This window comes from Stenotrophomonas sp. (genome assembly GCF_035634915.1).
Classification (GTDB): Bacteria; Pseudomonadota; Gammaproteobacteria; order Xanthomonadales; family Xanthomonadaceae; genus Stenotrophomonas.
In genome coordinates, this window is the sequence record NZ_DASQCB010000005.1 from 55,918 (window position 1) to 111,087 (window position 55,170).

The window sequence follows — 55,170 nt, forward strand, 5'->3', positions numbered from 1 at the left end:
TCAAGGATTCGAAGGAAATTCAGGTCGACAATGACTACACACCACAAGTCATCATGCTTCACGCCCCCCAGGATTCAGGTCAGAGCTACTTCATTCGCGCATGCTTCTGGCCCGGAAAGAATGACGAGATTCTTGGCGCAAGTGGCCCCGGAGCATTCTTCTACGGTGTTCCGCATGACCACAATTTCAACTTTCTGACGATTGGCTACCAGGGACCTGGATACGAAAGCGACTACTTTGAGTACGACTACGCCTCCGTAGCCGGAGTCCCTGGCGAGAAAGTGGATCTTCGCTTCACCGAGCGCTCCCAGTTGAAGAAGGGAAACATCCTTCTATACAGGGCGTTCAGGGACGTACACCAGCAAATGGCACCCGATGAGTTCTCCGTGAGCATCAACATCATGGAGCACTCCCTGAGAAGCGTAACCATGGATCAGTATGAGTTTGAACCTGGTACAGGGACGATCTCACAGATCATCAATCGGTCCAGTGCATCCGCCCTGTTCCTGATTGCCGGCGGAGATACGGATGGAGAGGCGCAGCAGCTGCTGAGAGACATTTTCCGATGCCATCCAATGGAGCGTGTACGGATGGCTGCATTGGAGGCGCTGGTCGCAAATTCTCGCAGCCGTGAGGCGTCGCTGCAGTTGATCGCAATGGTTGAGAGCCGGCACAGCCGTTTCATGCAATCCAGAGCTCGACAGATTGCCGAAAGGATTGAGAAGGGAGCCTCAGATGCTGCACGCTGAACGCCTTTGCAAAACTTACGGATCACGCGTAATCCTGCATGACCTGGAAGTGCAGGTCGATGCTGGAGAGATTGTCGGAATCATAGGGGCCAATGGTGCCGGCAAAACGACGCTGTTCCGTATCCTCTGCAACCTCATCGCGGTCGATTCCGGCGTCGTCTCCGTTGCCGGGAGTGAGAGCGGAGCGCGGGCTCCATGGTCTGACATCGGCTATCTGCCGGAAGCCCGGAGCCTGTTCCCCGAAGTTACCGTAGGCCGGTCACTGGAGTTCTGGTCTGCCATGAGAGGCATGACGAGATCGGATGCGGTCCGCGCACGTGACCTTTGGCTGGGCAAGATCGGGCTTCTTGATCGCGCGTCACACCGGGTTTCCAGCCTGTCAAAGGGCAACCTGCAGAAGCTCCAGATTGCAGCGTGCATGCTTCATTCACCGAAGGTGCTTGTACTGGACGAGCCCTTTTCAGGACTGGATCCGGTCAATCAGGTTGCGGTCGTCGAGCTGATCTCGGCCGCAGCGCGTCAAGGTACAGCGGTGCTCCTGTCGGCGCATCACATTGAACTTCTGCAGCGATTCTGCGGAAGGATCCTGGTGCTCAAGAACGCGCAACTCCAGCCTGCCAAGGCTGAGGACCTTCATCTGCCCGCGGGCGCTCATGACCAGGATGACTTGGGCGATTCCCCATCGCAGGCATCAACGTCACGGGAGGAGAGAGCATGCGCATGAGCCACTATGTCAGGGTCAGCGGCTTTGAGTTCAGGCGGCACCTGGATATTCGCGGCGAGCTGGTGGGTCTTCTCCTTCTGGCAGTGATTGCTTTGGTGAAACTGGGAGGCGATGCCATTCTGGCGAGGGAAGCCGCGACCACGATCCAGATTCCAGCCGGAGGAACTCCCGTGGCCGGAATGAGTGAGGGACGCTTCCATTTCACCAATACCCAGGGCGGCGTTGCCGCTGACGGACAGCCAACGCTATCGATGGACTCAGGTGACTATGTACTCCGCGTCACACAGTCACCCGGCTGGATCGCCGAGTTGCAACGCACGCTCGATTCGCTTCAGCGTCAACGCTTGCTTGAGACGCTCGGAGTGTCCGCCGACCAGCAGCAGCATGCTGATTCACCGGCGTCACTGAAGGTAATGGATCTCTCCGGGGTACCGGTTCTCCCGAACTCATCACTCACCGCTCTTTCGATCAGCATGGTCGTACTGACCACACTTGCCATTCTCGGCTGCCTGGGCATGTTGTTTCAGGGCTTGCTCGGCGAGCGCTTTGCTCATGTGACAGAGATGATCCTCAGTGCCTCTGCGCCGGGCTTCTGGCTCGACTGCAAAGTTGCAGCATCCATCTGTCATGGAATGAAGACGATCACGATCTATGGCGTTTACGCGGCTTTCGCTTGGATGCTCATGTCGGGATCGACCAGCGTGTTCACAGACTTTTCTGGCCGGAGCTTGGGCCTCGTAGTTGGCCTGTTTGCATTCTGTTTCCTGGGTCTCATGCTGTGGAACTGGTTCTTTGCCGCGTGCGCTACCGCAATCCGGTCCCCCCATTCAGCATTCCGCAACACCCTCGCGGCCTTTCCTTTGACCATGATCATGATCGGTTTTGGGGGTCTCCGGGCACCGGAGGGACTGTTCATGCAGGCCATGTCGCTCTTTCCGTTCACTTCAATGGCGGCAATGCCGATCCGCCTGCTCTACGTGGAAGTGCCGATGTGGCAGCTTCTGGTGTCAGTAGCGCTTCTGGCAGCCAGCGCAGCCATTCTGAGGAGGTGGGCCAGGAGAAACTTCAGGGATGCCATCGTTTCCCCGGTCGATGGGTCGGCTTCAGCGCTTCGTTGAGTCGATCATGTGACAAATGGGGACCATCGCGTACGACGATCTAGCTATGGTCCCTTCCTCCACCGGCTGTCACCCTGTGCGGTCCCCATGCCCTGCCCGCCCCTCCGGCACCCGGCGTTGACGTGGGATGCAGTACCTAGGAGGCTGGCTGGCAGCGCCCCACGCGCGCCCCTGGCACCGATCTTTCCCGCATGGAAGCACCGCATCGAGGATCCTCACCCAGATGAGCACCACGTCCCAACCTGCTGTCCCCAGCACCGACGGCGCCGCGCTGCGCCGCTCCATCTCCAATACCCTCAAAGGCTCCGCCGGCAACCTGGTGGAGTGGTATGACGTCTACGTGTACTCGGTGTTCGCCGTGTACTTCGAATCGCAGTTCTTCTCGCCCGAAGACAAGAACTCCACCATGTACGTCTGGGCGATCTTCGCCGCCACGTTCCTGATGCGCCCGATCGGTGCCTGGTTCTTCGGCCGCTTCGCCGACCGCCACGGCCGTCGCCTGGCGCTCACCGTGTCGGTCACCCTGATGGCCGTCTGCTCCTTCCTCATCGCCATCACCCCCACCGCGGCCAGCATCGGCATCTGGGCGGCCATCATCCTGCTGTTCGCACGCCTGCTGCAGGGCTTCGCCACCGGCGGTGAGTACGGCGCCAGCGCCACCTACATGTCCGAGGCCGCCATTCCCGGCCGCCGCGGCTTCCTGTCCTCGTTCCACTACGTCACCCTGGTGGGTGGCCATGTGCTGGCGCAGCTGACCCTGTTCCTGATGCTGAATGTCTGGGGCAAGCCGGAAATTTCCGAATTCGGCTGGCGCATCGCCTTCGGCATCGGTGGCATTGCTGCCGTGGTGGTGTTCTGGCTGCGCCGCGGCATGGACGAGACGATGGAAGAATCGTCCATCGAAGCCGTACGCGAGGGCAAGGCGAAGAAGTCCGGTTCGATGTACGAGCTGTTCGTGCACCAGTGGCGCCCGCTGCTGCTGTGCTTCCTGATCACCGCCGGCGGCACGATTGCCTTCTACACCTACTCGGTGAACGGCCCGAAGATGATCCAGAGCGCCTTCGCGGGCAACGACCCGATGACCGGCACCGTGATCAACCTGGCCGTGCTCACCGTCCTGATGGTGCTGCAGCCGGTCGGCGGCTGGCTGTCTGACATCATCGGCCGCAAGAGCCTGCTGGTGTTCTTCGGCGTGGGCGGCGTGCTGTACAGCTGGTACCTGATTACCCAGCTGCCGCACCAGCACGATGCCACCCTCGCCTTCCTGACCCTGGCGCTGGGCTTTGTCATCCTCACCGGCTACACGTCCATCAATGCCGTGGTGAAGGCCGAACTGTTCCCCACGCACATTCGTGCACTGGGCGTGGGCCTGGGCTATGCGCTGGCCAACTCGCTGTTCGGGGGTACCGCCCCGCTGCTGTACCAGGGCGCGCTGAAGACCGGCCACGTCGACTGGTTCGCCATCTATGTCACCGCCACCATCGCGGTATCGCTGGTGGTGTACGTGTTCTTCCTGACCAACAAGGGCCCGAACTGGCTCGACGGCACCCGCAGGTAGGGCGTCGTACTGATCGCAGCCACCGGTGCAATGCCGGTGGCTGCTGCGTCGCCCCAGCGCGCAGGCCTCATGGCCGCGCATCGGCTTCGGGGTGGCGCTGCTGGTGTTCTGTGCCGCACGGGTGCTGCAGCTGGCAGTCGACCTGGGCAATGGCTGTTGCGCCAACGCCGATGATGGCGGCCGGGTAGAGTCGATCGTTGGTCGACTGCTCTTCCTCACCACGCATTGAACCCGCGCTCCGCGCGAAGTCGACCAACGGTCGACTCTACCCCCGTCGTCATACCGCGACGTCATCCGCGCGTCGTCATGCCGCATTGCCGGCCAGCGGCCGGCACTCCCTCAACGGCGGGCGGCGTCGCTCTTCTCGCGGGCGCCGTGGAATTCCGACTCCTTTTCCCACTGCGGCCAGCGGCGGCTGTTGGCCAGCTCGGCGCCCAGGTCGTAGACCAGCAGGGTGTCGGCGGCGTGGCCGGCCGGGTCCCAGCTCGGGGTCCAGGCGTCGCAGGCCTGGTGGTAGCAGTCGGCGAAGTACTTCTCGCGCAGCGCGCGGCCAGCCTCGACGCCGCCGTCCAGCTTGTCCAGGCCCGGGCCGATGGTGATGGCCGGCACGCCCAGACGGGCGAAGGCGAAGTGATCAGCGCGGTAGAAGAAGCCCGCTTCCAGGTTCGGATCGGGGCTGTAGCTGCGGCCACGGGCCTTGGCCACGCGTTCCAGGTCGCCTTCCAGCGACACCCGGCCCTTGCCCCACGAGGCGATGTCTCGGGTCGCGCCGTCCGGGCTGAACATTTCGATGTTCAGCACGGCGGCGGTCTTTTCCAGCGGTGCAAGCGGGTGTGCGGCGTAGTAGCTGGCACCCAGCAGGCCCTTCTCTTCGGCCGTCAGGGCGACGAAGTACAGGCTGCGCTGCGGCTGCGGGCCGGCAGCGAACACGCGGCCCAGTTCCAGCACGGTGGCCACGCCGGTGGCGTTGTCGATGGCGCCGTGGCGGATGCGGTCACCCTTGGCATCGGGCTGGCCGATACCGAACGCATCCCAGTGCGCGGAGAAGATCACGGCCTCATCGCCATGCTCGCCACCGGGCAGCTTGGCCACCACGTTGCGGGTCACCACCGGCTCGCGCTTGATCGCGAAATCCACGCTCAGCTTCGCGTTGTCCAGCACCACCGGACGGAAGTCGGCCTGCATGGCCTTGCGCTTCTCGGCGTCGAAATCCAGGCCGGCGTCAGCGAAGATCGCCTCGGCCAGCTCGCGCTGCATCCAGCCACGCAGCGGCGTGTGCTGGGCCATCGCTTCGGCCTGGCTGCGCTCGATGTCGAACAGTGGCGAGGTGCCCGAGCTCTTTACCGTGGCCCAGCCGTAAGCGGCCGGCGCGGTCTCGTGCACGATCAGCACGCCCTCGGCACCGCGGCGCGCGGCTTCCTCGAACTTGTAGGTCCAGCGGCCGTAGTAGGTCACCGCCTTGCCATCGAACGCACCCGGCGCATCGGCTTCGAAGTCGGCGTCGTTGATCAGCACCACGGCGATCTTGCCGTGCAGGTCCACGTCCTTGTAATCGTTCCAGTGGCGCTCCGGTGCGTCGATGCCGTAGCCGACGAACACCAGCGGTGCGTTGTTGATCTGCACGCGCTTGCGCGGCTGCAGGCTCTGCAGGGTCACGTCCACGCCATTGGCCAGCGTGCGCTTGCCCTTTTTCAGCTGCAGGCTGGCCTTGGCCGGGCCGTCCAGCTGCGCGCGCACCAGCGGCACCTGCTGCACCCAGCTGCCATCGGGGCCGCCGGGCTGCAGGCCGTAGCTGCGGAACTGCTCGATCAGGTACTGCACGGTGCGCTCTTCGCCTTCGCTGGCCGGTGCGCGGCCTTCGAATTCATCGGAAGCGAGCACCTGCACGTGGCGCGACAGTGCCTGCGGATCGATGCCGCCACCGGGCAGGTCGTTGGCCGCATGGGCCAGGCCACCGACGAAGAGGCAGGACGACAGCAGCAACACGCGCATCGGATTCACGGCAATACCACGGCAGGAAGGGGAGTCACCAGAGTGTAACGTGGTCGTGACACCGCCGCGCAGGCGTCCCGGTCAGCGGGATGCGCGGTCCAGCCAACAGGCCAGGCCCTGTGCGTTCAGCTCGATGTCCATCGCCAGCACCTCGGCCACCGCGGCCTGGTCCAGCGCGCAGCCATGCTGCTGTGCACGTTCCAGATACAGCGCCTGCAGCGCCGCCAGCAGGCAACGGTGGCGGTCCGGGCGCCCATCGCACTGGCGGCCGATCGTCGCCATCGCATCGATCTGCTCGAACAGGTCGTCGGCCAGCTTCTGCACCTGCTGCACGCGGCCATAGTGGGTCAGGTACATCGCCTGCGGGCCGTAGCCCAGCATGCGCTGGATCGACGCCTTCATTGCCTCCGGATCGAACTGCACCGGCGAGGACGTGGGAAAGATGAAGGCACCCTGCGCACTGTCCAGCTCGCGGTAGGAGATGCCGAAGGTATCGCCGGTGAACCAGCTGCGGCTGCGCGCATCCCACACGCAGTAGTGGTGCAGCGCATGCCCCGGCGTGTGCAGCAACAGCAGTTCACGGCCGGCCAGATCGATGCGGTGGCCGTCTTCGGCCACCACCACGCGGGCCTCGGGAATCGCTTCGATGCGGCCGTAGCTGCGTGCGATTTCCTCGGCGCCGTAGACCGCCGTGGCACCGGCAATCAGCCGGGTCGGGTCGATCATGTGCGGCGCGCCGCGCGGGTGCAGTACGGCTTTCGCGTTCGGCAGCTGCTGCATCAGCAGGCCGGCGCCACCGGCGTGGTCCAGGTGCACGTGGGTCAGCAGCAGCCAGTCCACCGCCTCCACGCCCAGCCCGGCATCGGCCAGCGCCTGCAGCATGGCCGGCACGGACAGGCCGGTGCCGCAGTCGACGAAGGCCGCACGGCCTTCTTCGACTAGGAGGTAAGCCGCATCGAAATCGGGCCGCTGGAAGCCCGTATCGATGGTATGGATGCTGGGATCGGCGGTCATCGGCACGCACCTGGCAGGAACAGATCCCCATGGTAGGCGCGTGCGCCGGGCCGGTTCGATGCGGCTTTGGTCGGAGAGGGCTTCTGTAGAGTCGAGCCATGCTCGACTGGGCGGAAAAGCAGTCGAGCATGGCTCGAATCTACAAAAGCGGGGTTACCGGGCCAGGTACCGCGGCCGCAGCAGCAGGGCCAGCACCAGCACCGCCAGGAAGGCCCCATAGGCGTACAGCACGGCCAGCACCTGCGGCCAGATCGGGCCGGCGCCGGGCTGCACCCGGCCGATGTGATAGCCCCACAGCATCGAGCCGATGCTCAGGGCGAAGGCCAGCGCCAGGGTGGTGGTATCGAACAGGCGCCGCCGCGCGGTGCGCGGCTGGCGCGGGAACAGCCAGTACAGGCTGCCCAGCAGCAGGAACCAGGGCAGGAACAGCAGCAGCGACAACCAGGCCATCGCAGACTCCATGTCATCGCGCCGGGGGCGCGTGGGCATCATGCCATGGGTGCAATGCCGTGGTCGTGCCGGCCGCTGGCCGGCATGTCCCGTGCGGTTGCCGGCCAGCGGCCGGCACTACCTGTCATTCGGCGCGCAGCACCGCCAGCGCGGCCAGCACGGCATCGACCTCGGCTTCCAGCTTGAACAGCTCGCTCTGCAGCTGGTCGCCCTGCTCGGCCTGCTTGATCACCGCGATCAGCTGGCCGGCATCGCGCGGCGAATCGAAGCCTTCGCTCTGGATCAGCAGCGTGCCGTCGCCGGCGGTCAGCTTGAAGTAGAAGCGGCCATCCTTCTCGCGGTACTGCTTGAACAGCGGCGGTGCCACGCGGGCCACGCCAGCGTCTTCGCTGGCGATGTCGCCGGCCGTGGACAGGTCACGCAGGCCCACCGCATGGCGCAGCTCCTCCAGCAGCGGGGCGGCCAGCTGCTCGCGCAGCTGCTGGCCACGGCGCTTGAGCAGCGCTTCGATCTTCTCCGGCTCGGCCATCAGCGCGTTGTAGCGCTCGCGCAGCGGCGACAGCTCGCCGTCGATGCGCTCGAACAGCTGCTGCTTGGCATCGCCCCAGCTGATGCCAGCGGCGAAGGCCTTGGCGAATTCGGCGGTCTGTTCCGGGGTGGCGAACGCTTGGTACATCTGGAACAGCGCCGAGCCCTCGGTGTCCTTCGGCTCGCCCGGTGCGCGCGAATCGGTGAGGATGGAGAACACCAGCTTCTTCAGCTCCTCGCTCGGGGCGAACAGCGGAATGGTGTTGTGGTAGCTCTTGCTCATCTTGCGGCCGTCCAGGCCGGCCAGGGTGGCCACCTGTTCGTCGATCACCACGTCCGGCAGCGGGAAGTATTCCTTGCCGTACACGTGGTTGAAGCGCTGGGCGAAATCGCGCGCCATCTCGATGTGCTGGATCTGGTCACGGCCCACCGGCACCTGGTTGGCCTTGAAGATGAGGATGTCGGCAGCCATCAGCACCGGGTACATGAACAGGCCGGCGCTGACGCCTGCATCCTCGTCCACGCCCTCTTCGCGGTTCTTGTCCACCGCCGCCTTGTAGGCGTGCGCGCGGTTGAGGATGCCCTTGCTGGCGATGGCGGTGAGGAACCACATCAGTTCAGTGGTCTCGCGGATATCGCTCTGCCGGTAGAACCACACGTGCTCGGCATCCAGGCCGCAGGCCAGCCAGCTGGCGGCAATCTCCAGGGTCGCGCGCTGGGTGCGCTGCGGGTCCTGCGCCTTGATCAGGCTGTGCAGGTCGGCCAGGAAGAAGAAGCTCTCGATGCCCGGAGCGCGGCTGGCGGCAATGGCCGGACGGATGGCGCCAACGTAGTTGCCCAGGTGGGGCGTGCCGGAGGGGGTGATGCCGGTAAGGACTCGGGTGGTCATGACTGCGTAGGGGTAACCTTCGATGAACGGGGCCAGTTTACCGCGCACGTGGGCAACCCCGTCAGGGCCTGCGGTGCGTTTGTTCACCCAACCCCGCTGGAGACGCCCGATGAAACGCCTGCTGCCCCTGCTGCTGATCCTGCCCCTGGCCGGCTTCCGGCCAGCCCCGCTGCCGCCGCCGGTCGCCCAGGATGGACCGGTGCGGATGACCCTCATCGACCGCGACCGCGGCACCGAACTGCGCAGCTACCCGGCCGACGGCCAGCGCTGGGTGGCCGGCGAGCGCGGCCATCGCTATGCGGTGCGCCTGTACAACGACAGCCCACGTCGCGTGCTGGTGGTGCTGTCGGTGGACGGCATCAATGCCATTTCCGGCGAGGATGCCAACCCTGCGCAGACCGGCTACGTGCTCAACCCCGGCCAGAGCGCGGACATCACCGGCTGGCGCAAGAGCCAGGACGAGGTGGCCCAGTTCGTCTTCAGCAGCCCGGGTGGCAGCTACGCCAGCCGCACCGGGCGGCCGGACAACGTGGGCGTGATCGGCATCGCGGTGTTCAACGAGATGTACCGCTGGCGCCCGCAGCCCCGCCCGGAACCCCGCCTGCGCCAGCTGCCGCCGCCGGCCCCGGCCGCAGAGGCCGCCGCTGACAGCAGCGCCAGCCGTGCCGAGGGGTATGCCGCCAAGTCGCAGGCCCCGGCATTGGGCACCGGCCACGGCGAGCGCGAGACCTCGCAGGTGCGTAACACCGCCTTCGAGCGCGCCAGCCGCACCCCCGCCCAGGTGCAGGAGCTGCGCTACGACAGCGCCCGCAACCTGCGCGCACGCGGCATCGTGCTGGATGCACCCTCGCGCCTGCCGCGCGAACCGCAGGCCTTCCCCAACCGCTACGTGCCCGACCCGCCCTCGCGCTGAGCCAGACAGCACGACGCCCGCACCATCACGGTACGGACGTCGGGCTGTGGGGGAAGCGCAGGGGACTTACCTGTAGTCCGGGTAATCCTTGCGGACGCTGTCGGAGAACTCATGCACTTCCTTCTCCGCACGGTCCTTGGCCCAGCCATAGCGTTCCTGCAGACGGCCTGCCAAGTATTCGGCATTGCCCTCGGCCACATCGAAATCGTCGTTGGTCAGATCGCCCCACTTGGCCTGTGCCTTGCCCTTGAGCTGCGACCACTTGCCGGAAATGATGTCTTTGTTCATTGCTGGAATCCTTGGTTGCAACGGCGTTCTTACCGTGGCCCCAGCTTCGCGCAGGGGCTGTTGAACAACGGTCAACCCGCAATGAAAGGCGCACTCACCTGCTTGAATGGTTCACTACGCGGCAATGCGTGCGCGCACGAAAAAGGCCGGGCGCGATGCCCGGCCTTTCTCATTGGGTACCACCCCGGGCTCAGTTGCCCTTGGCGGCATCCTCGACCTTCTCACCAGCCTTCTGCACATCCTTGCCGGCACCGGCAACGGTATTGCAGCCAGCCAGCATGGCCACCGAGAACATCGACAACAGCATCAGGGCAACGACACGCTTCATGGTTTTCTCCTGGGGTTCGCCACTACATGGTTTTCCATCGCGCTGGGCCGACCCGCAACGGGAAGGCCTCGCGTGAAGTGCAATCTGGCGTCTGCCGCGTGCAGCGAGTGTGAACAGGGGTCGGAACCATTCAGCCCGGGGGTTCGCCGGCCTCAATCACGCATCAGCGTGGACTTGCCGAACAGGCTCTCCACCAGGTCCACGGCCAGCTCGGCGGTCGCGTTCTGCTTGTCCAGCAGCGGGTTCAGTTCAACGATGTCCAACGAGCCCATGCGGCCACTGTCGGCGATCATCTCCATCACCAGCTGCGCTTCGCGGTAGTTCACCCCGCCCGGCACCGTGGTGCCCACGCCCGGGGCGATGCTGGGGTCGAGGAAATCGACATCGAAGCTGACATGCAGGTGGGTGTTCTCATCGATGCCAGCCAGCGCCGCTTCGACGGTGCGCTTCATGCCGTTCTCGTCGATGTAGCGCATGTCGTACACATCGACCTTGTGGGTCTTGATCAAGCGCTTCTCGTCCGGGTCCACCGAGCGGATGCCGATCTGGTGCATCTGCGCCGGGGTGATGGCCGGGCTGCTGCCGCCCAGTTCGGTCAGCGCCTGCGGGCCGAGGCCACACAGGCAGGCCACCGGCATGCCGTGGATGTTGCCCGACGGGGTCACATCGCTGGTGTTGAAATCCGAATGCGCATCCAGCCACAGCACGCGCAGGGTCTTGCCCTGTTCGCGGCACCAGCGGGCCACGGCGGTGATCGAGCCGATGCCCAGGCAATGGTCGCCGCCCAGCATGATCGGCATGCGCCCGGCCTGCAATTCAGCGTAGCTGGCGTCCATCAGCGCGCGGTTCCAGGCCACCACCTCGTCCAGGTGGCGGTAACCCTGTACCGGCGCGGTCCACGGGTTGCGTGGGCCGTCCAGGTTGCCCAGGTCGCGCACGTCCACGCCGCGTGCCGCCAGCGCCTCCGGCAGGCCAGCCACGCGCAGGGCTTCCGGGCCGAGCCGCGCACCACGATGGCCCGCGCCCACATCGGTGGGCACGCCGATGAGGGTGACGGAAATGGGATGGGCCATGGGTGCCTCCTGCAGACGTAAAAGAAGCACAGTCTAGCCAGAGGGATGTGACACCACTCGCGGCGGTGCAGCAGGGATCAGCCCCCCCCTGCGTGGCCAGCACGCGCACAATTGCGCAGCACGGTGTCGATCGGCCAACGTCAGGCCGGGGCGTCACCTGCCGACGCTATTATCCTCTCTTCCCAAGGATGACCGGAACAGCGCATGGCCCCCCACCCCTTCACCGCCGCACAGCAGGCGCTGCTCGACCTGCAGCAGCGTATCCATGCCTTCAGCCTGGACGAGGCTGACGAGTACGAACTGGACATCACCGATCCGACCGGGCCGTTGTGGTCGGCACTGCAGACACGGCTGACCGTGGCACCGCTGTACGGCGGTCTGCATGTCGAGTTCTTCGGCAACCCGTGGGATGAGGCGTTTGAATGGACGCTGGCCTGCCTGTCCGATCCAGCGGTAGCGTCAAGTGTGATGTCGCTGTGCTTCAGCGGCGGCGATGAAGGGGCCAATGGCACCCGCGAGTGGCAGTTCACGCCACTGCTGGACAGCAATGTGCAGTTCCCGCGGCTGCGTTCGCTGGTGATCGCGCCCACCGCGCCGGAACACCACAACACCTCGTTGATCCAGCGTGCGGGATCGATCATGGAGGAAGGCGGCGAGATCGCCCGCTTCGCCAGCCGTGCGCCGTACCTGACCGAACTGGTGGTGCCCAACGCGCCCGACGCCCGCTTCTTCGACGTGCCGCTGCCGCACCTGAACCTGCTGCGGATTGGCGGCGGCTTTGATACCCAGCACTTCATCGAACATCTGGCCGCAGCGCGCACTCTGCCGGCGCTGGGACTGCTGGATTTCACCGAATCTACCGAACTGCAGTTCACCTGGGCCGATGCGCGCGAGGCCGATGCGGTGACGCCTTTCGCCGCGTATCAGCGCCTGTTCACCAGCGATGCCATTGCCCCGCTGCATACGTTCCGACTGCGCAACAGCGCGCTCTCGCTGGCGCAGTTGCAGACGCTTCAAGCCCTGAGGCCCGGCCTGCAGTTCATGGTCATCCAGGCCGGCATGGGCGGTTACGTCAGCCATTTCGCGCAGGATGTATTCCCGTGGCGGCACCTGGTGCCGGGCGATACCGGGCAGCGGTGAGCGATCTGCTTGGCGCTGCGTTGCGTCTGTGCAATGCCCAGCGCAGGTGTTAAGGCAGCTTTGCAATGCTTGTGTCGCGTGGCCCGCAGCAGGGCGATGGAGGCGCGTGCGTCAACGCTTCTGGCAGGGCGCTGCGCTGGGTGTCGTTTTTGCCTGCAGCACGCGAAAAACAGGCCAATTGCGATAATTCATTTTTCCTTTCGGGAACGCCGGATTCATCGGAACAATTGATTGGCACGTCACGACTTTGCGTGCCCAAGATGAATTGCTGCCTGCATCGGGTAGCCGGGACTTCCAAGCCCGAGTTGTCAATGATGTTTACGCTTGTCGGTCGGCGTCGCTCGCGTGTGGGCGACGCCGGCTGGCAATCCGTCTGCAGCTGTATGGCGGGCGGTGCGTGGGGGCCTTGTGCCCGCCGGCTCATTGACACGGTCTTGGAAGCCACGCATCGTCCGCCACCTTTGCCGGTGGCACCTCCGTTCCTGCCGAGGATGCCCGCATGTCCAAATCCCGCCACCCGTACCTGACCGCCACCCTGGGCGATGCCGCACTGCAGCTGCCGCCCGAACTGGCGCAGCCGCTGGAAGCCGCCTTCGCCGCCGCGAATGAAGCGCCCTCCCCCATCACCCTGCGCAACTGCCTGTACACCATCGCACTGGGCGATGCCGCCGACGGCCAGCCCTGGTCCGGCCCGGTCAACGCGACAGGCACCGCCACGGCGGCCGCGCGCCGCGACCGCAGCGCCGCCGGTCTGGTTGCCCTGCTGGAGCTTTACCACGCCAACGAACGCGTGCGCGTGGATGGCGAGGAGAACGAGGACATCGGCGATGGCGCGCGCGAGGGCTTGATGCTGGCCTGCCGGGGGCTGGCGGAATACGTGGCCCTGCAGGCGCGGGTGGGCAGCTGACGGAGAGCGGGGCTCGAGGGGGCTGAATCGCCCAGAGGCGGTCCCCTCGTCCAGCTTGGTTGCGTGCGAGCCAGCCGGCTATGCGAACAGTGCGTTGAGCGTGGCGTAGTCCGGCGCCGTGTCATCCGCGGCAAGCGTGCCGGCCAGCAGCGCGCGGGTGGCGGCCGCTGCGCTCGCCCACGCGTGCTGGAACAGGGCGGGCCCAGCGCTCAGGCGGCGGGCGCCTGCGGCGTGCAGCACCTTGTTCGATGGCATTCCCGGCAGCCACATTACGTTGAGTGGCAGCGGGACCTGCGCCGCCAGTGCGGCGATGTCCTCCGGCTGCTGCAGCCCGGGTACGAACGCGCCCAGCGCACCGGCCCGGGCGTAGGCCTGCAGGCGCTCCACGCTCATCCTGATGGCAGCCTCACCGTGGGCAAGGCCGCGCAGATATACATCCGTGCGCGCATTGACGAACATCGGCTGCGCGCCGAGTGTGCGCCGTACTTCGACTATCTTGGCGCTCAACAGCTCGGGATCGCCTTCGCCATCCTCGATGTTGATACCGACCACCCCCAGCGCGGCCAACTGTTGCACCAAGGCTGCGACCTCCAGCGGATCAACGCTGTAGCCGTCTTCTATATCGACGGTCACCGGCAGCGCGGTGACCTGCATGATCTCGGCAACGCGTTGCAGCAGGATCGGCACGGGCAACGCGCCGCCGTCTGCGTGGCCGCAGGACCACGCCAGTGCCGCGCTGGAGGTGCCGATGGCGCGGGCGCCACACTGCTGCGCCATACGGGCCGAGGCAGCGCCCCATGCCACCGGCAAGGCCAGCAGTTCATTCTGGCGGTGCAGATGTACGAAGTGTTCGTAGCGGTTGAGCATGGGTAGTCCAGCGATGGGGGCACTGGAGTCTGCGGGGTGGGAGCGAAGCATGCTCGCCGTTTCCGGACGGTAATGCTCCGCTGGCCGTTGGACCGCGGGCCCAGCCTCAATTGCGGGAAGGCGGAAGCTTCCGGCGGACCTTCACATCTTCGACCACACGATCAAAGTCCGAACGATATTCCTTGTCCTGGACGATGCGGAATTTTTCATACTCGGTCGCAGCCAGGCGTTCGGCCTCTTCCCGCGAGACGTGGCCGTAGCCTTCGAGCACTTCGTACGCGTTGAATTCCAGAAATCCGTCGAAGCGCGTCGCCCAATCGGCCATGGTCATGGTCTTGCGGCGGCGCGCGAAGTTGGGCGCCCAGTCCAGATACATGCTGACCAGGAATTCAAGATCATTGATCTCTTCCTGGCTCAAGTAGTTCTTGCCCACCGTTACATCAGACTTGGTGATCTTGCCGCCCCGCCCTTCGTTCTTCCAGGAGGTCAGACCCATGGCGGGCTTGTTTGCATCTGCACGTGCCGAGATCAACTCGGCTGCCGTCTTGCCATGTTTGGCGTAATGAAGCTTGTCCTGGACATGCGCGTAGAAGCGCTGAGTGATGGGGGACCGTGCGTCATAGTCGACGCTGCACTGCGCGTAGATATCGGTGATCTTCTGATAGAAGCGTGGTTCGGAGGCGCGGATCTCACGAATCTTTTCCAGCAGGTCTTCGAAGTAGTCCCTGCCGAACAGTGCTTTCCCCTGTTTCAGGCGGTCATCATCAAGGGCGAAGCCCTTGAGCATGTACTCCTTGAGAACGGAGGTGGCCCAGATCCGGAACGGGGTGGCCCGGTAAGAGCTGACGCGGTAACCCATCGCTATCACCGCATCCAGGCTGTAGAACCTGATGTTGTACACCTTCCCATCAGCAGCAGTTATTCGAAAATTTCGACTAACTGCCTCCTCCATCAATTCCTGGGTATCAAAGATGCTCTTCAGATGATGGTTGATCGTGTTCCGCTGTACATCAAAAATCTCCGCCATGCCACGCTGCGAAGCCCAGATCGTCTCGTCTTCCACACGGACCTGGACTTTGATGGCCCCATCCGATGCCTGGTAGAACAGGAAGGGCTGCTCGGCTGAGCCATCGGCCGGTTCCGTCAGCGGCGGAGGCTGCAGACTCTGCGGTTCCCCGGAGAAACCCTGAGCTGCCGGCTCATCCCAGGCAACCAGATCCGCAGCGGTGAGCGGGACCTTCCGTTCCAACGCCAGCGCGAGCAGGCGGCTGTGCCATTTGGAAGGGATCGTGCCCTTCTTCACCCAGTAGGCGATGGCGCTCTGACGTACGCCCAGCAGACCGGACAGCACGGTCTGGGCAGCGCCATTCGGCCAGACGCGCCGCTGGAGACCGAGCCTGAGTCGTCACGCCATACGGGGCAAGGCCAGATGCGACGTCAGGCCAGAAAACAGAAAGGCCAGCGCAGGGCGCTGGCCTCTTCACTGACAACCCGGTTCTTCAGGACTCCCCTGCACACGGGTGTGGTGCCGCTTATCCGAATCGAACGGATGACCTACTGTTTACAAGACAGTTGCTCTACCAACTGAGCTAAAGCGGCATGGCGCGCGCATGCAGCGGCGCGCGGTGGATTCTAGCCTAGTCGCGCCCCCGCCTGCGAATCCAGATACGACATGGGCCGCGGCATGGCCGAAGCCCAGACGCCCAGCCCGCCCGCAAATCTCAGCCCCGTCAAAGACTTGACGTTGGTAACACACGAAACCATTTAGCCAGCGTTCGGACGGATGAAATCGATTGCGTGCTAGATTTCACACTTCAGCACTAGATTGCTTGACTTCGTTGTTTCGCATGGATCGCGCAGACGGTCCGCAGGGGAGATGGCCGTGCAGCGCAGTACGATCCACCAGCTGGTTCGCCCGCAGGGCGAAGCGCCGGCTGCAAGTTCGATGTACGACGTCACCGCCATCGAGGCGGTGTTCGCACAGGCGCGTGAGCGCGAAAGCAGCCTGAGCCTGCTGATGCTGTCCACCGCCGATGGTCGTGCCATTGCCGAGGCGTCCAGCCTGGATGCTGACGGCCGCCGCATCGCGGCCATGGCCAACTCGTTCCTGACCCTGGGCGAGACCGTTTCGCGCGAGCTGAAACTGAGCGAAGCCGACTACGCCACCATCTGCACGCGCATGGGCAATGTGGTGCTGATCCGCATCGCTGCGGCACGCCCGATGACGCTGACCGCCGTGGGCCGCCCCGAATTGAACCTGGCCGTGCTGCTGTTCCACGCGCGCGAATGTGCGCAGCGGCTGATGCCGGTACTGGACGCCCGCACGCCCTGATTCCCGTTGTTCGACCTCGCCTGCGCAGGCCCGGCCTGCGCTGTTTCCGTGTGCTTTCCCTTGGAACCCAAAAGGATTTTTCGTGCCCAACTTCACCCTGGAAAAACTCAACGGCATCGCCGGTTTCGTCGGCGCTGCACTGGTCGACAGCGATAGCGGCATGGCCCTGGCCATGCTCGGCGGCGGCAACATCAACCTGGAACTGGCCGCCGCCGGCAACACCGAAGTGGTGCGTGCCAAGCGCCGCGTGGCCGAATCGCTGGGCCTGTCGGACAGCATCGAGGACGTGCTGATCACCTTGTCCAGCCAGTACCACCTGATCCGTCCGCTGGAAAGCAATCCGCTGCTGTTCCTGTACGTGGTGCTGGACCGTAGCAAGTCCAACCTGGCCATGGCCCGCCATGAACTGAAGTCGGTCGAAAAGACCCTCGATTTCAGCTGATTGCTGCCCCTCGTGGGGTGCTGCGCGGCAGTGCCCCACCCTTCGCTTCTTCGCCATGAACACTCCGATCCGCTCCTTCCAGGTGGCTGTTGCCGGCCTGGATCTGCTGCACCACACCCGCCTGAAACTGGCCTGTTCGCTGCTGCTTTCCGAGCGCATGGACGTGGCGGTGCGGGACTGGGATGGCACCCCGGCCGACCTGCTGGTGGTGCATGTAGACCACCCCGACAGCCGGGGCGTGCTGGCCGATGCGCACGCGGCGGGCATGGCCACCCTGCGCCTGTCGCGCCGCGCGACCCAGGTACTGGACGGCCTGCTGCCGCACGGCGCCACCGTGCGCGACTTCAACCAGCAGCTGCGCCTGCTGCTGGCCACGGCAGCGGCCACACCCGCACAGGAAGCCCGCACCTTGGCAGCGGCATCTGCCACGCCGCTGCTGCTGCAGCTGGCCAATGCCCCGGAGCCGGCACAGCTGCACCTGCTGCAACGCGGTGCCATGTGGCTGCTGCTGGACCGGCACACGCGCAGCATCGCGCTGCCGGCGCAGGCCACCCTGGCCGATGTCTGCGCACAGCTGGACGCCACCTCGTGGTCGGCCCAGGTGATGGACCCGGCGGATTTCCAGCACCAGTACGCCTACCGGCTGCCGCAGCGGCAATCGCTGGAAGCGCTGTACTTTGCGTTGGCCCAGCACCGCCCGGAACTGCTGCCAGCGGCGCCGGCGTCGCTGCAGCTGCGCCATTGGCCCGACCTGACCGCGGCCGAAGTGCCCAGCGCGTGGCTGCCGGCCATCGCCCGCCTGCATGCCGGTGCGTGCAATCTGGACACGCTGGCACAGCATTGTCGTCTTCCCCGTGCCACGATGGCCTCCCTTTTCTCGGCCGCGTCCGCCTGCGGGCTGGCGCTGTCCCCGGAGTCTGCCTTGCCTTCTGTCAGCCCGCGCGCCCTCGGCGCAGGCCGCGCCGCACCTGGCGATACCCCGTTCCTGCTGCGCCTGGCGCGCCGTTTCGGGCTGGGTCTGCCGCGAGGCCATGCCGCATGAACCTGCCTGCCAACAAGCTGGTGTTCGTGGGTGTGATGGGCGCAGGCAAGACCACGGCCGTGCGTGCGATTTCCGATGTGGAGCCGGTCAGCACGGAAATGCCGCTGAGCGAGCACGCCAGCGCCGACAAGACCGAAACCACCGTCGCGATGGATTACAGCTCCATCGCGCTGGACGATGGCGAGCTGCTGCATGTGTACGGCGTGCCGGGCCAGCGCTACCTGGATTTCATGTGGCCACTGGTGGCCGATGGCGCGCTGGGCGTGGTGGTGCTGGTCAGTGCTGGCACACCGGAACCGGTGCAGACCACGCTGGAACTGCTGCAGGATTTTGCCCGCATTGCGCCGCAGGCCAGCCTGGCAGTGGGCGTCACCCGCACCGACGACCATCCCGGTTTCCTGCTGCCTGAATTCCGCGATGCACTGTTCGCAGCGGGCATGCACCTGCCGGTGCTGCGCGTGGATGCGCGCTCGACCACCCAGGTGACCTTCCTGGTGAAATCGCTGCTGTCCTACCGGCTCGCCCAGGAACGCCAGGCCGGTTAACGCAGGCGCGTGCAGTCCAGTGCGCGCTGCTGCGCGGCACCACTGCGCTGCTGTGCCTGCGCCGGTTCGCTGCCGGCGGCCAGCTGCCCTTCCAGCCACCACTGCCCGGCATAGCCGCTGGCCACCAGGCGCGGCTGGAAACCGGCCGCCTGCACGGCCGCGATGCGGCGCTCGGCGCCTTCGCGGTTGCGGTACTGGCCTAGGGCGATGGCGTTGCTCTCTTCGCCCTGGCTGATGATGTAGTAATCGCTGAGGCCGGCAGCGACGATGCGCTTGACCATGGCCTGGGCGTCTTCGCGGCTGGCAGCGGCCGGCAGCAGCACGCGGTAGCGGGTGCTGCCGCTGGCGGCGGGCTGTTCGCGCAGGCGCGCGGGGGCCAGCAGCTTGCCGGCGCGGCCCTGTGCGGCGACGGCCGCGGCACGGTCGGCGAACGGCCCGAGGGCGACGCAGCGCGGCGGCGCGGCGGGCTTCTCCACGACAGGCGTTTCGACCACGGGCTTCTGCACAACGGGCTCGGCCGGCTTGGCGGCAGCGGCCACGGCAGGCGCGGCCTCCGCGGTCGGGGCGGCGGCGGCGGGCGGTGTGGTTGCCGGTGCCTCGGTAGCGGCCACGGCAGCGCTGGGCGCAGCCTCGCGCTCCTGCAGTGCCTCGGTCGGCGCGGCGGTGGCGGCGGTCTCCGCCACGGCAGCGGCATCGGTGCCGCCCGGCAGCCAGCGCAGTTCGGCCACGCCGGTGGCGGGCTGGGGCGGCGTGGCCGGCGCGGGTTCACTGCGCAGCAGCCACCAGCTGGCGACGCCTACGTTGAGGATGGCCAGCACGACGATCAGGGCACGGGTCAGCATGCTGCCGATACTAGCCTGCGGGCTGGTGCACCGCCCAGCGGGCGAGGCCGTCCAGCACCAGCGACGGGTGGTAATCGGCGCCGTCCAGCAACGGCATCAACGCCGGTGCGCCGCCGCCGTGCACCAGCAGCGCGGGTGCCACGCCCAGCAGCGCCTGCGCCTGGCGCGCACTGCGTTCCACCAGGGCCACGGCGGCGCCATCACAGCCGGAAGCCAGCGCGTCGGCGGTGTCGTTGGCGAATTCGCTGTAGTCGCCGCCACTGGCCGGCAGCTGCACCGCACGCGCGTGCAGCGCTTCGCGCATGGTGGTGGGCGAGGCAGAAATGCGGCCACCGTGATGCTGGCCGTCGGCATCGAGCAGATCGATGGTCAGCGCGGTGCCCACGCCCACCACCAGCACCGGGCGCCGCGCGGTCGCGGCGGCCAGCAGTGCGAGGAAACGATCAACGCCGAATTTTTCCGGCTTGGCATAGGCAATGCGCACGCCTGCGCATTCGGCACTGGTGCGCACCACGCGCACATCGCCGAAGCGGGCCTGCAGCTGCTGCAGCATGGCGGTGGTCAGCGACGGGGCGGCCACGCTGGCCACGAAGGCGGTGCCGCCGGTGGGCAGGCTGTGCGGCGGCTGCGCGGCCATGCCTTCGGCGCCATGCGCCCAGGCCTGTACATCACCGGCACGGTCACCCTGCAACGGCGCGAACTTGAAGCGCGAATTGCCGAGGTCGAACAACCAATCGCTCATGCCTTCCTCACGCTCACTTCGCCGGCGTGCAGCAGGCGCTCGTGGCCATCGATGCGTACGCGCAGGGCGCCGTCATCGGCCAGGCCCAGCGCGGTGCCGTGCTGCCATTGGCCTTCCAGCTCCACGCGCACCTCGCGGCCGGCCAGCATGTCGAAGGCGGCATAGCGCGGCAGGAACGGGGCCAGGCCCTCGCGGTCGAACACGTCCAGCGCCGGCAACAGGCGCGCCAGCACGGCGGCCACCACCACGTTGCGGTCCACGTGGCTGCCGGCCAGGGTGTCCAGGTCCACCCAGGGCTGGGTGATCTGCTCGGCGAAGGCCGGCGGCATGTGCACGTTGATGCCGATGCCGATGACCGCGCGCGCCGGGCCGGCATATTCGCCGCCACCCTCGGCCAGCAGGCCGACCAGCTTGCGGCCGTCCACCAGCACGTCGTTGGGCCACTTCAGCTGCGCCTGGGTGTATCCGAGGTCGTGCAGGGCCTCGGCCACGGCAACGCCGGCCACCAGGCTGAGGCCGGCCAGGCGGCCCAGGCCACCGGAGAACAGGCGCAGCACCGACAGGTAGACGTGGGCGGCCAGCGGCGAGGCCCAGCTGCGGCCACGGCGGCCACGGCCACCGGTCTGGCGCTCGGCCAGCAGGACGCAGACGCCGCGCTGCGGCGCGCTGCAGCGCAACAATTCGGCATTGGTGGAATCCATCGTCCAGGCCACCTGCAGGTCATGCAGCAGGGCCACGGCGTCTTCAGGCAGGTGCGCGCGGATGACCGCCGGGTCCAGCAGCTCCAGCGGCCGGCTCAGGCCATAGCCCTCGCCTGCACGGCCTTCGATGTCCACACCGGCAGCTCTAAGCCCTTGAATACGCTTCCAAATGGCCGCCCGGGTCTGGCCCAGCTCACGGGCCAGGGCGTCGCCGGACAGGCGACCGGCAGCGAGTTTGGCCAGCAATTGGCGATCGTCCACGGCAGCTTCCACAAGGTCAGAACGGAATTATGCGGGAAAGCCGCCAGCGACGCCTGCGCGGTGGCGGGGGCGGGGCTTCCAATCCGGGGCCGGGTTCGGGCTAGAATCGGGAACTCACCCTCCCTTAACGTGGATGTCGTCAATGCGCCGTTATGCCCATTGCCTGATCCTGCTGACGATGCCCTTTGCGGCGTCGGCAACGGCATCGCTGGACGACAGCCGCGGGGCCTGCGTGTATTCCACCCCCGATGCCGCTTCGCAGCGCGCCAGTGCCACCACCACCGCTTCGGCCAGCACGGCCAAGCCGGCGGCAGCGGTCCGCCCGGCGGCCAGCAGCGCCACCAGCAGCGGCGGCGGCGGCAGTGATGACGATGTGCTGCAGCGCATCCGTGCGCCGAAGTGGCACAGCTACCTGCCGGGTATGTTCCGCTGATCAAGTCGTTGCTGCAGTGGCTGCGGCCTGCGCCGCGGCCGATTGAAGATGCGGTGTGGAATGAAGCCTGCGGCCGCGCCGCCTGGCTGCAAGGCCTGGGCGACGAACGCCGCGCGCGTCTGCGTGTGCTGGCTACCCGCTTCCTGCATGAGAAGACCATCACCCCCGTGGGCGCGCTGCAGCTGCAGGTGGCCGACGGCGTGCTGCTGGCCGCGCTGTGCTGCCTGCCACTGCTGGAATTCGGCGAGGTCGGGCTGGAAGGCTGGTCGCAGCTGATCGTCTACCCCGATGCGTTCCGCGTGCACCGCAGCCACATGGATGCGGCCGGCGTGCTGCACGAATGGGATGATGAGCTGATTGGCGAGTCGTGGGACAGCGGACCGTTGATACTGTCCTGGGCCGATGTGCAGGCCGACCTGGCCGCACCGCACGAGGGCTACTGCGTGGCCGTGCACGAGATGGTGCACAAGCTGGACGCGCTGGATGGGGCGATGGACGGTACCCCGCCGCTGCCGCGTGCGTGGCAGCGCGAATGGGCGGCCGCCTTCCAGCAGTCCTACGATGGGTTCTGCGCGCAGGTGGATGCCGGTGTGGAAACGTTGATCGACCCGTATGCGGCCGAGGCACCGGAAGAGTTCTTCGCAGTGGCCAGCGAATACCACTTCTCCGCGCCGGATGTGCTGGCGCAGGCGCTGCCGGAGGTGGCCGCGCACCTGCGGCGGCTCTATGGTGAGCCGCCGGCAATGGTCGATTGATTCATCCGTCCGCCGGACGTGGGAGCTGCCGTGCGTAGAGTCGAGCTTGCTCGACTGCACCGGCAAACGCAGTCGAGCAAGCTCGACTCTACTAGCGCCGGGCCATGCCTGGCGTCGTGGCTTACGGTCCCGGCGGCAGGCGCACTTCGAAGCGGGCGCCGCCCAGTTCGCTGGAGCGGGCGACCAGCAGTTCGCCGCGGTAATCCTTGATGAGATCCTGCACGATCGACAGGCCGATACCGTGGCCCTGCACGCGTTCGTCGCCACGCACGCCACGCTGCAGCACCTTGCCGATGTCTTCCGGGGCGATGCCCGGGCCATCGTCGTCCACCGCCAGCAGCAGGCCGGCGCGGCGCGCGTTCGGTGCCGGCAGCGGCTGCGCGGTCAGCAGCACCCGGCGCTTGGCCCACTTGAAAGCGTTCTCCAGCAGGTTGCCCAGCAGTTCCTGCAGGTCGCCCGGTTCACCGTGGAAACGCGCGGCCGGGTCGATGTCGAATTCGCAGAGCACGCCCTTCGACGCGTAGACCTTCTCCAGGCCACGCACGATTTCCTCGGCGTTGGATTCCACCGGCAGCGGCGCGGAGAACAGCTTGTGGCCCGAGGATGCAGCACGCGCCAGCTGGTAGGACACCAGGTTGTTCATGCGCTGCAGCTGCACGTCCAGTTCCTCGCGCAGGGCGCCATCGCCGGCACCGCTGTCCATCTGCGTGCGCAGCACGGCGATGGGCGTCTTCAGGCTGTGCGCCAGATCGGCAAGGGTATTGCGCTGGCGTTCGAGATTTTCGCGCTCGCTCTCGATGAAGGCATTGATGCTGTCGGTCAGCGGCTCCAGCTCGCGCGGGTGGCGTTCGCTCATGCGCTCGGTCTCGCCGCGCTGCACCTTGGTCAGCTCGGTGATGACCCGCCGCAGCGGGCGCAGGCTCCACTGCAGGATGACCGTCTGCAGCAGCAGCAGGATCAGGCCGATGCCGCCCAGGTAGAACCAGACCCGGCTGCGGAACACGCGCAGCTGCGCGCCCAGCGCGCGCGAGTCTTCCATCACATAGATGGTGTACGGGAATTCGGTGGCGGGGTCGGCGTCGGCGTCCCACACCAGGCCCAGGCCATAGCGGTACACCGAGCCCTGGCTGCCATCGATCTGGATCATCGGCAGCGGGCCTTCGAACACTTCCTGGCGCGGGGCCAGCAGGCCGCCGCCCACGGTCGGCAGCATCGGGCCTTCGGCGGACATCGAATTGCCCTTGCCGTCCGGCATCACCACCTGCAGGTACAGCCCGCTGCCGGGCACGTCGAAACGCGGATCCGGCGGCTGCTCGCGGATGTACAGCGAGCGGTCGCGGGTGAAGTCGATGCCGGCCGCATAGGCCGTGGCGTAGTTCTTCAGGCGCTCACGCAGGTTCGCCTTCGCGGTGTCGGCGAAGGCGGCATCGAGCGCGTAACCGGCCAAGGCCAGGAACGCGACCAGGCCCACGGACGCGGCGAACAGCTGGCGCGCCTGCAGTGAGCGCGGCCGCCAGCGTCGGAAGAACCACAGACGGCCGGACATCGTTTATCGCCTTGGGAAGGCTCAGCCCTCGTTGCGCGGAATCGCGAAACGGTAGCCGCGGCCACGCACGGTCTCGATCGGCTTCAGTTCGCCGTCCGGGTCCAGCTTCTTGCGCAGGCGGCCGATGAACACTTCCAGCACGTTCGAGTCGCGGTCGAAATCCTGCTGGTAGATGTGCTCGGTGAGGTCGGCCTTGGAGACCAGTTCACCGGCATGCATCATCAGGTATTCCAGCACCTTGTACTCGTAGCTGGTCAGGTCGACATTGCTGCCGGCCACGCTGACGGTCTGCGCTGCCAGATCCAGGGCGACCGGGCCGCATTCCAGGGTCGGCTTGCTCCAGCCAGCGGCACGGCGAAGCAGCGCGTTGACGCGGGCCAGCAGCTCTTCCACATGGAACGGCTTGACCAGGTAATCGTCGGCACCCTGCTTGAGGCCCTCGACCTTGTCCTGCCAGCTCGAACGCGCGGTCAGGATCAGCACCGGGAACTTCTTGCCTTCATCGCGCAGGGCCTTGATCAGCTCCATGCCCGACATCTTGGGCAGGCCCAGGTCGATGATGCCGACGTCGAACGGTACTTCGCGGCCCATGTAGAGGCCTTCCTCGCCGTCCTGCGCAGCATCGACGGCAAAACCTTCGCGCTTGAGCCGGGCTGCCAGGGTCTCACGCAGCGGGGCTTCGTCTTCGACCAGAAGGATACGCATGAACTCTCCCTAGTGTCCTGGGTGTGGCCCGGAGGCCTGTGGGTACGGTGTATGACGGCAACTATCCCTGTTCAGGGGTTATCGCCGCGTAGTGATGACATATCCGACCGCGGCGTGCGCGGCTGTGAACGTGACGGGGCGGGGTCGTCCATGTAGCGGACCCGGCCCCGGTCGTCCATGTACTTGACCCGGTTGATGTCGCGGCCGTCGAACGGGACGCGCTCGGCGCCCAGGATGTGGCCACCGGTGGTGCGCTGCACCCGGCGGACCGCATCGGACAGCGAGCGGTCGTCGCCCCGGCCACCGCGATCCATCATCTCCGCGCGCATGTCCGCACGCGGCTCGCCGCCACCACCACCGCGCGGTGGCTGCTGCGCCATCGCTGCGGAAAGGGGGGCAGCCGCCAGGACCACGCAGGTGGCCAGGGCAATGCGGCGGTGGAAGGGAGCGGAAGACATCGATGCGATCCTAGCCGAGCACGGCGATTCGTTCAAAAGTCGTAAATCCGGGGCGCCGGGTACGGATCCCGGCCTTTACAATTTCTTTGCAAATGATTGGTTTGGCGCGGTGAATCCGATCTGAACTTTTCCGGGTGCTCACCGGCTTCGTTCATCTAAGTGAACATTCGGGACGAATCCACGGGCCTTGTCAAGTCAGGAACGTGACTGAAATCACGCTGCGGCGCGGTCGGCCTCGCGCTCGGTGACGGCCAGCGCCTGCTCGATCAGCGCCCAGTCGGCGCCGGGGCGGTGCGCGCCCTCGCTCAGCACCTGGCGGAAGGCGCGGCCGCCCGGCTGGCCGTGGAACAGGCCCAGCAGGTGGCGGGTGATGTGCTTCAGGGCCAGGCCCTCGCCCAGGCGGGCCTCGATGTAGGGGCGCAGCGCGCGCAGCAGTTCGCCGCGCGGGCGCAGCGCGGCGCCGGTGTGCAGGGCCTCCAGCTGATGCAGCAGGTAGGGGTCGTGGTAGGCCGCACGGCCCAGCATGACGCCATCGACGTGCGCGGCCTGGGCCTGCACCGCCTCCACCGTGGCCAGGCCACCGTTGATGACCACCGGCAACGACGGCCGTTCCTGCTTGAGGCGGTAGGCCCAGTCGTACTTCAGCGGTGGAACCTCGCGGTTCTCCTTCGGCGACAGGCCCTTCAGCCAGGCGTTGCGCGCGTGCACCACGACCATGGCGGCACCCGCGGCGACCTGGCGGTCGACGAAGCCGGCGAACACATCAAAGTCGTTGTCTTCGTCCACGCCCAGGCGGCACTTCACCGTCACCGGGATATCCACCGCCGCGACCATGGCCGCCACGCACTCGGCCACCAGCGCCGGTTCGCGCATCAGGCAGGCGCCGAAGCGCCCGGCCTGCACGCGGTCGGACGGGCAGCCGCAGTTGAGGTTGACCTCGTCGTAGCCCCAGTCAGCGGCGATGCGCGCGGCCTGCGCCAGCAGGGCCGGATCGCTGCCGCCCAGCTGCAGGGCCAGCGGCTGTTCGCTGCCGTCGAAGCCGAGCAGGCGCTCGCGGTCGCCATGGATGACCGCGTTGGCGTGCACCATCTCGGTGTACAGCCGCGCACCCGGCGCCAGCACGCGGTGGAACACGCGGCAGTGGCGGTCCGTCCAATCCATCATGGGGGCAACGGACAGGCGCAGGGAATCGGCGTAACGGGCGGTGGCGGACGTCATCGGGGCATTGATCGTGGAGACTGGCAATGCCAGTGAGATCAATAGTTTACCCACTTGCCATGAACGCTGCCCGGAGCACCCGTTGACAGGCCGCGCGGCGTGGGAAATTTTGGTGAACGCGAAATGAATCCGCCAGGGAGGCCGTCATGCTGTCAGCACGATCCATTGCACTTGCACTCGCAGGCTTTGCGATCACGGCCGCTGTGATCTGGACAGTGAACCGGGAAACGCAGAACGGTGCGACGGGCCGGCCAACACCCTCTTCCGTCGCCTCGTCGGGGCCAGGCGCGTCCGCGCGCGCACCAGCGCCCATAGGGACTGGCCAGCGCCATGCGGCACGGACGGTCTTTTCGGCATCCCCGCGTGTGGGTGACACCCTGTCCGGGGCCCGCACCGATGCCGATGTGGTGTGGCTGGCACGCAACGGGTATCCATCCACCGAGGCGGCACAGGATGCACTGCTCCGCGGAGGGGCCAGAGGCGGGTTCACCCCGCAGGAACGGCTGGACCCGGCCGCCATCCTCGACGCCGAGCAGCTGGCGCTGCGAGACACCTCCCGGCGCGGAGAAGCGATGGACTTCCTGGCGGCGTCTGCGCAGGCCGGGTCCATCTATGCGCTGGAGACGCTTGCCCGCATCCATGACCACGGCGTCGATGGCATCGCTGATCCGCTGCGGGCATCGGCGTATCGCAAGGCGGCGGAGCTGCGCGGCAGTTGGCCGGCGGCACTGGCGGGCGACCGCACACCCCTGACGCGCCAGCAGCAGATGCAGGCCACGCTGATGGCGCACCAGATCATTGCCAACCTCGACCGCGAACGACAGGCAAACGGCCTTCCCCCGCTTGGCATCGATACACGCCCCGGCCTGGACGAGCTCATCACCGGGATCGGTACGGGGGGCGGTGGCGGCGCTTTTTGAGGACCATGGGTGAATCGCCGCCTATCTGAGCGAAGCCCAGGCAGCGGGTGATGCAGACCACTAGCAGGAAGCGCTTGGAACGGTTGCCCGAGCGCGCTCCGTCGCCCATGCATCCGCCGGGCATGGCCCGGCGCTACCGCCCCGCCCGCTCAGTGCCCGCCGCGCGCGTCGCCCACCTGCTCGATGAGGGTCTGGCTGGCCGCATTGAGGCCCACCACGTCCACCTGCGCACCGTGCGCGGCCAGCTTTTCCTGCGCGCGCTCCAGCGCCGCCACGGCGGTCAGATCCCATAGATGCGCATCGCGCAGGTCGCTCTGCACCTTCGGCGCGACATGCTGGTAATCGAAGGCTGCACCGAGCTGGCCGGCCGAGGCGAAGAACACCTGCCCGCGCACGCGGTAGACCTGGGTATCGCCCGTGTCTTCGCGCTGCACATCCAGCATGCGGCCGACCTTGCGGGCGAAGAACAGCGCCGACAGCAGCACGCCACTGAGCACGCCCTTGGCCAGGTCGTGGGTGGCCACGGTGACCACCACGGTCAGCAGCATCACCGCAGACGAGCTGCGCGGATGGGTGCGCAGGTCACGCAGCGAACGCCAGCTGAAGGTGCCGATGCTGACCATGATCATCACCGCCACCAGCGCGGCCATCGGGATCTGCCGCACCAGGTCGCTGCCGTACACCACCAGCACCAGCAGCAGCACACCGGCTACCAGGCAGGACAGGCGGCCGCGGCCACCGGAGGTCACGTTGATGACTGACTGGCCGATCATCGCGCAGCCGGCCATGCCGCCGAGGAAGCCGGTGACCGTGTTGGCCACACCCTGGCCGACGCATTCGCGGTTGCGCTCGCTGGGCGTCTCGGTGATGTCCTCGACGATCTGCAGGGTCATCATCGATTCCAGCAGGCCGACCACGGCCAGCGTGGCCGACACCGGCAGCAGGATGCGCAGGGTGTCCCAGGTGAAGGGCACATCGGGGATGAGGAAGTGCGGCAGGCTGTCGGGCAGCTGGCCCATGTCGCCGACGCTGCGCACGTCCACGCCGAAGCCGATGACCACGGCGGTGAGCACGACGATGGCGACCAGCGGCGACGGCACGGCGCGGGTGATGCGCGGCAGCAGGTAGATGATGGCCAGCGCGGCGGCGCACAGCACGTACACGGTGGGGCCGCGGCCGATCAGTTCCGGCATCTGCGCCAGGAAGATGAGGATGGCCAGCGCGTTGACGAAGCCGGTGATGACCGAGCGCGAGACGAAGCGCATCAGCGCACCAAGCTTGAACACGCCGGCCAGCACCTGCAGCAGGCCGGCCAGGATGCTGGCGGCGAACAGGTACTGCAGGCCGTGGTCCCTGACCAGGTCGACCATCACCAGCGCCATCGCGCCGGTGGCGGCGGAGATCATGCCGGGGCGGCCGCCGGCGATGGCGGTGACCACGGCGATGGAGAACGCGGCGTACAGGCCGACCTTGGGGTCGACGCCAGCGATGAGCGAAAAGGCGATGGCCTCGGGAATCAGGGCCAGGGCGACGACGATGCCGGACAGCAGGTCGCCACGGATGTTGCCGAGCCATTGCTGGCGCAGGGGGTAGGACGTTTGCATGGGAAAACTCCGCGCGCACGGGCGTGGGGCCACGTGGCGCTGCAGTGGAAAGACGTGGGTTCCTGAGCCGGGCGGGCCGGCTGCCGAGGTGCGGCAAGGGTCAGGGTGGCGTGATCACTACAGTCGGGAGCCGGTACGTGGGAGGCGCGCAGTCTACGGGAAGCGGGGCGGTGGGGGTAGCGCGTGGGCAGGGTGGCAACGCAGCGGAGCATGGCTCCGCTCTACAATCGGGCCATGGCCCTGCCCGCTTCCCGATTCTTCGACCCCGCCACCGAACAGGGCGTGCTGCGCCTGTCCATCGCCTTCTCGCTGGCCGTTGCGCTGGCCGGGGTGGTGTTCGGCCTGCTGGCCAATTCCTCGTTGATCATCTTCGACGGCATCTACGGCCTGATTGACGTGGTGATGACCTGGCTGTCGCTGCTGGTGGCGCGGCTGATCGCACTGTCCACCCAGACCGATGCGCTGCAGTCGCGGCTCAACCAGCGCTTCACCATGGGCTTCTGGCACCTGGAACCGATCGTGCTGGGGGTGAGTGGCATCCTGATGATCGGTGCGGCGCTGTACGCGCTGGTCAACGCGGTGGATGCGCTGATGTCCGGCGGGCGCCACATCGCGCTGGGGCCGGCCATCGTGTTTGGTGTGGTCTCGCTGCTGGCCGAGAGTGCATTCGGTGCTTTCGTGTGGCGCGCCAACCGCCGCATCGGATCGGATTTCATCGCGCTGGATGCGAAGAACTGGGTGATCGCGGCCAGCATGTCGGCCTGCTACGTGGTCGCCTTCGTGGGTGGCGTGCTGGTGCAGGGTACGCCGCTGGCCTGGGTCGGGCCCTATATCGATCCGGCCATCCTGGCCGTGGTCTGCCTGTTCGTGATGGTGGCGCCGCTGGGCACGGTGCGCCGGGCGCTGGCCGGCATCCTGCTGGTGACCCCGCCGGAACTGCAGGCGCACGTGGATTCCGTGGCGCGCGACATCGTGGCGCGGCATGGGTTTGTGGAACACCGCAGCTACGTGGCCCAGGTTGGGCGTGGCGAGCAGATCGAGCTGTTCTTCGTGGTCCGCGAGGACGACCCGCCGCGGCCTCTGGTGGAATGGGACCAGCTGCGCGATGAGATCGGCGATGCGCTGGGTGAGGCTTCGCCGGACCGCTGGCTGACGATCATGTTCACCACCGACCGCGAGTGGACGATCTAGGCACGCAGGACGATGTGTCAAATATTCGATACGAACTGTCACCCGAAGTCCTGCGAAGCCGGGCAAAGTAGACCCATCGAAACACCCACCCACTGACCAGGAGCATCCCATGTCCATCGAAAAGGTTCTGTACACCGCCCAGGCCACCTCCACCGGCGGCCGTGAAGGCCGTTCGGTCTCCTCCGACAACGTGCTGGACATCCAGCTGTCGACCCCGCGCGAGCTGGGCGGCGCCGGCGGCCCGGGCACCAACCCGGAACAACTGTTCGCTGCCGGCTACTCGGCCTGCTTCCTCGGCGCGCTGAAGTTCGTGGCCGGCCAGGCCAAGGTCGCCCTGCCGGCCGAAACCACCGTGACCGGCAAGGTCGGCATCGGCCAGATCCCGACCGGTTTCGGCATCGAAGCCGAGCTGACCATCAACGCCCCGGGCGTGCCGCGCGAGCAGTTGGAAGAACTGGTGCAGAAGGCCCACATCGTCTGCCCGTACTCCAACGCCACCCGCGGCAACATCGACGTGACGCTGATCGTTGCCTGATGCGCTGATGCCGGCCAGCGGCCGGCACTACCCGCGCACGGGGCAAAAAAATGGGCGGATGCCGGTCGAAACCGGGCATCCGCCCATCCCACCTCGGGTGGGCCCCGGCACAGGGCCGGGGACGCGTTCGCTTGTGTGGAGCCTTATTTCTCGCTGGTGATGAGCTGCACGACGCTGGAGAAGTCCAGCTTGCCGCGGCCGGCCTGGTGGTTCATCGAGTACAGGTTGCGGGCCACTTCGCCCAGCGGGATCGAGGCGCCGACATTCATCGCCGCTTCCACCGCCAGGCCCATGTCCTTCAGCATCAGGTCGCTGCCGAAACCGCCGCTGTAGCCGCGCGAGGCCGGGGCATTTTCCAGCACACCCGGCCACGGGTTGCACACTTCTGTGGCCCAGCTGCGGCCGGTGCTGACCGCCATCATCTGCGACAGCACCTTCGGGTCCAGCCCGTGTGCCACGCCCAGCGCGATGGCTTCGCCGGTGACGGCCATGATCACGCCCAGCGCCATGTTGTTGCACAGCTTGGCGACCTGGCCGGCGCCGCTGGCACCGACGTGGAAGATGTTTTTGCCCATCGCCTGCAGCACCGGGCGCGCACGTTCCAGCGCGTCCTCTTCACCACCGACGATGAAGGTGAGCGTGCCGGCCTGTGCACCGGCGGTACCGCCGGACACCGGTGCGTCGAGCATCTGCAGGCCACGCGCGGCTGCGGCTTCAGAGACCTTGCGGGCACTGGCCGGGGCGATCGTGCTGCAGTCGATCACCAGCGCACCGGCCGGGATGTCGGCGAGGATGCCGTCATCGCCGAGGTACACGCCTTCGACATGACGGCTGGCCGGCAGCATCGAGATCACCACTTCGGCGTCGGCCAGGGTGTCACGCGCCGACGGCGCAGCACTGGCACCGGCGTCGACGGCCGCCTGCACCGCAGCCGGCACCAGGTCGAACACACGCACGGTATGGCCGTTCTTGACCAGGTTGGCGGCCATCGGGCCGCCCATGTTGCCCAACCCGATGAATGCAATGCGGCTCATGCAAGGCTCCTTTCAGCAAGGGAAGTACCCAGGTCGGCCAGCGGATGCGCGGCCTCGGCCCAAGGGGAAACAAAGAAGGTGTCGGCCCACGCAGCGGTGGCTTCGGCCAGGGTGGCCGGGTTCCACTGCGGGTTGCGGTCCTTGTCGATCAGCAGCGCGCGGATGCCTTCGGCGAAATCGCCACGGGCGGCGCAATGCAGGGCGGTGATGTATTCCAGGCGGTAGACGCTGGCCAGGTCCTGGCCGGCGCTGCGGCGCTGCAGTTCGAAGGCCAGCCGCGCCGATCCGGGCGCACCGGCAGCGAGCGTCTTTTGTGCCGCCTGCAGCCAGGCATCGTCGGTCTGCAGGTCGCGGATGCGCGCGATGATCGCAGGCAGATCGTCGCCTGCGCACAGCGCGTCGACCTGTGCGGCGTTGGCCAGCAGCGGGCCGGTGGCGGCATCGCTGGCATGCGACTGCAGCAGCTGGCTCAAGCGCTCATGGTTGTGGGCAGCATCGCCCGACCAGGCCACCTGCAGCAGCGCATCGAACACCGCACTGCGGCGTTCTTCGGCAACGTGCACGTCGGCCAGACCGGCGTAGATGGCATCGCCTGGGTTCAGCAGCGCGCCGGTCAGGGCCAGGAACAGGCCACCCTTGCCCGGCACGCGCGGCAGCAGCCAGCTGCCACCCACGTCCGGGAACAGGCCGACGGTGATTTCCGGGAAGGCCAGCTTGGAGCGCTCGCTGACCACGCGGTGGCTGGCACCGGACATCAGGCCGATGCCGCCGCCCATCACGATGCCGTGGCCCCAGCACAGGATCGGCTTGGGGTAGGTGTGGATGAGGTAGTCGACGCGGTATTCGACGTCGAAGAATTCGGCGGCGTAGTCGTTTTCGCGGATGTCGCCGTGGCCCGCCTCGCGGAAGGCGACCATCGCCTTGTACAGGCTGTGCAGGTCGCCACCGGCACAGAACGCCTTTTCGCCAGCGCCCTGCAGCAGCACCATCGCGATGCCGTCATCATCGGCCCAGGCGTTCAACTGCTTCAGCAGCAGGTGCGCCATCGGCAGCGAGAAGCCATTGAGCGTGCGCGGCGCGTTGAGCGTGGCGAAGCCGATGCGCGTGCCGTTGCCGGCCGCGCGCTCTTCGAACAGCACCGGTGCGTCGTCGGCAACGGTGTCGGTGGTCATGCGTTCTTCCACTGCGCGGCGCGCTTTTCCAGGAAGGCGCTCACGCCCTCGACCTGGTCGGCGGTGTCGAACAGGTCGACGAAGGCTTCGCGCTCGGCCACCAACGCCGAGGCGTGGGTGCCGGTGCGGCTGGACTGCACCAGGGTCTTGCAGGCGGCGATGCTGGTCGGACTCTGCTTGCCGGCCTTCTTCGCCCACTCCAGCGCCAGCGCCTTGGCTTCGCCCTTGCCGACCTTCTCTTCGGCAAGACCGATGCGCACGGCGGTTTCAGCGTTGATGCGCTCGCCCAGCAGGATCATGCGCTTGGCCCAGCCCTCGCCGACCAGGCGCGGCAGGTTCTGGGTGCCACCGGCGCACGGCAGCAGGCCGACGGTGGCCTCCGGCAGTGCCACCTGGGCGTGGTCTTCGATGATGCGCAGGTCACAGGCCAGCGCGCATTCCAGGCCACCGCCCATGGCGTAGCCGTTGATGGCGGCGATGGACACGCCACGGAAACCGGACAGCGCTTCGAAGGCTTCGCCGAAACGGCGTGCGGCTTCGCGTGCGGCGGCCTTGTCGCCCGAGGCGAACTGGTTCAGATCAGCGCCGGCGGAGAAGAACTTCTCGCCGTCACCGGTGATCACCAGCGCGTAGATGTCGCGGTCTGCATTGAGCGCGCCCACCAGGTCGCGCAGCGCGGACAGGCTGTGCACGGTCCAGGTGTGCGCCGGCGGGTTGTGCAGGGTGACCACGGCGGTGTGGCCATCGGCCTCGACCTTCAGGCCCACGTGCTCCTGGGTACGCCAATCCTTCATCGCAGTTCCTCTTCGGTGTTGAGCAGGTGGCGGGCAACGATCACCCGCATGATCTCGTTGGTGCCTTCCAGGATCTGGTGCACGCGGCTGTCGCGCAGCAGGCGCTCGATCGGGTATTCGCGGATGTAGCCGTAGCCGCCGTGGATCTGCAGTGCTTCGTTGCAGATCTTGAAGCCGGCATCGGTGGCGAAGCGCTTGGCCATCGCGCACCACACGTTGGCATCGCTGGCACCGGCATCGAGCTTGCGCGCGGCCGAGTGCACCATCTGCCGCGCGGCGACCAGCTCGATGGCCATGTCGGCCAGCTTGAACTGCAGCGCCTGGAAATCGGCCAGCGCCTTGCCGAACTGGCGGCGCTCGCCCATGTAGCGGCGTGCGGCATCCAGCGCGCCCTGCGCGGCACCCAGCGAGCAGGCGGCGATGTTGATGCGGCCGCCGTCCAGCCCCTTCATCGCCAGCTTGAAGCCGCCGCCTTCCTCTCCCAGAAGGTGGCTGACCGGCACGCGGACGTTTTCGAAGGTGATGCCACGGGTGGGCTGGCTGTTCCAGCCCATCTTCTCTTCCTTGCGGCCATAGCTGATGCCCGGCAGGTCGGCCGGCACCGCGATGGCGCTAACACCGCCCGCACCGGCACCGCCGGTACGCGCCATCACCACCAGCAGCTCGGTGGCACCGGCGCCGGAGATGAAAGCCTTGGAGCCGTTCAGCACATAGACGTCGCCATCGCGCACGGCGGTGGTCTTCAGCGAGGCCGCATCGGAACCGGCACCCGGCTCGGTCAGGCAGTACGAGGCCAGCTTGCTGCCCGAGGACAGATCAGTGCCCCATGCATCGCGCAGTTCGGCCTGGCCCCACTTGGACACCATCCACGAGGCCATGTTGTGGATGCTGATATACGCCGCGGTCGACGGATCGACGTTGGCGAGCTCCTCGATGACGACGGCGGCGTCCAGACGGCTGAGGCCGCTGCCGCCGACTTCCGGGTCCATGTACAGACCACAGAAGCCCAGTTCACCGGCCTTGGCGATCGCCTCGCGCGGAAAGATGCCCTCCGCATCCCATCGCGCGGCGTGCGGCGCCAGTTCGGCCTGTGCGAAGTCACGCGCGGCTTCGCGATACGCCTGCTGCGCTTCTTCCTGGTCCGTCGTCATCGAGTGGCTCATGGCTGCTCCCTGCCCTTACTTCAGGCTGATGGTGGTGTTGACGCCGTGGCTCAGCGTCTCGTCATCGAACCAGCGGGCGGTGACGGTCTTGGTCTGGGTGTAGAACAGCACCACCTGCTTGCCGTACGGGCCCAGGTCGCCCAGCTTGGACGCGCGCGAACCGGTGAACGAGAACAGCGGCACCGGCACCGGGATCGGCACGTTGATGCCGACCTGGCCGACGTCGATGTCTTCCTGGAACTTGCGGGCGGCAGCGCCGGACTGGGTGAACAGCGCGGTGCCGTTGCCGTTCGGGTTGCTGTTGACCATGGCGATGGCCTCGTCCAGCGTTTCCGCTTCGAGGATGACCAGCACCGGCCCGAAGATTTCTTCCTGGTAGATGCGCATGTCGGTGGTGACACCGGCAAAGATGGTCGGGCCGACGAAGTTGCCCTTCTCGAAGCCATCGACCTGCGGCTTGCGGCCGTCGAGCACCAGCTTGGCGCCCTGCTCCACGCCCGAGGCGATCAGGCCCTCCACGCGCTCACGGGCGCTGCAGGAAATGACCGGGCCGACATCGGTGCCGGACACGGTGCCGCCGCTGACCTTCAGCGTCTGCGCCTTGGTGACCAGGTCCTGCACCCAGCCGCGCGCTTCGCCCACCAGCACCAGGGTGGAAGCGGCCATGCAACGCTGGCCCGCCGCACCGAAGGCGGCGCCGACCATGGCATTGAGGGTCTGTTCCTTGTTGGCGTCCGGCAGCACCACGGCGTGGTTCTTGGCGCCCATCATGCACTGCACGCGCTTGCCGGCCAGCGAGGCGCGGTTGTAGACGTGGGTGCCGACACGGGTGGAACCGACGAACGACACGGCCTTGATGTCCGGGTGGTCGCAGATCGCGTTGACCACTTCCTCGCCGCCGTGGACGACGTTCAGCACGCCCTTCGGAATGCCGGCTTCCAGCGCCAGTTCGACCAGGCGCATGGTCACCATCGGGTCCTGCTCGGACGGCTTGAGGATGAAGGTGTTGCCCGTGGCGATGGCCATCGGGAACATCCACAGCGGGATCATCGCCGGGAAGTTGAACGGGGTGATGCCCGCGCACACGCCCAGCGGCTGCATGATCGTGTAGGTATCCACGCCGTTGGCCACGTTGTTGGCCAGCTCGCCCAGCTGCAGGTTGCCGATGGCGGCGGCGTGCTCGACCACTTCCAGGCCACGGAACACATCGCCTTCCGCGTCGGGCAGGGTCTTGCCCTGTTCGGCGGTGAGGATGTGGGCCAGCTCGCTCATGTTCTCGCGGATCAGCTGCTGGTACTTCAGGAAGATGCGCGCGCGGGTGCCGATCGGGGTCTTGCGCCAGGTCTTGAAGGCTTCCTTGGCGGCAGCGACGGCGGCATCCACTTCGCTGGTAGTGGCGAACGGCACCTGGGCCAGCACGTCCTGGGTGGCCGGATTGATCACGTCCTGCCAGTGGGAGGTGGCCGATTCGATGAACTGGCCATCGATCAGCATGCGGATACGGGGCGCTGCAACGGTCATGACGACAATCCCACGGGCTCGAAAGATGCTTGGCATTATTCACAGCACCCACCTCGATTTCCGCCCTGAATCCGCTTAATCTGGCCAACACGCCAGACGATTCATGTTAATTCTGTGAATTTCCAGCCTTCCCAACGCCAGCTGGGCCTTCGCCTGCTGCGCCTGCGCGAGCAGCGCGGCTACAGCCAGGTGGACCTGGCCCGCGCCCTGGGCCTGTCGGCCAGCTACCTGAACCAGATCGAGCGCAACAAGCGCCCGCTGACGCCGGCCGTTCAGAAGAAGCTGGGTGAAGTCTTGGGCGATGTTTCCGCCCTGTTCGACGACGATGAGCCCGCCGCGCTGCAGGAGGCGCTGGGCGAGACCCTGCGCGACCTGGGCCTGGCGGAAGTGAGCGCCACCGAACTGCGGGCGCTGGCCGGCAACCTGCCGCAGGTCAGCCGCGCCCTGCTGGACCTGCACCGCCGCCACCTGGCCCTGCGCGAGCACGCCGCCGCGCTGGAGTTCCAGCTGGGCGAACCCGACGCCGGCAGCACCCTGCCCGCCGGCGACCAGGTGCGCGAGTTCTTCAACCGCATGCACAACCACATCCCCGAGCTGGACGAACTGGCCGAGCGCCTGTTCGCCGAGTGGGGGCTGTCACCGGGGCATGTGGCGCCGCGCCTGCGCCAGCTGCTGGCCGACCGCCACGGCGTGCTGGTGGAAGTGGCCGCGCTGCAGGCCGGGCGCGAGAAGCGCCAGTTCGATGCTGGCGCGCGGCGGCTGTGGCTGCCCGACTACCTTGAGCCGGGCCAACAGGCGTTCCAGATGGCGGCCGAGCTGGCCCTGCACGGCTACCTGCCGCAGATCGATGCGGTGATCGCCCGCGCGGGCTTCCACGATGAGGCGCGCATCGCGCAGGCGCGGATCGGCCTGTCGAACTACTTCGCCGGTGCGCTGGTGATGCCGTACATGCGCTTCCTGCGCGCGGCCGAGGCCAGCAGCTACGACATCGAGCTGCTGGCGCATCAGTTCGGCGTCGGCTTCGAGGCGGTGTGCCATCGACTGAGCACGCTGGCGCGGCGCAGTGCGCCGGGACTGCCGTTCTTCTTCATCCGCGTGGACCGTGCGGGCAATGTGTCCAAGCGCCATTCGGCCACCGATTTCCATTTCTCGCAGGTGGGCGGTTCGTGCCCGCTGTGGATCGTCTACGAGGCGTTCAACCAGCCAGGGCGGATCCTGACGCAGACCGCGCGCATGCCCGATGGGCGCCGCCATTTCTGGCTGGCGCGGCAGGTCAGCAGCGGGCCGGTGGGGCATGGCCAGCCGCGCAAGACGTTCGCGGTGGCGCTGGGCTGCGATCTGCAGCATGCCGAGCGGCTGGTGTATTCGCTGGGGCTGGATGTGCAGAGCCCCGGCAATTCGGTGTCGATCGGCCCGGGGTGCCGGGTGTGTCCGCGGGAGGACTGCATGCAGCGCGCGTTCGCGCAGTTGCCGGGACGGTAAGGGGTCAGATCCGCTCCGGTAGGTGCCAACCTTGGTTGGCACGCTCCACCTGTGCGCGAAGTGCATCCACGCATGGCGTGGATCTACTGCTCTGGTAGGTGCGGACCGTTGATCGGCACGGGATCTGACCCCATCCGGATAAGCGATCTGGCAGGTGCCAACCTTGGTTGGCACGCTCCACCCGTGCGCGAAGTGCATCCACGCATGGCGTGGATCTACTGCAGGTCCATTCAATAGATCGGCGTGACCTTCATCTGCGGAAGCGGGCGTGGTGCGCCGTCGGTCAGGTCCGGGCCCAGGTCTTCCCAGGTGCGGCCCTGCTCCACCATCTGCGCCCACAGCTGCTGCGAGCCGCGACGCTTGTCTTCTGAAGCGAGCTTGTACGACGGCGGCACGGGTTCACCGCTGGCGACGATCGAATACGCCGCGCGATAAGCCAGCACCTGCTGCGCGGGGTCGTCGGTGCGCGCCACTTCCAGCGTGTAGCGCTGGTAGCCCGAAGCGAGGTTGCGCCAGCGGATCCAGTAGTGGTTCTCGAACGAGAACGCGCAGAAGCGCGCACCGGCCAGGCTGCCCTTGTCGGCGATGCGGCTCAGCACCTCCTGCGGCATGTCCAGGTTCATGCCACCTTCGTCGCCCTGCAGGCTGACATGCACGATGCGGTCGCGGTAACCCGGTGCGCGCGCCTGCAGCAGGTCGCGCCAGTTCTGCATGGTCGCCACCACCGCGAACAGGAAGCGACCCAGCTCGGCCGCCGCCAGCGGCGTGGCGATGGACTGGTAGTGCCGCTGCCAGCCATGGCGGTTTTCAGTGGGCAGCACCACGGCGCGCTCCAGCGCCTGCTGGCCGGTGGTGCCGTGGCTGACATCCTCGGCGTGCTGCGGGTAGACCAGGTTGATGGCGAAGGTCGGCCAGCGAGGCATCGCTGCGTCGAACAGGTGGATGGGGAAATTGCTGCTGATGCCCCCATCGGAGAACCAGCAGATGCGGAACGCGGTGATGACCGGCCCGCAGGACTGGCCGGCACTGGTCAGCCCTTCCATGCTGTCGGCCACATTGTGTTCGGCATCGGCCGCGGCCGGTGCGTCGCAGCGGCGCTCACGACGCGCCGGCTCATGCAGCGGCACGGCACTGATGAGCAGCGGGAAGCTCAGGCTCATGCGCGTGGCCACCAGCACCGGCAACTGCGGGCCCTGCGGCAGGTGGTAGTACTGCCGCCCGTCCACCTCCACCGGCGCACCGGCGTGGTCGACCAGCCATTGCACCACGCCGGCCGGGAACAGCTGCTCGAATTCCTCGCGCAGGAACCAGAACTGCGCGCCGCCGAAGGGCAGCGTGCGCGGTTCGTTGTGCGATACGCAGGTGGTGATCATCTGCAGGCTGATCGCGTGCGGGCTCTCCGGCTCACCGGCATAGCGCGGCGCGTCGTGCAGATCGGCAAAAGTAAGCGGCGCATCCATCGGCTTGCCGGCCAGCTGCTGCAGGCTCTGGTGCAGCCATTCGGTCAGCGCCGGTGTGCGCGCATCGCGGCCCAGGCCGCTGCACAAGCCCAGCAGATTGCGCCGCGCCACCCGCGCCACCCGCAGCGCGGCACCAGCCACGCCGGCACCATAGGCGCACAGCAGCGATGGCAGCAGGGTGGCCGCCACACCGCTCCAGCCGCCGCCCCACCAGCCCAGGCCGAGCAGCAGCGCCAGCGACACCAGCACTTCCAGCGGGGCGATCTCGAACACGGCCACCGCCAGGCACAACAGCTTGCGCGGCCAGGCGTAACTGCCGGTCAGGGCCACCAGCAGCCGGTAGGCCGCACGCGCACCCCGCGCCGGCTGGAACAGGCTGTAGATGAAGCCGCGCCGCGACAGCTGCGCCGACACCGCCGACAGACCGCCATAGCCGGCGTCGTCAGCCAGATGCTCGCCGGCCTGCTGGCGGCGATCGCCATAGGCCGCCGCGGCCGCCACCGCCGCGGCGATGGCGCCGGCCGAGGTGCCACCGATGCTCTTGAACCGATACTCGCGGGCCAGCGCCAGTACCGCATTGGGGTACACGATGCCGCTGGTGATGCCGCCCTTCATGACCAGATCGCAGTATTTTTCTGCCACTACCCTGCCCCCGCTGACTGTGCCCGAGATGCCATCCGACCCTACGGATGCAGTATGACGCGAGGGCTTCTCACAGCTTGAGAACCCGGCCACGCATCCATGCATGGCGTGGATCCACCGGTGGACTTGACCGTGGCAACCATCGGCGTAGCATCAGTACCAAGCCAAGGGACAGACCCGCGGCCATCACAACGACATGAGGGATTCTCATGGAATTCGACTATCTCGTCTTCATCGGGCGTTTCGAGCCCTTCCACAACGGCCACGCTGCCGTTGCCCGCCTGGCCCTGAGCCGGGCCCGCAAGCTGATCTTCCTGGTCGGCTCTGCTGATACCCCCCGCAGCCTGCGCAATCCCTGGACCGTGGCCGAACGCGCCGTGATGATCCAGGCCGCCCTCGATGGCAACACCGAACGCCTGCTGATCCGCCCGCTGCGCGACCACCTCTACAACGAGGCCCAGTGGATCGCCAACGTACAGCGCCAGGTGGCCGAAGCCCTGCGCAACGACGGCGCCGCCGCTGATGCCAGGGTGGGCCTGATCGGCATGGACAAGGACGCCTCCAGCTACTACCTGCGCGAGTTCCCGCAGTGGCCACTGGTGGACGTGCAGCACACCGCCACCCTGTCGGCCACCGAGCTGCGCCGCTACCTGTTCGAAGCCGGCGACGTCGACTTCCACGGTGCGCTGCTGATGCTGCGTGGCAACGTGCCGGCGCCGGTGTACGACATGCTCGAAGCCTTCCGCAAAAGCGCACCGGCCTATGGCCAGCTGGTGGCCGAGTACCGCTTCATCGAACAGTACAAGGCCGCGTGGAAGGACGCGCCCTACGCGCCCACCTTCGTCACCACCGATGCGGTGGTGGTGCATTCGGGCCACGTGCTGCTGGTGCGCCGCCGTTCGGAACCCGGCAAGGGCCTGTGGGCGCTGCCCGGTGGCTTCGTCGGCCAGGACCAGAGCCTGCTCGACAGCTGCCTGCGCGAACTGCGCGAAGAGACCCGGCTGAAGATTCCGCTGCCGGTGCTGAAGGGCTCGCTGAAGAGCCAGCAGGTGTTCGACCACCCCGACCGCAGCCAGCGCGGCCGCACCATCACCCACGGTTTCCACTTCGAATTCCCGGCCGGTGAACTGCCGGCGGTGCGCGGCGGCGACGACGCCGACAAGGCGCGCTGGATTCCGGTGAGCGAAGCGCTGGAGATGGGCCCGCAGCTGTTCGAGGACCACCTGCACATCCTGGAGTATTTCCTCGGCCGGGGCTGACCCGACCGGCTTTCCCCACCGGCGGATAGACCGCCGGTGTCACCCGACGCGAAGGAGCTTCCGTCATGCATTACCTCGATAATCTTCTCCTCGACACCGACAGCTACAAGGCCAGCCACTGGCTGCAGTACCCGCCGGGTACCGATGCCACGTTCTTCTACGTGGAGTCGCGCGGCGGCCTGCATGACCGCACGGTGTTCTTCGGCCTGCAGGCGATCCTCAAGGACGCGCTGGCACGGCCCATCACCCACGCCGATATCGACGACGCCGCCGCAGTGTTCGCCGCGCATGGCGAACCGTTCAATGAAGCGGGCTGGCGCGATATCGTCGACCGCCTCGGCGGCTACCTGCCGGTGCGTATCCGCGCCGTGCCCGAGGGCAGCGTGGTGCCCACGCACCAGGCGCTGATGACCATCGAATCGACCGACCCGGCCGCGTTCTGGGTGCCCTCGTACCTGGAAACCCTGCTGCTGCGCGTGTGGTACCCGGTCACCGTGGCCACCATCAGCTGGCATGCGCGGCAGACCATCGCCAGCTTCCTGCAGCAGACCAGCGACGACCCGCAGGGGCAGCTGCCGTTCAAGCTGCACGACTTCGGCGCCCGCGGTGTGTCGAGCCTGCAGTCGGCCGCGCTGGGCGGAGCCGCGCACCTGGTCAACTTCCTCGGCACCGACACCGTTTCGGCGCTGTGCCTGGCCCGCGCGCACTACCACGCACCGATGGCCGGCTATTCGATTCCCGCCGCCGAGCACAGCACCATCACCAGCTGGGGCCGCGACCGCGAAGTGGATGCGTACCGCAACATGCTGCGCCAGTTCGGCAAGCCTGGTGCGATCGTCGCGGTGGTGTCGGACAGCTATGACATCTACCGCGCCATCAGCGAACACTGGGGCACCACCCTGCGCGATGAAGTGATCGCCTCGGGCGCGACCCTGGTCATCCGCCCCGATTCCGGCGACCCGGTGGAGGTGGTGGCCGAAAGCCTGCGCCGGCTGGACGAGGCCTTCGGCCACACGATCAACGGCAAGGGCTACCGCGTGCTCAACCACGTGCGGGTGATCCAGGGCGATGGCATCAACCCGGACACGATCCGCGCCATCCTGCAGCGCATTACCGAGGAGGGTTACGCGGCGGACAACGTGGCGTTCGGCATGGGCGGCGCGCTGCTGCAGCGTCTGGACCGCGATACGCAGAAGTTCGCGCTGAAGTGCTCGGCCGCGCGGGTGGACGGTGCATGGATCGACGTCTACAAGGACCCGATCACTGATGCCGGAAAAACCAGCAAGCGCGGCCGCATGCGCCTGCTGCGCCGCTTGGACGATGGCAGCCTGCACACGGTGGCGCTGCCTTCCAGCGGTGACGAGATGCTGCCGGCTGGCTTCGAGGATGCGATGGTGACCGTGTGGGAGAACGGCCGGTTGGTGTACGACCAGCGGTTGGAAGACATTCGCGCGCGGGCTGCGGCCCAGCGGTAAGGGCGTATCCACGCATGGCGTGGATCTACTGGAACGGGCCCCTTGACCCTGGCCAGCAACGCGTCCACCGTGGGCACGCCGAAGGTATCCCTGCCGTCGTTGCGACTACGGCAGGGATTTGAACGGGAATCCGGTGAAGGCGCCTCGCGCGCCCATTCCGGAGCTGCCCCGCAGCGGTGAATGGAAACGAATCCTGCCAACAGCACTGGGCTCGCGCCTGGGAAGCGGCAGGTAGTAGGTGGGCTGCGGCCCGCGTCCATCAGCCCGAATACCGGCCCCGGCCGGGGGACACGACCGTCCCCTGATTCGACCTGGAATCTCCGCGGGGAGGTTGCCGGGGCCACAGTCGTCCTGCGCGTGCAGGCGGCGTGGTCGCGCGCGTCCTGTTCACGGTTTCCGGCCAGACCCGTTGCCCACGCCCAGATGCACCCGACGATGACCGAGTTCCAACGCCCCACCCTGTCCCTGCCCGACGACGGCAAGCGCCTGCTGCTGCATTCGTGCTGTGCGCCCTGCTCGGGCGAAGTGATGGAGGCGATCACCGCCTCCGGGATCGACTACGCGATCTTCTTCTACAACCCCAACATCCACCCGGTGAAGGAATACGAGCTGCGCAAGCAGGAGAACATCCGCTTCGCCGAGCAGCACGGCATTCCCTTCATCGATTGCGACTACGACACCGACAACTGGTTCAGCCGTGCGCGCGGCATGGAAAACGAACCCGAGCGCGGCATCCGCTGCACGATGTGCTTCGACATGCGTTTCGAGCGCACCGCGCTGTACGCGCATGAGCATGGCTATGACACCATCAGTTCGTCGCTGGGCATTTCGCGCTGGAAGAACATGGCGCAGATCAATGACTGCGGCATCCGCGCGGCGTCACGCTACGAGGGCCTTCAGTACTGGGATTACAACTGGCGCAAGGGCGGTGGTGCCAGCCGCATGGTGGAAATCAGCAAGCGTGAGCAGTTCTACCAGCAGGAATACTGCGGCTGCGTGTACTCGCTGCGCGATGCCAACCGCCACCGCCGCGAAACCGGCCGCGAGCGCATCATGATCGGCCTGCTGTATTACGGCCAGGACAATGAAACGCCGCAGGGCGATTGACGCGCGCGCAGGGGGCGGCCACGCTGGTCGCCCCTTCCGTGCTGCTGGACCCTGCCATGACCGCCCTGCCCGCCGATGTCGCCCTGCTGGTGATCGACCTGCAGCCGGACTTCATGCCCGGTGGCGCGCTGGCCTGCGACCAGGGTGATGCGCTGGTGGCGCCGATTGCCGAGCTGCTGGCGCAGCATCGCTACCGCACGGTGGTGGCCACCCAGGACTGGCACCCGGCCGACCATGCCTCCTTCGCCAGCCAGCACCCCGGCACGCGACCGTTCGAGAGCATCCTGCTGCACGCGCAGCCGCAGACCCTGTGGCCGGACCACTGCGTGCAAGGCAGCGACGGCGCCGTGCTGCACCCGGGTGTGGACTGGACCGTGGCCGACCTGATCCTGCGCAAGGGCACCCGCAAGCAGGTGGATTCGTACAGCGCGTTCCGCGAGAACCATGGCCCAGAGGGCGAGCGCCCGCCGACCGGTCTGGCCGGCTGGCTGCATGAGCGCCGCATCCGCGAGGTGCATGTGTGCGGCCTGGCGCGCGATTACTGCGTGCTGTGGAGCGCGCAGGACGCGGTGAAATCCGGCTTCCGGGTGAAGTTCCTGTGGGACCTGACCCGGCCGGTGGCCGAAGCCAACGACGCGATGGTGCGCGAGGCGCTGGGCAAGGCGGGGATTGCGGTCGTCTGAGGCGTGACCGCCTGGCATGGCCCGGCGGACGCGGGATGGGAAATTACCGGAACACCACCGTGCGATGCCCGTTGAGCAGGATGCGGTGCTCCACATGCCGGCGCACGGCACGCGCCAGCACCTGCGATTCGGTATCGCTGCCCAGCCGCACCAGTTCGCGCGGCGTCATCGCGTGGTCCACGCGGGCCACGTCCTGTTCGATGATCGGGCCTTCGTCCAGATCTTCGGTGACGTAGTGCGCGGTGGCACCGATGATCTTGACCCCGCGTGCGTGCGCCTGGTGGTACGGCTGCGCGCCCTTGAAGCTGGGCAGGAAGCTGTGGTGGATGTTGATCGCGCGGCCAGCCAGGGCGCGGCACAGCGTCGGCGAGAGGATCTGCATGTAACGCGCCAGCACCACCAGGTCGATGCGCTCGCGCTCGACCAGGTCGATGATCTGCTGTTCCTGCACGGCGCGCGTGTCCGCGTTCACCGGCAGATGGTGGAACGGCACCTGGTAAGACGCGGCCAGCGGCGCGAAATCGGCGTGGTTGGACGCCACCGCAGCGATGTCCACTTTCAGCTGGCCGCTATGGGCGCGGAACAGCAGGTCGTTCAGGCAATGGCCCTGCTTGCTGACCAGCACCAGCAGGCGCGCGCGGCGACGGCCGTCGTGCAGCTGCCAGTCCATGCCGTAGTCGGCGGCCAGCGCGGCCATCGCCGCATGCACGGTATCCAGCGGCAGGCTGGCATCGCGGTCGAAATGCACGCGCAGGAAGAAGCGGCCACTTTCCTCATCGCCGAACTGCTGGGCGTCGAGGATGTTGCAGCCGTGGTCGAACAACAACCCGGACACGCGGTAGACGATGCCGGTGCGGTCGGGGCAGGACAGGGTAAGAATGGAATCGGGGCGCATCGCCCGAGTTTAGGGCAGCGCCGTGGCGGCGGGGACGATGGTCACCGATGCAACCGTGTGCGCCGATGATCAGCGTGGCGCCTCGATCAGCGCCTGCAGTGCCCGCAGCGCCTGACCGTCGTTCTCCCAGCCCAGCGCGGTGGTCATCAGCGCGCCGTCCTTCAGCAGATGGAAGGTGGGCGTCTGGCCAGTGCGCAGCGCCGTCCAGGACGGGCCGGGCTGCAGCGGCTGCATCGGCAGATCGGGATGCGCACGGTTCCAGTCCAGCATCTGCTGGATGGGCCAGCTCTGGTCGTTGGGCACCACCAGCTGCAGCTGTGGCCGCAACCCGGCGAATGCGGGATCGGTGGTGATCGCCGCCAGGGCACGCTGCGAGAAGCCACAGTACGGATGGACCAGCGCCACGACCTGCCAGCCCTGCTGCGGCAATGTGCGGCGAATGGCGTGGCCGGCATCGGTCAGAGTCAGCACCTGGCGCGTGGCGGCGGCGTCGCCGGTGATCTCAGGCAGAACCTTGGCATTCAGCCCGGTAGCGGCCCGCAGCGCATTGGCCTGGGCGAACCGGCGCTGTGCGATCAGCGCACGGTGCAGTTCATCGGCGCGGGCCTTCGCGGCATCGCCCTGGCCCCGCAAACGCGGCAACAGGCACTGCATCTGCTCCAGCCGCTGCGCGTCCGGCGCGTAGAAATTGACCAGCTGGGTGGCCGCGAATGCATCCTCCACGCGCTCCGCCGGTACGGCCTGGCAGCCCTCGGCGAGCATCGATGCCAGCGGATCGGCCTGGTAGGCCGCCTGCAGGCGCTGCACGCGTGCGGCCAGTGGCATCGCCCGCGCGGCCTCGTCGATGGCCAGCAGGCGGTCGGCCAGAGGGGTCGGGCCGGCGGACACGCCGGCGCTGGCCAACAGCAGCAGCCCCCCCATCCAACGACGCAGTGCGGTCGACTTCATGCGGCCTCCTTCCCCATGGACGCAGGCAGCGTAGCGCGGTCCGCCTCGGCACACCAAGGCCGGAGGCGACAATGCCGCGCCACTTAGTACAGACCCAAGCGATACTTGCCCTCCCGCATGGCAAGCTGGTCGGTCATGAACCTGTTGCAGCTCATCCGCAGCTTCACCCGCACCGCAGAGACCGGCAGCATTGCCGCCGCGGCCCGCCACCTTGGCATCAGCGCCACCGCCGTGGGCCAAAACATCAACCGGCTGGAAGCCCACCTGGGTGTGCGCCTGCTCAACCGCAGCACGCGGCAGCTGGCGCTCAGCGAGGCCGGTGCGGTGTATCTGGCGCAGGTAAAGCACATCGAGGCCGACCTGGCGCGCGCGCAGGCGATGGTCACTGCCGGCGATATCGAGCCGTCCGGGCCACTGCGCATCGCCAGCAGCAGCGCGTTCGGCCGCCACGTGCTGGCTCCCCTGCTGCCCAGCCTGCAGCAGCGCTACCCGCAGCTGCAGCTGGAACTGCGGCTGAGCGATCGCGCCGTGCAGCACGGGCCGGAAGCGGTGGATGCCAGCATCCGCATCGGCGCGCAGCTGGAGGACGGTCTGGTGGCGCGGCCGCTGGCGCGTATCCCGTTCGTGTTCTGTGCCTCGCCGGCCTACCTGAAGGCGCACGGCACGCCGGGCGATCCGGCCGCGCTGAACGGCCACCGCGGCCTGCTGCATCGCTTCCCCACCGATGGCCGGCCGCTGCGCTGGGGCCTGCTGAAGGACGGCCAGCGGGTGGATGCGGCGCTGCCGCCGAGCATGGTCTGCGATGACATCGACGCGCTGGCCGAACTGGCCGCTGCAGGCGCGGGCATCACCCGGCTGGCCGCGTTCGTGGCCGAGCCCTACCTGCGCGATGGGCGCCTGCAGGCGGTGTTCGGCCCGGCCAGCGACTGGCAACCGGAGCCGATGGAGGTGTTCTTCTGCGTGAGCGACCGCCGCGATTTCACCGCGAAGATCCGTGCACTGTTCGAGCACCTGCAGGCCGGCATGGCGCCGGCCTGGCAGGTCTGAGCTTCAGCGCGCGCGGAACACGTTGCGTGCTTCGCGCGGCTCGCAGCGCAGGTACTGCGGCGACGGCGTCACGCTGTCGCCCAATGCGGCGGCGGCGTGCCACGGCCAGCGCGGGTCGTACAGGATGCCGCGCGCCAGGGCGATGGCATCGGCCTGGTTGTGGCGCAGGATCGATTCGGCCTGTTCCGGCTCGGTGATCAGGCCCACTGCGATGACCGGCATGCGCAGCTTCTTGGCCTTGATGGCCGCCGCGAACGGCACCTGGTAGCCCGGGCCGACGCTGATCTTCTGGCGCTCGTCGAGGCCGCCGCTGGACACGTGCAGGAAGTTGCAGCCGCGTGCGTCCAGGATCTGCGCCAGCGCTTCGCTCTGCACCAGATCCCAGCCGCCATCGACCCAGTCGGTGGCCGAGATACGCACGCCCACCGATACCTTGTCCGACACCGCGGCGCGCACCGCATCGAACACTTCCACCAGCAGGCGCAGGCGGTTCGGCAGCGAGCCGCCGTAGCCATCGGTGCGGCGGTTGCTGAGCGGGGACAGGAACTGGTGCAGCAGGTAGCCGTGCGCGGCGTGGATCTCGATCAGCTCCAGGCCCAGGCGTTCGGCACGCACCGCGCTGGCGGCGAAGGCGGCGATGACCTCGGCGATGCCGGCTTCATCCAGCGCCTCCGGCGCCGGGTCGGCGGCATGGAACGGCACCGGCGACGGGGCGACGGTGGCCCAGCCGTTGGCATCGTCGGCCGGCAGTTGGCGGCCGCCGTCCCACGGGCGGGCGGTGGAGGCCTTGCGGCCGGCGTGGGCCAGCTGGATGCCCAGCGGCATCGACGACCAGCGGCGCACGCTGGCCAGCACCTGTGCCAGCGCGGCCTCGGTCTCGTCGTCCCACAGGCCCAGGTCAGCCCAGCTGATGCGCCCGCGCGGCTCGACCGCGGTAGCTTCCAGGATCAGCAGGCCGGCGCCGGACTGCGCCAGGTTGCCCAGGTGCATGGCGTGCCAGTCACTGGCGCGGCCCTCTTCGGCGGAGTACTGGCACATCGGCGCGATCACGATGCGGTTGGGCAGGGTCAGGGGGCCGAGGGACATCGGCGAGAACAGCTGGCTCAAGACGGTAAGGACATGCGGAGGGGGTGCGTATTGCACCGCTGCACGGCCTGCGGATCAACCGTCTGGATGGATCGCTGTTTCGCGCGACCTGCTGCAGCCGAGCGTGGGCTCGGCTCTACAGAAGCCGGCATCCCTTGTAGAGCCGAGCCCACGCTCGGCTCAGGGCATGGCCCAGCCCGCCAATGCCTCGGCGCAATCGCGTTCATCCTTGAACTGCAGCAGGTCATCGGCACGGGTACGCCCGCGATTCAATGCCGCCACCGGCAACCCGGCTTTGGCCGCGGCCTGCACGAAGCGGAAGCCGGAATAGACCATCAGCGAGGAGCCCACCACCAGCACCGCATCAGCCTGCTGCAGGTGCTCGTGCACGGCCTCAACGCGCTCGCGCGGCACGTTTTCGCCGAAAAACACCACGTCCGGCTTCAGCAGGCCGCCGCAGGACGGGCAATCGGGCACCACGAAGGCGGAGAAATCAGTTTCCAGATCGGCGTCGCCGTCCGGGGCGATGCCCGCTTCCAGCGCGTCCCAGCCCGGGTTGGCATCGAGCAGGCGCTGCTGGAAGTCCCCGCGCCCGCTGCGGCGTTCGCAGCCCATGCAGCGCACCAGGTCCAGCCGCCCGTGCAGATCGATCACGTTCGTGCTGCCGGCACGCTGGTGCAGGCCATCCACGTTCTGGGTCAGCAACACCTGCAGGGTGCCGCGCGCTTCCAGCGCGGCCAGCGCCTGGTGGGTGCCGTTGGGCAGGGCCAGGCCGAAACGCGGCCAGCCCAGCAGGCTGCGCGCCCAGTAGCGCTGGCGGGTGGCGACCTCACCCATGAAGGCCTGGTAGGTCACCGGCGGCGTGCGCTTCCACTGGCCGTCGGTATCGCGGTAATCCGGGATGCCCGAGGCGGTGCTGCAGCCGGCGCCAGTCAGCACGAACAGGCGCTGGGCGCGGTCGATGAAGTCGGTCAGCGGCGGGGTCATGGCAGCGAAATGGGGGCGCGTGGGCGCCCCCGCAAGCGCCGGTTCAGTCGGCGTCGACGGCGTCAGCGGCCGGGGTGCCCGGCAGCGCCGGCACCGCGATCGGGTGGCCATCGTCGCCCAGCGCGATCATCACGAAGTGGCCGCGCGTGCACAGCTTGCGCTCGCCGCTGTGCAGGTCTTCGGCAATCAGCTCCACCTCGACCTTCATCGAGCTGCGGCCCACTTCGACGATGCGGCCGATGGTTTCCACCATCTGGCCGATGCGGATGGGCAGCTTGAAATCAACCTGGTCGCTGCGCGCGGTCACCACGGTGCGGCGCGAGTAGCGGGCGGCGGCCAGGAATGCCGCCTTGTCCATCCACGCCAGCGCCTGGCCACCGAACAGGGTGCCCATGTGGTTGGTGTGGTTGGGGAAGACGATTTCGGCCATGCGCACTTCGATGGGCGGCACGGTTTCGGGGATGGGAGTCATGGCGGTGGCCATCGGTGTGGGGTGAATCATTGTATGACCGGCCCCGTGCAGGCGGCGCTACACTGCGCCACGCCCACCGCCCGGACTGCCCATGCCTGCCGCCTCCGACCTGCTGGCCTTCGCCCTGCTCTCGCTGGGCATGGTGCTCACCCCCGGCCCGAACATGGTCTACCTGGTCTCGCGCTCGATCTGCCAGGGCCGCCGCGCCGGGCTGGTGTCGCTGGGCGGCGTGGCGCTGGGCTTCGTGTTCTACCTGCTGTGTGCGGCGCTGGGCATTACCGCCCTGTTGATGACCGTGCCCTTGGCCTACGACGCGCTGCGCATCGGCGGCGCGCTGTACCTGCTGTACCTGGCGTGGCAGGCGGTGAGGCCAGGCGGACGCTCACCGTTCGCGGTGCAGGCCCTGCCTGTGGACAGCCCGCGGCGGTTGTTCGCGATGGGCTTTTTGACCAACCTGCTGAACCCGAAGATCGCGGTGATGTACCTGTCGCTGCTGCCGCAGTTCCTGCATCCGCACGGCCACGGCAGCGTGCTGGCGCAGTCTTTGGTGCTGGGATTCACCCAGATCGCGGTCAGCCTGGCGGTGAACACGGTGATCGTGCTGATGGCCGGCAGCATTGCGGCGTTTCTGGCCGCGCGGCCGAGCTGGCAGGCCGCGCAGCGCTGGCTGATGGGCACGGTGCTGGCCGGGCTGGCCGTGCGCATGGCGGTGGAAGGGCGACGGTAACAAAAAACCCCGGCATTGCCGGGGTTTTTCGTTGCGACAGACCTGACCGGTTCGATCAGAAGTTCATGTCGAAGGCGACTTCGCCCTGCACGCCAACCTGGTAGGCCGAAACGCGGCGCTCGAAGAAGTTGGTCAGTTCCTGCACGTCCTGCAGTTCCATGAACGGCAGCGGGTTGCGCACGTTGTACTTCTTTTCCATGCCCAGCTTGGCGAAGTGCTGGTCGGCGCAGTGCTGCAGGTACTGGCGCATGTCGCGGGTGGAGATACCAGCCACGCCACCGGACAGCACGTCCTCGGCGAACTGCACTTCGCACTCGATCGCTTCGGCCAGCATGTCATAGACCTGCTGCTTCATTTCGTCGTCGAACAGGTCCGGCTCTTCCTCGCGAACCACGCGCACCGATTCAAACGCGAACTCCATGTGCGCGCTTTCGTCGCGGAACACCCAGTTGGTGCCCGAGGCCAGGCCCGGCAGCAGGCCGCGTGAACGGAAGTAGTACACGTAGGCGAAAGCGGCGAAGAAGAACAGGCCTTCGATGCACGCGGCGAAGCAGATCTGGTTCAGCAGGAACTGGCGGCGCTCGGCACGGGTCTCGATGCGCTTGAGGTCCTGGATCGAGTCGATCCACTTGAAGCAGAAATCAGCCTTCTTCTTGATCGAGTCGATGTTCTCCACCGCGGCGAAGGCTTTGACGCGCTCTTCCGGGTCCGGCAGGTAGTTGTCCAGCAGGGTCAGATAGAACTGCACGTGCAGCGCTTCTTCATACAGCTGGCGCGACAGGTACATGCGCGCTTCGGGCGCGTTCAAGTGCTGGTACAGGTTCAGCACCAGGTTGTTGGACACGATCGAATCGCCGGTGGCGAAGAACGCGACCAGGCGGTGGATCAGGTGGCGCTCACCCGGCGACATCTTGCTGTGCAGGTCGGTGATGTCGATCTGGAAGTTGATCTCTTCCACCGTCCAGGTGTTCTTGATCGCGTTCCGGTACATGTCATAGAACTGCGGGTAGCGCATCGGGCGCAGGGTCAGTTCAAAACCGGGATCGAGCAGCATCTGCTTGGGCGTGTCGGCCATGGGTGTTTCCTTGAATTCTCGGGTCAAAACGCCGGGCGTGGCCCGGCGCTACCTTGGTGTTTCCGTGCCGCAGCCGAGCATGGCTCGGCTCTACAGGTGCGAGGTGCCGGCGGGGCCGGCACGGCGCGTTTTACTGGCAGGCCTCGCAGGCTTCCGGGTTTTCCAGCGAGCAGGCGATGGCTTCGTCCGGGCTGAACACCTTGGCCGGGGCCGCGCTGCTCACCGTGGTCTTGGCGATCTTGGTGGCCGGGCGCGAACGCAGGTAGTAGGTGGTCTTGATGCCCTGCTTCCAGGCGTACATGTACATGGAGGACATCGCGCCGATGTTCGGGCTTTCCATGAACAGGTTGAGCGAAGCCGACTGGTCGATGAAGGCGCCACGCTCGGCGGCCATGTCGATCAGCGAACGCATCGGCAGTTCCCATGCGGTGCGGTAGACCTCGCGCAGGGCTTCCGGAATCTGCGCCACGCCGGCGATGGAACCTTCAGCCAGCTTGATGGCATCGCGCATGTCGGCAGTCCACAGGCCCAGCTTCTTCAGCTCGTTCACCAGGTAGCGGTTGACCTGCAGGAAGTCACCGGACAGGGTCTCGCGCTTGAACAGGTTGGACACCTGCGGTTCGACGCACTCGTAGCAACCGGCGATCGAAGCGATGGTGGCGGTCGGGGCAATCGCGATCATCAGCGAGTTGCGCAGGCCGTGTTCCTTGATGCGTGCGCGCAGGGCATCCCAGCGTGCGGTGTCTTCGGGCACCACGTTCCAGGCGTCGAACTGCAGTTCACCGCTGGCGGCACGGGTGTCGTTGAACGACGGGTGCTTGCCGCGTTCCTGGGCCAGCTCCGAAGAGGTTTCCAGGGCGTGGAAGTAGATCGTCTCGGCGATCTTCTTCGACAGGGCGCGGGCTTCGGCGCTGTCGAACGGCAGGCGCTTGCGGAAGAACACGTCCTGCAGGCCCATGCAGCCCAGGCCGACCGGACGCCAGCGCAGGTTGGCGCGGCGGGCGGTTTCGATCGGGTAGAAGTTCAGGTCGATGACGCGGTCGAGCTGGCGCACGGCCAGGCGCACGGTCTCGGCCAGCTTCTCGAAGTCGAACTCGTTGTGCTCGTCGAAGTGGTTGCCCAGGTTGATCGAACCCAGGTTGCACACGGCGGTTTCATCGTTGGAGGTGACTTCCAGGATTTCCGTGCACAGGTTGGACAGGTGGATCACGTTGCCCGGACGCAGGGTCTGGTTGCTGGCGCGGTTGCACTTGTCCTTGAAGGTCATCCAGCCGTTGCCGGTCTCGGCCAGGGTACGCATCATGCGGGCGTACAGCTTGCGGGCGGAGATGGTGCGGTTGGCCTTGCCCTGCGCTTCGGCCTGCAGGTAGGCAGCTTCAAACGCCTCGCCGAACAGGTCGGTGAACTCCGGCACGACGCGCGGATCGAACAGCGACCATTCCTGGTCGGCCTCGACGCGCTTCATGAACAGGTCCGGCACCCAGTTGGCCAGGTTCAGGTTGTGGGTACGGCGGGCTTCGTCACCGGTGTTGTCACGCAGCTCGAGGAAATCCTCGATGTCGGCATGCCAGGTTTCCAGGTAGACGCAGGCCGCGCCCTTGCGCTTGCCGCCCTGGTTCACCGCGGCCACGGACGAATCCATGGTCTTCAGCCACGGCACGATGCCGTTGGAATGGCCGTTGGTGGACTTGATGAGCGAACCACGCGAACGCACGCGGGTGTAGCTGACACCGATGCCGCCGGAGAACTTGGACAGCTGGGCGATGTCGCCGTACTTGGAGTAGATCGATTCCAGCGAATCCTGCGGCGAATCGAGCAGGAAGCACGAGGACAGCTGCTCGTGGGTGGTGCCGGAATTGAACAGGGTCGGGCTGGACGGCAGGTAGTCCAGGTTGCCCATGCGCTTGTACAGCGCCAGGGTCTCGGACACGTCCTCGCTCAGCGCGCTGGCGATGCGCAGGAAGAACTGCTGCGGGGTCTCGATCACCTTGCGGGTGTGCGGGTGGCGCAGCAGGTAGCGGTCGTACAGGGTACGCAGGCCGAAGTAATCGAAGTTCAGGTCCAGCGAGATGTCGATGGCATCGTTGAGCTTGCGTGCGTTGGTCTGCACGAAGTTCAGCAGGCGGTCGTTGATCAGGCCCACTTCGTGGCCACGGCTGACCGACTGCGAGAAGGCGTAGATTTCCTGGCCCGACACTTCCTTGGCGATGTAGTTGGCCAGCAGGCGCGCGGCAAGGCGGCCGTACTCGGGCTCTTCACCGATCAGCAGGGCGGCGGTGCGGATGGACAGTTCGTCCAGTTCGCGGGTGGTGGCGCCGTTGTACAGGCCGGAGATGGTACGGGTGGCCACGCGCATCGGATCGACGGCGTGCAGGCCTTCGGAAGAACGCTGCACCGCGCGCACGATCTTGTTCAGATCCACCAGCTCGGTCGTGCCGTTGCGCTTGGTCACGCTCATCGCGTTGGCCGTCGGCGGCGACGTCAGCAGGAACTCGCTTTCCTTCTCGATGGTGGCGCTGGATTCGGTGGTCACGGCGTGTGTCCTCTTGGCGTGATGTGGGGGTGCTCGATGCATCGGGGGTGGCGCAGCCCGGGACCTGACGGCCCAGGATGGCAGGACGGCGTCGCAGGCGTTGAGACCCTGCGCCTGCCACTGCCGTTGGCGATCGTTGGCGGGTACCGCGGTAGAGCCCCGTTGCAGACCCCAAGCCATGGGGTCGTTGCGACCGACGGCCACAAGATAGTGGGGGTGATGGGGGCCGTCAACGCCAAATGTAGTGAAATCTGGTAATCCCTTGCGGCGCAAGGATCATGCCATCAGCGCCGCGTCTGGACGCTTTGGACCTGCCGGAACGGGCTGCGCAGTCAAGCCCGGAAGGCGTCATATCGGCGGTACAACGTGCTGCGGAAACGGAACAATGACAGCTTCACATGACAGTGATGAAGCTGGCTAGGGACAACCCTGTGGATAGGTGGTGGGCAGCCGGTGGGAAAGCCGGTATGGCCGGACGGATGACCATCGGGCAATGACTTCCGGCCGGTGACGGCGCCTCCCGGGCGCGGGATGCTGGGGCCCTGCACTGACCGGAAAGGATTCCACCATGCGCCTGCCCCTGCCCGCCCTGGCCCTGCTGGGCTGCCTGGCCACCGCCCCGGTGATGGCCGGCGACGCCCCGAAGCTGCGCTCGGACCAGTGCGGCATGCGCACCGACTACGACGTGCTGGTGGACAGCGGCGGCATCTGGCTGCGGCATGGCCCGCAGGCGCCGCACGAGGTGGTGTTCCACGATGGCGTGCTGAGCCTGGACGATACGATCGTGCCGGTCAGCGA

Annotated in this window: 55 protein-coding genes, 1 tRNA gene and 1 riboswitch (2 of these 57 cut by a window edge); of the genes, 25 read left to right on the forward strand and 31 right to left on the reverse strand. The window is 67.0% G+C overall.

Annotation, left to right across the window (positions count from 1 at the left end; genetic code table 11):
* From VER16_RS04410 to VER16_RS04430, 5 genes are all read left to right on the forward strand, one after another.
* Window positions 1-749, forward strand: the 3' portion of a protein-coding gene (locus VER16_RS04410; protein WP_324805693.1) for a transposase. 178 nt of this gene lie to the left of the window's left edge; 749 of the gene's 927 nt are visible here — the last part of the coding sequence; the start codon falls outside the window, past its left edge; its stop codon occupies window positions 747-749.
* Window positions 736-1,473: an ABC transporter ATP-binding protein gene (locus VER16_RS04415; protein WP_324805695.1), complete on the forward strand. Its 738-nt coding sequence runs from the start codon at window positions 736-738 to the stop codon at window positions 1,471-1,473. The genes VER16_RS04410 and VER16_RS04415 overlap by 14 nt, the downstream gene beginning before the upstream one ends.
* Entirely contained in the window at window positions 1,470-2,591 is a 1,122-nt protein-coding gene (locus VER16_RS04420) for an ABC transporter permease (RefSeq protein ID WP_324805697.1), read from the forward strand. The genes VER16_RS04415 and VER16_RS04420 overlap by 4 nt, the downstream gene beginning before the upstream one ends.
* A gap of 223 nt (window positions 2,592-2,814) precedes the next feature.
* Entirely contained in the window at window positions 2,815-4,149 is a 1,335-nt protein-coding gene (locus tag VER16_RS04425) for an MFS transporter (protein WP_324805699.1), read from the forward strand.
* A gap of 25 nt (window positions 4,150-4,174) precedes the next feature.
* Window positions 4,175-4,378 carry a hypothetical protein gene (locus VER16_RS04430; RefSeq protein ID WP_324806295.1) on the forward strand — a complete coding sequence of 68 codons (204 nt, stop codon included), beginning with the start codon at window positions 4,175-4,177 and terminating at the stop codon, window positions 4,376-4,378.
* A 110-nt stretch (window positions 4,379-4,488) separates the two neighbouring features.
* On the opposite strand, the gene VER16_RS04435 is transcribed toward VER16_RS04430, so the two are convergent.
* From VER16_RS04435 to VER16_RS04450, 4 genes are all read right to left on the reverse strand, one after another.
* Window positions 4,489-6,141, reverse strand: a complete 1,653-nt coding sequence (locus VER16_RS04435; RefSeq protein ID WP_324806273.1) for a M28 family metallopeptidase — start codon at window positions 6,139-6,141, stop codon at window positions 4,489-4,491.
* Between the two features lie 81 nt (window positions 6,142-6,222).
* Entirely contained in the window at window positions 6,223-7,155 is a 933-nt protein-coding gene (locus VER16_RS04440; RefSeq protein ID WP_324805701.1) for an MBL fold metallo-hydrolase, read from the reverse strand.
* A 153-nt stretch (window positions 7,156-7,308) separates the two neighbouring features.
* A complete protein-coding gene (locus VER16_RS04445; protein WP_108760625.1) occupies window positions 7,309-7,605 on the reverse strand; it encodes a hypothetical protein in 297 nt (98 codons plus the stop codon).
* A gap of 124 nt (window positions 7,606-7,729) precedes the next feature.
* Complete coding sequence (locus VER16_RS04450; protein WP_324805704.1) at window positions 7,730-9,022, reverse strand: tryptophan--tRNA ligase; 1,293 nt, start codon at window positions 9,020-9,022, stop codon at window positions 7,730-7,732.
* A gap of 109 nt (window positions 9,023-9,131) precedes the next feature.
* Between VER16_RS04450 and VER16_RS04455 the strand changes: the two genes are divergently transcribed.
* On the forward strand, window positions 9,132-9,935 hold the full coding sequence (locus VER16_RS04455; protein ID WP_324805706.1) for a hypothetical protein: 804 nt from the start codon (window positions 9,132-9,134) through the stop codon (window positions 9,933-9,935).
* 66 nt (window positions 9,936-10,001) lie between these two features.
* Here the strand turns inward: VER16_RS04455 and VER16_RS04460 are convergent, their stop codons facing one another.
* The 3 genes from VER16_RS04460 to rocF form a co-directional block, all read right to left on the reverse strand.
* Window positions 10,002-10,223 carry a CsbD family protein gene (locus tag VER16_RS04460; RefSeq protein ID WP_324805708.1) on the reverse strand — a complete coding sequence of 74 codons (222 nt, stop codon included), beginning with the start codon at window positions 10,221-10,223 and terminating at the stop codon, window positions 10,002-10,004.
* 190 nt (window positions 10,224-10,413) lie between these two features.
* Window positions 10,414-10,551, reverse strand: a complete 138-nt coding sequence (locus tag VER16_RS04465) for an entericidin A/B family lipoprotein (protein WP_053520147.1) — start codon at window positions 10,549-10,551, stop codon at window positions 10,414-10,416.
* 152 nt (window positions 10,552-10,703) lie between these two features.
* A complete protein-coding gene (gene rocF / locus VER16_RS04470) occupies window positions 10,704-11,624 on the reverse strand; it encodes an arginase (RefSeq protein ID WP_324805711.1) in 921 nt (306 codons plus the stop codon).
* Between the two features lie 204 nt (window positions 11,625-11,828).
* On the opposite strand from rocF, the gene VER16_RS04475 reads away from it, so the two are divergent.
* Together VER16_RS04475 and VER16_RS04480 are read left to right on the forward strand one after the other, a co-directional pair.
* Window positions 11,829-12,764 carry a hypothetical protein gene (locus tag VER16_RS04475; RefSeq protein ID WP_324805714.1) on the forward strand — a complete coding sequence of 312 codons (936 nt, stop codon included), beginning with the start codon at window positions 11,829-11,831 and terminating at the stop codon, window positions 12,762-12,764.
* 499 nt (window positions 12,765-13,263) lie between these two features.
* Window positions 13,264-13,671 carry a hypothetical protein gene (locus VER16_RS04480; protein ID WP_324805716.1) on the forward strand — a complete coding sequence of 136 codons (408 nt, stop codon included), beginning with the start codon at window positions 13,264-13,266 and terminating at the stop codon, window positions 13,669-13,671.
* 78 nt (window positions 13,672-13,749) lie between these two features.
* Here the strand turns inward: VER16_RS04480 and VER16_RS04485 are convergent, their stop codons facing one another.
* The 3 genes from VER16_RS04485 to VER16_RS04495 all read right to left on the reverse strand — a co-directional run bounded on the left by VER16_RS04485 (window position 13,750) and on the right by VER16_RS04495 (window position 16,137).
* Window positions 13,750-14,538, reverse strand: coding sequence for an isocitrate lyase/phosphoenolpyruvate mutase family protein (locus tag VER16_RS04485; RefSeq protein ID WP_324805718.1), 789 nt, complete (start codon window positions 14,536-14,538; stop codon window positions 13,750-13,752).
* A gap of 106 nt (window positions 14,539-14,644) precedes the next feature.
* Window positions 14,645-15,889 carry a RhuM family protein gene (gene rhuM / locus VER16_RS04490; RefSeq protein ID WP_324805720.1) on the reverse strand — a complete coding sequence of 415 codons (1,245 nt, stop codon included), beginning with the start codon at window positions 15,887-15,889 and terminating at the stop codon, window positions 14,645-14,647.
* Between the two features lie 172 nt (window positions 15,890-16,061).
* Window positions 16,062-16,137, reverse strand: a tRNA-Thr gene (locus VER16_RS04495).
* Window positions 16,138-16,420: 283 nt separating this feature from the next.
* Here VER16_RS04495 and VER16_RS04500 point away from each other — a divergent pair.
* The 4 genes from VER16_RS04500 to VER16_RS04515 all read left to right on the forward strand — a co-directional run bounded on the left by VER16_RS04500 (window position 16,421) and on the right by VER16_RS04515 (window position 18,899).
* On the forward strand, window positions 16,421-16,870 hold the full coding sequence (locus tag VER16_RS04500) for a roadblock/LC7 domain-containing protein (RefSeq protein WP_324805722.1): 450 nt from the start codon (window positions 16,421-16,423) through the stop codon (window positions 16,868-16,870).
* 82 nt (window positions 16,871-16,952) lie between these two features.
* Window positions 16,953-17,312, forward strand: coding sequence for a roadblock/LC7 domain-containing protein (locus tag VER16_RS04505; RefSeq protein WP_324805724.1), 360 nt, complete (start codon window positions 16,953-16,955; stop codon window positions 17,310-17,312).
* Between the two features lie 55 nt (window positions 17,313-17,367).
* Entirely contained in the window at window positions 17,368-18,354 is a 987-nt protein-coding gene (locus VER16_RS04510; protein WP_324805726.1) for a hypothetical protein, read from the forward strand.
* The gene (locus VER16_RS04515) at window positions 18,351-18,899 is read left to right on the forward strand and encodes a GTPase (protein WP_324805728.1); all 549 of its coding nucleotides are present in this window, start codon (window positions 18,351-18,353) and stop codon (window positions 18,897-18,899) included. Before VER16_RS04510 ends, VER16_RS04515 begins: the two co-directional genes overlap by 4 nt.
* Here VER16_RS04515 and VER16_RS04520 read toward each other — a convergent pair.
* Genes VER16_RS04520 through birA form a run of 3 tightly spaced genes read right to left on the reverse strand, consistent with a single transcriptional unit; the run spans window position 18,896 to window position 21,445 of the window.
* Entirely contained in the window at window positions 18,896-19,741 is an 846-nt protein-coding gene (locus VER16_RS04520; protein WP_324805729.1) for an SPOR domain-containing protein, read from the reverse strand. The genes VER16_RS04515 and VER16_RS04520 overlap by 4 nt on opposite strands.
* Before the next feature lie 10 nt (window positions 19,742-19,751).
* Window positions 19,752-20,483, reverse strand: coding sequence for a type III pantothenate kinase (locus tag VER16_RS04525; protein WP_108767424.1), 732 nt, complete (start codon window positions 20,481-20,483; stop codon window positions 19,752-19,754).
* A complete protein-coding gene (gene birA, locus VER16_RS04530) occupies window positions 20,480-21,445 on the reverse strand; it encodes a bifunctional biotin--[acetyl-CoA-carboxylase] ligase/biotin operon repressor BirA (RefSeq protein ID WP_324805732.1) in 966 nt (321 codons plus the stop codon). The genes VER16_RS04525 and birA overlap by 4 nt, the downstream gene beginning before the upstream one ends.
* Window positions 21,446-21,587: 142 nt before the next feature.
* Here birA and VER16_RS04535 point away from each other — a divergent pair, with 142 nt between their 5' ends.
* Both VER16_RS04535 and VER16_RS04540 read left to right on the forward strand, forming a co-directional pair.
* Window positions 21,588-21,878, forward strand: a complete 291-nt coding sequence (locus VER16_RS04535; RefSeq protein WP_324805734.1) for a hypothetical protein — start codon at window positions 21,588-21,590, stop codon at window positions 21,876-21,878.
* Window positions 21,845-22,633: a M90 family metallopeptidase gene (locus VER16_RS04540; RefSeq protein WP_324805736.1), complete on the forward strand. Its 789-nt coding sequence runs from the start codon at window positions 21,845-21,847 to the stop codon at window positions 22,631-22,633. Before VER16_RS04535 ends, VER16_RS04540 begins: the two co-directional genes overlap by 34 nt.
* 121 nt (window positions 22,634-22,754) lie before the next feature.
* Here VER16_RS04540 and VER16_RS04545 read toward each other — a convergent pair whose 3' ends face one another.
* The 4 genes from VER16_RS04545 to dusA all read right to left on the reverse strand — a co-directional run bounded on the left by VER16_RS04545 (window position 22,755) and on the right by dusA (window position 26,560).
* Window positions 22,755-24,179 (reverse strand): sensor histidine kinase, encoded by a 1,425-nt coding sequence (locus VER16_RS04545; RefSeq protein ID WP_079224893.1) that lies wholly within the window; start codon window positions 24,177-24,179, stop codon window positions 22,755-22,757.
* A gap of 21 nt (window positions 24,180-24,200) precedes the next feature.
* Window positions 24,201-24,884, reverse strand: a complete 684-nt coding sequence (locus VER16_RS04550; protein ID WP_004136763.1) for a response regulator transcription factor — start codon at window positions 24,882-24,884, stop codon at window positions 24,201-24,203.
* A 71-nt stretch (window positions 24,885-24,955) separates the two neighbouring features.
* Window positions 24,956-25,342: a hypothetical protein gene (locus VER16_RS04555; RefSeq protein ID WP_324805740.1), complete on the reverse strand. Its 387-nt coding sequence runs from the start codon at window positions 25,340-25,342 to the stop codon at window positions 24,956-24,958.
* A 213-nt stretch (window positions 25,343-25,555) separates the two neighbouring features.
* Window positions 25,556-26,560 (reverse strand): tRNA dihydrouridine(20/20a) synthase DusA, encoded by a 1,005-nt coding sequence (gene dusA, locus VER16_RS04560; RefSeq protein WP_324805742.1) that lies wholly within the window; start codon window positions 26,558-26,560, stop codon window positions 25,556-25,558.
* Between the two features lie 365 nt (window positions 26,561-26,925).
* On the opposite strand from dusA, the gene VER16_RS04565 reads away from it, so the two are divergent.
* The gene (locus VER16_RS04565) at window positions 26,926-27,480 is read left to right on the forward strand and encodes a hypothetical protein (RefSeq protein WP_324805744.1); all 555 of its coding nucleotides are present in this window, start codon (window positions 26,926-26,928) and stop codon (window positions 27,478-27,480) included.
* 149 nt (window positions 27,481-27,629) lie between these two features.
* On the opposite strand, the gene VER16_RS04570 is transcribed toward VER16_RS04565, so the two are convergent.
* The gene (locus VER16_RS04570; RefSeq protein ID WP_324805746.1) at window positions 27,630-29,084 is read right to left on the reverse strand and encodes a SulP family inorganic anion transporter; all 1,455 of its coding nucleotides are present in this window, start codon (window positions 29,082-29,084) and stop codon (window positions 27,630-27,632) included.
* Window positions 29,085-29,294: 210 nt separating this feature from the next.
* Here VER16_RS04570 and VER16_RS04575 point away from each other — a divergent pair, with 210 nt between their 5' ends.
* Together VER16_RS04575 and VER16_RS04580 are read left to right on the forward strand one after the other, a co-directional pair.
* On the forward strand, window positions 29,295-30,275 hold the full coding sequence (locus VER16_RS04575) for a cation diffusion facilitator family transporter (protein WP_324805748.1): 981 nt from the start codon (window positions 29,295-29,297) through the stop codon (window positions 30,273-30,275).
* Window positions 30,276-30,384: 109 nt separating this feature from the next.
* On the forward strand, window positions 30,385-30,810 hold the full coding sequence (locus VER16_RS04580; RefSeq protein ID WP_108758371.1) for an organic hydroperoxide resistance protein: 426 nt from the start codon (window positions 30,385-30,387) through the stop codon (window positions 30,808-30,810).
* Window positions 30,811-30,953: 143 nt separating this feature from the next.
* Here the strand turns inward: VER16_RS04580 and mmsB are convergent, their stop codons facing one another.
* Genes mmsB through VER16_RS04605 form a run of 5 tightly spaced genes read right to left on the reverse strand, consistent with a single transcriptional unit; the run spans window position 30,954 to window position 36,494 of the window.
* Entirely contained in the window at window positions 30,954-31,844 is an 891-nt protein-coding gene (gene mmsB, locus VER16_RS04585) for a 3-hydroxyisobutyrate dehydrogenase (protein WP_164073707.1), read from the reverse strand.
* Window positions 31,841-33,016, reverse strand: a complete 1,176-nt coding sequence (locus VER16_RS04590; protein ID WP_324805753.1) for an enoyl-CoA hydratase/isomerase family protein — start codon at window positions 33,014-33,016, stop codon at window positions 31,841-31,843. Before VER16_RS04590 ends, mmsB begins: the two co-directional genes overlap by 4 nt.
* The gene (locus VER16_RS04595; RefSeq protein WP_324805755.1) at window positions 33,013-33,810 is read right to left on the reverse strand and encodes an enoyl-CoA hydratase; all 798 of its coding nucleotides are present in this window, start codon (window positions 33,808-33,810) and stop codon (window positions 33,013-33,015) included. Before VER16_RS04595 ends, VER16_RS04590 begins: the two co-directional genes overlap by 4 nt.
* Window positions 33,807-34,973 carry an acyl-CoA dehydrogenase family protein gene (locus VER16_RS04600; RefSeq protein ID WP_324805757.1) on the reverse strand — a complete coding sequence of 389 codons (1,167 nt, stop codon included), beginning with the start codon at window positions 34,971-34,973 and terminating at the stop codon, window positions 33,807-33,809. Before VER16_RS04600 ends, VER16_RS04595 begins: the two co-directional genes overlap by 4 nt.
* A gap of 15 nt (window positions 34,974-34,988) precedes the next feature.
* Window positions 34,989-36,494 (reverse strand): CoA-acylating methylmalonate-semialdehyde dehydrogenase, encoded by a 1,506-nt coding sequence (locus VER16_RS04605; protein WP_324805758.1) that lies wholly within the window; start codon window positions 36,492-36,494, stop codon window positions 34,989-34,991.
* A gap of 114 nt (window positions 36,495-36,608) precedes the next feature.
* Between VER16_RS04605 and VER16_RS04610 the strand changes: the two genes are divergently transcribed.
* A complete protein-coding gene (locus VER16_RS04610) occupies window positions 36,609-37,976 on the forward strand; it encodes a helix-turn-helix domain-containing protein (protein ID WP_324805760.1) in 1,368 nt (455 codons plus the stop codon).
* A gap of 230 nt (window positions 37,977-38,206) precedes the next feature.
* Here the strand turns inward: VER16_RS04610 and VER16_RS04615 are convergent, their stop codons facing one another.
* Window positions 38,207-40,051 carry an RpoH suppressor gene (locus VER16_RS04615; protein ID WP_324805762.1) on the reverse strand — a complete coding sequence of 615 codons (1,845 nt, stop codon included), beginning with the start codon at window positions 40,049-40,051 and terminating at the stop codon, window positions 38,207-38,209.
* 236 nt (window positions 40,052-40,287) lie between these two features.
* Here VER16_RS04615 and VER16_RS04620 point away from each other — a divergent pair, with 236 nt between their 5' ends.
* The 4 genes from VER16_RS04620 to pncA all read left to right on the forward strand — a co-directional run bounded on the left by VER16_RS04620 (window position 40,288) and on the right by pncA (window position 44,602).
* Entirely contained in the window at window positions 40,288-41,337 is a 1,050-nt protein-coding gene (locus VER16_RS04620) for a bifunctional nicotinamide-nucleotide adenylyltransferase/Nudix hydroxylase (protein WP_414716020.1), read from the forward strand.
* A gap of 65 nt (window positions 41,338-41,402) precedes the next feature.
* Complete coding sequence (locus tag VER16_RS04625) at window positions 41,403-42,812, forward strand: nicotinate phosphoribosyltransferase (RefSeq protein WP_324805764.1); 1,410 nt, start codon at window positions 41,403-41,405, stop codon at window positions 42,810-42,812.
* A gap of 83 nt (window positions 42,813-42,895) precedes the next feature.
* Window positions 42,896-43,089: riboswitch (cobalamin riboswitch) on the forward strand.
* A gap of 158 nt (window positions 43,090-43,247) precedes the next feature.
* Complete coding sequence (locus VER16_RS04630) at window positions 43,248-43,919, forward strand: epoxyqueuosine reductase QueH (protein WP_324805766.1); 672 nt, start codon at window positions 43,248-43,250, stop codon at window positions 43,917-43,919.
* A 56-nt stretch (window positions 43,920-43,975) separates the two neighbouring features.
* A complete protein-coding gene (gene pncA / locus VER16_RS04635) occupies window positions 43,976-44,602 on the forward strand; it encodes a bifunctional nicotinamidase/pyrazinamidase (RefSeq protein ID WP_324805768.1) in 627 nt (208 codons plus the stop codon).
* Between the two features lie 43 nt (window positions 44,603-44,645).
* Here pncA and purU read toward each other — a convergent pair whose 3' ends face one another.
* Window positions 44,646-45,497, reverse strand: a complete 852-nt coding sequence (gene purU / locus VER16_RS04640) for a formyltetrahydrofolate deformylase (protein ID WP_324805769.1) — start codon at window positions 45,495-45,497, stop codon at window positions 44,646-44,648.
* Window positions 45,498-45,566: 69 nt separating this feature from the next.
* Window positions 45,567-46,445, reverse strand: coding sequence for a hypothetical protein (locus VER16_RS04645; RefSeq protein ID WP_324805771.1), 879 nt, complete (start codon window positions 46,443-46,445; stop codon window positions 45,567-45,569).
* Window positions 46,446-46,580: 135 nt separating this feature from the next.
* Here VER16_RS04645 and VER16_RS04650 point away from each other — a divergent pair, with 135 nt between their 5' ends.
* Complete coding sequence (locus tag VER16_RS04650; RefSeq protein WP_324805773.1) at window positions 46,581-47,492, forward strand: LysR family transcriptional regulator; 912 nt, start codon at window positions 46,581-46,583, stop codon at window positions 47,490-47,492.
* Between the two features lie 3 nt (window positions 47,493-47,495).
* On the opposite strand, the gene VER16_RS04655 is transcribed toward VER16_RS04650, so the two are convergent.
* The 3 genes from VER16_RS04655 to VER16_RS04665 form a co-directional block, all read right to left on the reverse strand.
* A complete protein-coding gene (locus VER16_RS04655; protein WP_324805775.1) occupies window positions 47,496-48,599 on the reverse strand; it encodes an NADH:flavin oxidoreductase/NADH oxidase in 1,104 nt (367 codons plus the stop codon).
* 159 nt (window positions 48,600-48,758) lie between these two features.
* Entirely contained in the window at window positions 48,759-49,565 is an 807-nt protein-coding gene (locus VER16_RS04660) for an NAD-dependent protein deacetylase (protein WP_324805777.1), read from the reverse strand.
* A 43-nt stretch (window positions 49,566-49,608) separates the two neighbouring features.
* Window positions 49,609-50,037, reverse strand: coding sequence for an acyl-CoA thioesterase (locus VER16_RS04665; protein ID WP_324805779.1), 429 nt, complete (start codon window positions 50,035-50,037; stop codon window positions 49,609-49,611).
* A 91-nt stretch (window positions 50,038-50,128) separates the two neighbouring features.
* Between VER16_RS04665 and VER16_RS04670 the strand changes: the two genes are divergently transcribed.
* Window positions 50,129-50,764, forward strand: a complete 636-nt coding sequence (locus VER16_RS04670) for a LysE family translocator (RefSeq protein WP_324805781.1) — start codon at window positions 50,129-50,131, stop codon at window positions 50,762-50,764.
* Window positions 50,765-50,819: 55 nt separating this feature from the next.
* Here VER16_RS04670 and VER16_RS04675 read toward each other — a convergent pair whose 3' ends face one another.
* Entirely contained in the window at window positions 50,820-51,839 is a 1,020-nt protein-coding gene (locus VER16_RS04675; protein ID WP_108763711.1) for a ribonucleotide-diphosphate reductase subunit beta, read from the reverse strand.
* 130 nt (window positions 51,840-51,969) lie between these two features.
* On the reverse strand, window positions 51,970-54,372 hold the full coding sequence (locus tag VER16_RS04680) for a ribonucleoside-diphosphate reductase subunit alpha (RefSeq protein WP_324805784.1): 2,403 nt from the start codon (window positions 54,370-54,372) through the stop codon (window positions 51,970-51,972).
* A 568-nt stretch (window positions 54,373-54,940) separates the two neighbouring features.
* Between VER16_RS04680 and VER16_RS04685 the strand changes: the two genes are divergently transcribed.
* Window positions 54,941-55,170, forward strand: the 5' portion of a protein-coding gene (locus VER16_RS04685; protein WP_324805786.1) for a DUF2884 family protein. The gene runs 577 nt beyond the window's last position; 230 of the gene's 807 nt are visible here — the first part of the coding sequence; it begins with the start codon at window positions 54,941-54,943; its stop codon lies off the right edge, out of view.

What these genes read in the sequence shown, in the direction of transcription:
- VER16_RS04630 (WP_324805766.1), top strand. Translation starts at nt 43,248, where the DNA reads ATGACCGAGTTCCAACGCCCCACCCTGTCCCTGCCCGACGACGGCAAG.
- VER16_RS04455 (WP_324805706.1), top strand. Translation starts at nt 9,132, where the DNA reads ATGAAACGCCTGCTGCCCCTGCTGCTGATCCTGCCCCTGGCCGGCTTC.
- VER16_RS04450 (WP_324805704.1), bottom strand. Translation starts at nt 9,022, where the DNA reads ATGACCACCCGAGTCCTTACCGGCATCACCCCCTCCGGCACGCCCCAC.
- VER16_RS04570 (WP_324805746.1), bottom strand. Translation starts at nt 29,084, where the DNA reads ATGCAAACGTCCTACCCCCTGCGCCAGCAATGGCTCGGCAACATCCGT.
- VER16_RS04675 (WP_108763711.1), bottom strand. Translation starts at nt 51,839, where the DNA reads ATGGCCGACACGCCCAAGCAGATGCTGCTCGATCCCGGTTTTGAACTG.
- rocF (WP_324805711.1), bottom strand. Translation starts at nt 11,624, where the DNA reads ATGGCCCATCCCATTTCCGTCACCCTCATCGGCGTGCCCACCGATGTG.
- VER16_RS04595 (WP_324805755.1), bottom strand. Translation starts at nt 33,810, where the DNA reads ATGAAGGATTGGCGTACCCAGGAGCACGTGGGCCTGAAGGTCGAGGCC.
- VER16_RS04660 (WP_324805777.1), bottom strand. Translation starts at nt 49,565, where the DNA reads ATGACCCCGCCGCTGACCGACTTCATCGACCGCGCCCAGCGCCTGTTC.
- VER16_RS04650 (WP_324805773.1), top strand. Translation starts at nt 46,581, where the DNA reads ATGAACCTGTTGCAGCTCATCCGCAGCTTCACCCGCACCGCAGAGACC.
- VER16_RS04600 (WP_324805757.1), bottom strand. Translation starts at nt 34,973, where the DNA reads ATGAGCCACTCGATGACGACGGACCAGGAAGAAGCGCAGCAGGCGTAT.
- VER16_RS04665 (WP_324805779.1), bottom strand. Translation starts at nt 50,037, where the DNA reads ATGACTCCCATCCCCGAAACCGTGCCGCCCATCGAAGTGCGCATGGCC.
- VER16_RS04545 (WP_079224893.1), bottom strand. Translation starts at nt 24,179, where the DNA reads ATGTCCGGCCGTCTGTGGTTCTTCCGACGCTGGCGGCCGCGCTCACTG.
- purU (WP_324805769.1), bottom strand. Translation starts at nt 45,497, where the DNA reads ATGCGCCCCGATTCCATTCTTACCCTGTCCTGCCCCGACCGCACCGGC.
- VER16_RS04435 (WP_324806273.1), bottom strand. Translation starts at nt 6,141, where the DNA reads ATGCGCGTGTTGCTGCTGTCGTCCTGCCTCTTCGTCGGTGGCCTGGCC.
- pncA (WP_324805768.1), top strand. Translation starts at nt 43,976, where the DNA reads ATGACCGCCCTGCCCGCCGATGTCGCCCTGCTGGTGATCGACCTGCAG.
- VER16_RS04525 (WP_108767424.1), bottom strand. Translation starts at nt 20,483, where the DNA reads ATGAGCGATTGGTTGTTCGACCTCGGCAATTCGCGCTTCAAGTTCGCG.
- VER16_RS04535 (WP_324805734.1), top strand. Translation starts at nt 21,588, where the DNA reads ATGCGCCGTTATGCCCATTGCCTGATCCTGCTGACGATGCCCTTTGCG.
- VER16_RS04440 (WP_324805701.1), bottom strand. Translation starts at nt 7,155, where the DNA reads ATGACCGCCGATCCCAGCATCCATACCATCGATACGGGCTTCCAGCGG.
- VER16_RS04445 (WP_108760625.1), bottom strand. Translation starts at nt 7,605, where the DNA reads ATGGCCTGGTTGTCGCTGCTGCTGTTCCTGCCCTGGTTCCTGCTGCTG.
- VER16_RS04575 (WP_324805748.1), top strand. Translation starts at nt 29,295, where the DNA reads ATGGCTCCGCTCTACAATCGGGCCATGGCCCTGCCCGCTTCCCGATTC.
- VER16_RS04670 (WP_324805781.1), top strand. Translation starts at nt 50,129, where the DNA reads ATGCCTGCCGCCTCCGACCTGCTGGCCTTCGCCCTGCTCTCGCTGGGC.
- VER16_RS04515 (WP_324805728.1), top strand. Translation starts at nt 18,351, where the DNA reads ATGAACCTGCCTGCCAACAAGCTGGTGTTCGTGGGTGTGATGGGCGCA.
- VER16_RS04510 (WP_324805726.1), top strand. Translation starts at nt 17,368, where the DNA reads ATGAACACTCCGATCCGCTCCTTCCAGGTGGCTGTTGCCGGCCTGGAT.
- VER16_RS04415 (WP_324805695.1), top strand. Translation starts at nt 736, where the DNA reads ATGCTGCACGCTGAACGCCTTTGCAAAACTTACGGATCACGCGTAATC.
- VER16_RS04465 (WP_053520147.1), bottom strand. Translation starts at nt 10,551, where the DNA reads ATGAAGCGTGTCGTTGCCCTGATGCTGTTGTCGATGTTCTCGGTGGCC.
- VER16_RS04420 (WP_324805697.1), top strand. Translation starts at nt 1,470, where the DNA reads ATGAGCCACTATGTCAGGGTCAGCGGCTTTGAGTTCAGGCGGCACCTG.
- VER16_RS04425 (WP_324805699.1), top strand. Translation starts at nt 2,815, where the DNA reads ATGAGCACCACGTCCCAACCTGCTGTCCCCAGCACCGACGGCGCCGCG.
- VER16_RS04485 (WP_324805718.1), bottom strand. Translation starts at nt 14,538, where the DNA reads ATGCTCAACCGCTACGAACACTTCGTACATCTGCACCGCCAGAATGAA.
- dusA (WP_324805742.1), bottom strand. Translation starts at nt 26,560, where the DNA reads ATGACGTCCGCCACCGCCCGTTACGCCGATTCCCTGCGCCTGTCCGTT.
- VER16_RS04480 (WP_324805716.1), top strand. Translation starts at nt 13,264, where the DNA reads ATGTCCAAATCCCGCCACCCGTACCTGACCGCCACCCTGGGCGATGCC.
- mmsB (WP_164073707.1), bottom strand. Translation starts at nt 31,844, where the DNA reads ATGAGCCGCATTGCATTCATCGGGTTGGGCAACATGGGCGGCCCGATG.
- VER16_RS04475 (WP_324805714.1), top strand. Translation starts at nt 11,829, where the DNA reads ATGGCCCCCCACCCCTTCACCGCCGCACAGCAGGCGCTGCTCGACCTG.
- VER16_RS04460 (WP_324805708.1), bottom strand. Translation starts at nt 10,223, where the DNA reads ATGAACAAAGACATCATTTCCGGCAAGTGGTCGCAGCTCAAGGGCAAG.
- VER16_RS04520 (WP_324805729.1), bottom strand. Translation starts at nt 19,741, where the DNA reads ATGCTGACCCGTGCCCTGATCGTCGTGCTGGCCATCCTCAACGTAGGC.
- VER16_RS04590 (WP_324805753.1), bottom strand. Translation starts at nt 33,016, where the DNA reads ATGACCACCGACACCGTTGCCGACGACGCACCGGTGCTGTTCGAAGAG.
- VER16_RS04605 (WP_324805758.1), bottom strand. Translation starts at nt 36,494, where the DNA reads ATGACCGTTGCAGCGCCCCGTATCCGCATGCTGATCGATGGCCAGTTC.
- VER16_RS04625 (WP_324805764.1), top strand. Translation starts at nt 41,403, where the DNA reads ATGCATTACCTCGATAATCTTCTCCTCGACACCGACAGCTACAAGGCC.
- VER16_RS04580 (WP_108758371.1), top strand. Translation starts at nt 30,385, where the DNA reads ATGTCCATCGAAAAGGTTCTGTACACCGCCCAGGCCACCTCCACCGGC.
- VER16_RS04620 (WP_414716020.1), top strand. Translation starts at nt 40,288, where the DNA reads ATGGAATTCGACTATCTCGTCTTCATCGGGCGTTTCGAGCCCTTCCAC.
- VER16_RS04615 (WP_324805762.1), bottom strand. Translation starts at nt 40,051, where the DNA reads ATGAAGGGCGGCATCACCAGCGGCATCGTGTACCCCAATGCGGTACTG.
- VER16_RS04645 (WP_324805771.1), bottom strand. Translation starts at nt 46,445, where the DNA reads ATGAAGTCGACCGCACTGCGTCGTTGGATGGGGGGGCTGCTGCTGTTG.
- VER16_RS04555 (WP_324805740.1), bottom strand. Translation starts at nt 25,342, where the DNA reads ATGTCTTCCGCTCCCTTCCACCGCCGCATTGCCCTGGCCACCTGCGTG.
- VER16_RS04550 (WP_004136763.1), bottom strand. Translation starts at nt 24,884, where the DNA reads ATGCGTATCCTTCTGGTCGAAGACGAAGCCCCGCTGCGTGAGACCCTG.